The sequence below is a fragment of the Saccharibacillus sp. CPCC 101409 genome (genome assembly GCF_030518235.1).
Lineage (GTDB): Bacteria > Bacillota > Bacilli > Paenibacillales > Paenibacillaceae > Saccharibacillus.
This window is the reverse complement of sequence record NZ_JAULSA010000002.1, coordinates 1-57,671: the sequence shown is the minus strand read 5'-3', so window position 1 is coordinate 57,671 and position 57,671 is coordinate 1. Positions and strand designations below refer to the sequence as shown.

Here is a 57,671-nt window from a genome sequence, read left to right as displayed (position 1 = left end):
GCCGAGTTCCGCCGGCAGATATTCCTGCTTCACATAGTGATTCGGGAAGTTGTGCGGATATTTATAGCCTTCGTGTCCCAGCTTCTCGGCTCCGCTGTAGTGCGTATCGCGCAGATGGAGCGGAACCTCGGCGGTACCCATCGAGCCGAACGCGCTTTCCGCACGCGAGATCGCCGTGTATACGGCGTTCGATTTGGGGCTTTCCACGGCGAACAGAATCGCCTGCGCCACGTTCAGCTTGGCTTCGGGCCAGCCGTTGTTGCGGTAAGCTTCCAGCGCGGATGTCGCCTGCACCATCGCCTGCGGATTGGCGAGCCCGATATCCTCGCTGCTCGCCGCGATCAGGCGGCGGATAAACGTCATCGGGTCCATGCCGAGCTTCTCCACGGCGTACAGAAACCAGAACAGCGCGGCGTCGCTGGAGCCGCGAATCGATTTGTGGAATGCCGACAGAATATCGTACTGCGTCGATTCGTCGGCGCGCACGATCGGCCGCCGGATCGATTCTTCCGCGGCTTCCAGCGTAACGCGCACGCTGCCGTCGGGTTCCGGCGAAGTGGTCAGCGCCGCCAGTTCCAGCGCGTTCAGCGCGCGGCGGATGTCGCCGTTCGCCATCCCGGCGATATGCTCCAGCGCGTCTTCGTCGACCTGCAGGTCCATGTAGCCGAGGCCACGGTCCGTATCTTCCAGCGCGCGGCGCATCGCGATCATGGCGTGCTTCGACGTCAGCGGATGCAGCTGGAACAGCGTCGAGCGGCTCATCAGGGCGCCGTTGACGTAATGAAACGGATTCTCCGTCGTGGCGCCGATAAACACGATCGTTCCTTTCTCAACCGCCGGCAGCAGCGCGTCCTGACGCGAGCTGTTGAAGCGGTGCACTTCGTCCAGGAACAAGATCGTTTTGCTGCCGTACAGCGCTTTGTCGTCCGCCGCCTGCTGGATCACGGCCCGAACGTCTTTGACCGAAGCGTCGACCGCGTTCAACCGGACGAACTTGCCCTGCGTATGATTGGAAATAATATGAGCGAGCGTCGTTTTGCCGCAGCCCGGAGGCCCGTACAGCACGATCGAGCCGACTTTGTCCGCTTCGATCGCCCGGCGCAGCAGCCGCCCGGGACCGACGATATCTTCCTGGCCGATATATTCGTCCAGCGTCAGCGGACGCATGCGGTCCGCAAGCAGTCCGCCTCCGCCGCCGGAATCGGGGGTTCCCCCGTAAGAAAACAAATCCAAGCGTGTCACGTCCTTTCGTCCACTATTCAATATAGAGCCGTTTCGCCGGGAACGCAACTTGCCCGGCCGCCTCCTCCAGCCGCCAAACAGCCGGCGTTCCATCCCGAAACGGCAAAAAGCCGCGGCGGTCCGCGGCTTCATGGGCAAACCGGCTCAGCGCAGCAGATTCGTCCGGGCCAGCTCGATCAGTTCGCTGCCGTGGCCGTTCAGCACCGCTTTCAGCGCCCAGATCGAGAAACCTCCGGCCTGCTGCGCGCTGATCTTCGGCGGCATCGACAGCTCCTGCCGATTGACGGCGACGTCGATCAGCGCCGGGCCGTCGTGCGCCAGCGCTTCGCGCACCGCTCCGTCCAGCTCCGCCGGATCTTCGACCCGCACGCCGCGAATGCCCATCGCGTTTGCGACCGCGGCGAAGTCCGTTGCGCTCAGATCGGTGCCAGCCTCCAGATAGCCCGAAGCTTTCATTTCGAGCTCGACGAAGCCGAGCGCTTCGTTGTTGAACACCACGACTTTGACCGGCAGATGGTGCTGCTTGAGCGTCAGCAGATCGCCCAGCAGCATGGACAGTCCGCCATCGCCGGACAGCGCCACGACCTGCCGCTTCGGATGGGCCGCCTGGATGCCGATCGCCTGCGGCAGTGCGTTCGCCATCGTGCCGTGATTGAACGAGCCGATCAGCCGTCTTCTGCCGTTCATTTGCAGATAGCGCGCGGACCAAACGGTCGGCGTGCCCACGTCGCACGTAAACACGGCATCTTCGGCCGCCGCGTCGCTGACGATCTTCGTCAGCATCTGCGGATGGATCGGACGGCGGCCGGATTTGTCTTCGGCCAGATCGTCCAACTCGGCGCGCACTTTCCCGTAACGCTCGACCGATTTGCGCAGATGCCCGGAATCCCGGCCTTCGCTTAGCAGCGGCAGCAGCTTCTCCGCCGTGGCGCGGACGTCGCCGCATACGCCGAGCGCAAGATTCGCGCGCCGCCCCAGATGCGCGGCTTCGATATCGATCTGAAGAATCTTCGCATGCTCGGGATAGAACTGCCGGTACGGAAAGTCCGTGCCCAGCATCAGCAGCACGTCGCAGTCCATCATGGCATGGTAACCGGACGCGTAGCCGATCAGTCCCGTCAGCCCGACGAAATAAGGGTTGTCGTATTCGAGATGTTCTTTGCCGCGCAGCGCGACGACCATCGGTGCTTGCAGGCGTTCGCACAGCGCCAGCGTTTCGGCGTGCGCGCCCCGGCAGCCGGCTCCGGCAAGCACGGTTACCTTTTTGCCTTCGTTCAGGTAATCGGCGAGCCGCTCAAGCTCTTCGCCCGAAGGATGCACCACCGGGCGCGCGGCGTGGGTAACGAGTTCCGGAATTTTGCGTCCGCCCGCGTCCAGCGCCGCCACGTCGCCCGGCAGCACGATCACGGATACGCCGGAATGGGCCAGCGCGCTTTGAAGCGCCATCGTAATCGTGCGCGGCACCTGTCCGCTCGTCATCAGCGTTTCGCAGAATACGCTGCACTCCTGAAAGATCTGCTCCGGATGCGTGCCCTGAAAATAGCCGCTGCCGATCTCGTCGCTCGGAATATGCGCGGCGATCGCCAGCACCGGAACCCGGCTGCGATGGCATTCGTACAAACCGTTGATCAGATGCAGGTTGCCGGGTCCGCTGCTGCCCGCGCAGACAGCGATCGCGCCGTTCAGCTCCGCGTCGGCTCCGGCCGCGAACGCGGCCGCCTCTTCGTGGCGCACGTGAATCCAATCGATCCTGCCGGAACGCCTTACCGCGTCGATCACCGCATTCAGCGAATCTCCCGTAATGCCGTAAATCCGCTTGACTCCCGCGTTAACCAGGGCTTCTACCAGTGCGTCTGCAATCGTTCTGCTCACAACCTTCATCTCCTATTCGTCTTGTCGCTGCTTGTCGATATCGTTTTGCCTCTGCGTTCCACCTTTATTTTTACCCGAAAAAATCGGCGGCTTAACGATAGGAACGGAGTCTGTGGGCCGGGCGCAAAAAGCCTTTACTTTTTATACCGGATCTGCCGATATACAAACTACAATCCATTGGGCCGCAATCTACTGGTGCACACGGCTGCTTGTTTGCGGGCGCCGCCGCGTCCGGACCCGTCTACCGATTGCAGGAGAGGTGAAAATGATTTTTTTCAAACGTTTGCTGTACGGAAGCGAGCATAATCTGGGCACGCTCGTAATCCGGTTCAGTCTGCTGTTTTTTCTGCTGTTCGCCCTGCTGCTTGCCGGCGGTTACTTGTACCAGAACCATTCCATCAAAGAAAGCTACATGCAGGTGCGCTACCTCGCTCTGCTGACCGAGAATCTCGATAAGCTGGAGAAAGCGAGCATCGAACTGGAAAACGGACTGCGCGGCTTCAGCCTGACGGACGAGAACCTGTTTATCGAATCCTACGACAAAGGAAGCGACGATTACGATCTGATCTCCAAAAATATCGTCGAACGTCTCGGTCAAACGCCGCAGTTCGAAACTGAAGTCAAATCGCTGATCCGCATGGGCGAAAAGTGGAGCAGTCAGCACGGAACGCCGCTGCTGCGCAAATCGCTGCGCGGCGAACCGGTCACCGCCGAAGAAATGACCGCAAGCGAAGCCTCTTTCGATTCTTTGAGCGAAAAGTTCGCGGACGTGCTGGAGCGGATCACGCAGCAGCGCGACCTCAACCGGAGCACGCTGCTCGGGCGCATCAGCATGACGCTCGCTTCCACCGGCGCGGCTTCGCTGCTGATGATCGGCCTGTATACCTTTTTTGTCATCCGCAGAATCAAACGCCTGATCGTTCCGCTGGCCGAGCTGGACCGGGCGGTATCTTCGTACGAAAACGGACAGATCTCGGCCGAGCTGCCGGAATACAGTTCGGCCAACGAACTCGGCAGGCTCGTTCGCGCGTTCGGAGACATGCGCGCGGAGATGCAGAAAGAACACGACCAGCTCGAAGACACGTACCGGATGATCAACGCGCTGAACCAGGCCGGCTCCGTGCAGGACGTATACCGCGAAACGCTGCTCGGCATCCGGAGCCTCGTCCGCTGCGACCGGCTGACCGTCGTAACGCTGAATGCGGACCGAAGCTATTCGATCAAAGCCGCGCTGCAGCAGGAGACGCTGAGCTTCAAAGAAACCGCGCTGACCGGCGAACAAAAAGACCTGCGCGATCTGATCCGCGGCGGATTCTCGCTTGTGCACGAAAACTGGGACGAATACAGGCCCAGAGGCGTCGTCACCGATCAGCAGTACGAGGAAGGCACGCGCTCCTCGCTGCATATCCTGCTCAAAAAAGAAGCGAGAACCGTCGGCGTGCTCAACTTGATGTCGAACTCGCCCGGTTTCTTCAATACGGTCAAGAAAACGCGGCTCGAAAAACTGGCCCCGATGATCGTGACCGCGATCGAAAACGCTTTGGAAACCAGCAAAATTCAATCGCTCGCCATGCGGGACGGTCTGACCGGCCTGTGGAACCGCCGCCGGTTCGAGGAATCGATCGACGAGCTGATAGCCGATGCCTGCGAAAGCCGTCCGCTCAGCCTGATCCTGCTGGACCTGGACCGGTTCAAGCGGCTGAACGATACGCGCGGTCACCAGGAAGGCGATCTCGTACTTCAGCATATGGCCCGCGTGCTCCAGCAGTATTCCCGCGCCGGCGATCTGCCGGTCCGGTTCGGCGGCGAGGAATTCGCCGTACTGCTGCCGGGCACCGCGCTGGACGAAGCACGGCAGGTGGCCGAGCGTCTCAGAAAGCTGTTCGAGGTCGATTCGCCTTCGCCCGACTACACCGTTACCGCAAGTTTCGGAGTAGCGCAGTTCCGGCCGGGCCAGGACAAGCACCAGCTGATCCGCTCCGCCGACTCCGCCCTGTACCTGGCCAAAGCCGAAGGCCGCAACCGGGTGCGCCTGTTCGAAGTCGGTGCCAATCCGGCCGAACCCGCGTCTTAAACGCGCAGCGCAGATTGGCGGCGGCCGCGGCAACGCGCAAATCATAACAAAAAGAGGACGGCCGCCGCCGTCCTCTTTCCTTTTCCGTCCGTTTACCCCCGTCTTTATTCGGCCGGCCAGCCGCTTTCGCTCCACTCCCCGTCCGCTTCCGGCATAAACGCCGGCAGCGGTCCGTCGTGCAGCAGCCACAGCTCGTGCAGCGCCCGCGTGCAGCCGACGTACAGCAGCTTGGCATCCCACGGCGAATCGCCGTAATTGCCGCTGTCCGCGCCGGCCAGTACGACCGCGTCGAACTCCAGTCCTTTCGACAAATGCAGCGGCAGCACGGATAATCCGCCTTCGTACTGCGTTTTGCCGCCGTCGATCAGGTTCAGCTCCGCAAACTCGGGCTTCAGCGCTTCGTACAGCTCCTTCGCCTGATCCTGCGTCCGGGTCAGCAGCGATACGGTCTTGTGCTCGCGTCCCCACAAGGAGCGAAGCGCCCGGGCCGCGGCGCGGACGCCGGAACCGGCTTTCGCCGCAGCCCCGCTTTGATCCGCCCCGCCGGTCGCGATCACCCGCACCTTGCTGCCGCCGCGGAAGACCGGCACCGCTTCGATCGCGCTGGGCACGCCGCCCGCCAGAATCCCGTTGGCGAAGCCGATAATCTCCATCGTCGAGCGGTAGCTGCGCGTAAGCGCGTGATAAGACGTTTCGTCTTCGCCGAACAGTCCGCTCATTTCTTCCCAGGCGTGCACGCCTTTGTAGGCATGGATGCCCTGCGATAGATCGCCGAGAATGGTAAACGAATGCCCGCGCACGAACCGGTCGAGCACCCGGACCTGAAGCGGGGAGAAATCCTGAGCTTCGTCGATCACGACGTGGTCGAACCGCTCGATGCCGTCGACGCCGACGAGCAGCAGATGCAGGTGCAGCAGCGCCGGCAGGTCTTCTTCGCGGATGCGGCCCTCTTTGAGATTCCGGCGCGTTTCCTTCAGCACAGACGCGGGAATGCCGGACAGCGCTTCCTGCGGCAGGATGCCGCGAGCGTCTTTGGCCGCTCCGAAGATCTGCCGGTACAGCGTAAACGCATCGAAATCCGGCCATTTTTTGGCATAGGCTTTTTCGCGCTGCACGGCTTTCTTTTTATATTCTTTGCGTTTGACCTCCGAACCGACCTGCTTCAGCTCCATCTCGATCCAGCGGTGAATCCGCGCCAGCACCCGTTCTTTACGGCCCGAAGCCGAATAATGCTTGTACTCGTCCGCGTACCAGTGCAGGATCGTGGCGTAAGGCAGGATCCTGCCGTCCCAAGGCGAGAATTCCAGTTCCGGCGCGCCGGAAGCTTCGAGCGCGGCCGCGGCAGCTTCGAGCACCGTCCGGAACTCTTCCGAGCCTTTGAAGCGGCCCGGCGCTTCGTCGCCCGGCGCCGCTCCGCCCGCCCGGCCGAACCACAGGTCCAGCGTCTCGGCGGGATCGGCCAGCTTGTCTTCCACCCCGAGCAGCCCGGACGCCCAGTCGGTAAACGTACGCTGCTGGATATCCCCGACGCCAAGCTCCGGCAGCACGCCAGAAATATAGTCGAGGAACATGCCGTTCGGCGCGAAAATAATCATTCTCCCCGCGGACACCTGCTCTTTGTACTGGTAGAGCAGGAACGCGAGCCGGTGCAGCGCGACGGTCGTTTTCCCGCTGCCCGCCACGCCCTGGATAATCAGCGCTTTGTTTTTCTCGGCTCGGATAATCCGGTCCTGCTCCGCCTGGATCGTCGAAACGATATCGCGCAGCCGGTTGTCTTTATTCTCGCCGAGCCGGTACAGCAGGAACTCGTCCGATACCGCCGGCTCTTCGCCGCCCCGCGTATACGTATCGACGACCCGTTCCAATTCTTCTTTGCGCACCATGATGTTTCGTTTGAGGTGCACCGTTCCGCCGATCAGGCCTTCCGGCGCTTCGTACTCGACGCGCTCCTCGCCCCCGGTAAACGAATAGAACAGGCTCGCGACCGGCGCGCGCCAGTCGATCACGATCGGCAGACTGCCGGGGTCGCGGCCGTCGAGGCCCGTTTTGCCGATATAGAGCGGGGCCGGCGACGGCTTTCCGTCTTCCTCGAAATCCATCCGCCCGAAATAAGGTTCCGGCTGCGATTTGGACAGCCGCTGGCGGCGCTCTTCGCGTCCCGCTTCGAGCACCTGCTCGGTGAAGTCGTGTCCGGTATACACCGGCACCGCCCGAAGGCGCGCAAGCTGCGTCCCGATCTCTTCGAGCACCGAGCCCAGCTTGGTTTGCTCTTCTCGATAGGCACTTTGAACGTTCTCACTCACTTCAGTTACCTCCTAAGATGAGCATTTTGCACAGAGGTTCTCGCGAACCCGCGACGATCGGGCCGCCCTGCCGGATCGGCCCGTCCCGCACAAAATGCCGAAATTGCATCTGCGACCCGCCGAATTTCGAACGCTGTCGGCGAAGACGCAAAAGGGTTATTAGCATAGCATACTATCCGGGAAAATGCTGCAACTATTTTGGAGGCGGGCCGGCGGCGGCATAAAAAAAACGCGCTTCCCTTGGGACGTGTCTTCAAACCTGCTTCCTTCGAAGTTTGAAGACACGCCCTGACAGGAAACGCGCCGCGGATTCATGCTATTCTTCGCTTTGCAGCGGATGTCCGTGAATGGCCAGCAGATCTTTGACCGCTTCGCTGACCATAATCAAACCTACGGTCGGCGGAACGAACGAGTTGCTCGCCGGCGGCTGCTTCGCTTTGCGGATCTTGGCCCCGGCCGGCGCGATCTGCTCGGTCACGTCGACGCGCGGCTTCACCGGCGGTTCGGTCGAGAATACGACTTTGACGCCTTTTTTGATGCCGTCTTCTTTACGCAGCTTGTTGCGGATAATGCGCGCGATCGGGTCCATTTTCGTTTTGGAAATATCGGCGATCCGGAAGCGCGTCGGGTCCAGCTTGTTGGCCGCCCCCATGCTCGACAGAATCGGGATGCCCCGCTTGAGGCATTCTTTGATGATATGGATCTTGTACACGATCGTGTCCGACGCGTCGAGCACATAGTCGATCTTGTGCTCGAACAGCTTCTCGTACGTTTCTTCCGTATAGAACATATTCAGCACGATCGTTTGGATCTCCGGATTGATCAGCTTGACGCGCTCGGCCATCAATTCCGTTTTCTGCTGTCCCACAGTCGTGGTCAGCGCGTGGATCTGACGGTTGATATTGGTGATATCCACCACGTCTTTGTCGATCAGAATGATCGTGCCGACGCCGGAACGCGCCAGGCCTTCGACGGCCATCGCGCCCACGCCGCCGATACCCAGCACCGCGACGGTGCTGCTTTTGAGCGCGTCCAGGCCTTCGGGCCCGATCGCAAGCTCCGTTCTGGAAAATGCGTGCAGCATAGCAGTTTAAACCTCCTTAATTAAACGTGGCTGAGCGTACCCCGCGATCGAAGAAACGCGGGCAGGCGCCTCCGCGGTCTGCGGCGGGCCTGCCCGGCTTTTCTGTTCGTTTCGCGTTTACGCCTGTTCGTTCTCGCCTGCGGCCGGCTTCTTCGCCGGTTTCGGCGCCAGCTTGATATGCAGCTGGTCGAGCTGCGGCTTGTCCACCGGGGAGGGGGCGTTCATCAGCAGATCGGTCGCGCTGGCCGTTTTCGGGAACGCGATCGTTTCGCGCAGGTTGGTGCGCTGCGTCAGCAGCATCACCAGGCGGTCGAAGCCGAACGCGAAGCCGCCGTGCGGAGGCGTGCCGTACTGGAACGCGTCCAGCAGGAATCCGAACTGCTCCTGCGCCGTTTCTTCGGAGATGCCCAGCAGTCCGAACATCTTCTGCTGCAGCTCGTGCTCGAAGATCCGCAGCGAGCCGCCGCCCACTTCGTAGCCGTTCAGCACGAGGTCGTACGCCTGCGCGCGCACCGCGCCCGGATCGGTCTCGAACAGTTCGAGGTCTTCCGCCAGCGGGCGGGTGAACGGATGGTGTTCCGCCACATAGCGCTTCGATTCTTCGTCGTAGCTGAGCAGCGGGAAGTCCAGCACCCAGGCGAATTTGTAAATGCTGTCGTCGATCAGGCCGAGCTGGCGTCCGATCTTCAGGCGCAAAGCGCCGAGCACGTCGGCCACAACCTGTTTCTTGTCGGCGGAGAACAGCAGCAGGTCGCCCACTTCGGCGCCCGTGCGTTCGCGCAGCGCTTCGATCTCTTCTTCGCTCATGAACTTGACGACCGGGCCTTTGAAGCCGTCTTCCTTGACTTGAATCCAGGCCAGTCCTTTGGCGCCGTAACGGGCAGCGTAAGGTCCGAGATCGTCGATCTCTTTGCGCGGCCACGAGCCGCAGCCTTTGGCGTTCAGCACTTTGACCTGGCCGCCGCCGGCGATGACGGACGCGAATACTTTCGCGCCGCTGCCCTGCACGATATCGCCCACATCGACCAGCTCCAGGCCGAAGCGCAGGTCCGGCTTGTCGGAGCCGTATTTGCTCATCGCTTCCGCGTGCGTCAGGCGCTGGAACGGAAGCTGTACTTCGACGCCGATCGTTTCGCGGAACAGCTTCGCCATCAGCTCTTCGATCATGCCCAGGATGTCGTCGCGCGAGACGAACGACATCTCCAGGTCGACCTGCGTGAACTCCGGCTGCCGGTCGGAACGCAGATCCTCGTCGCGGAAACAGCGCGCGATCTGATAATAGCGCTCCAGGCCGCTGACCATCAGCAGCTGCTTGAAGATCTGCGGCGACTGCGGCAGGGCGAAGAATTCGCCCTCGTGCACGCGGCTCGGCACGAGATAATCGCGCGCGCCTTCCGGCGTGCTTTTGGTCAGGATCGGCGTTTCTACTTCCACAAAGTCTTGATCGTCGAGAAAGTTGCGGAAGATCTTCGCCGACTGCGAACGCAGTCTGAGCGTTTTCTGCATTTCCGGACGGCGCAGGTCGAGGTAGCGGTATTTCAGCCGCAGCGCTTCGTCGACTTCGATGCCGTCTTCGATAAAGAACGGAGGCGTCTTCGCCGCGTTCAGCACTTCGATCTCGGTGATGCGCACTTCGAGTTCGCCGGTCGGCAGATTTTTGTTAACCGTTTCCGGGTCGCGTTTAACGACCGTTCCTTTGACCGCCAGCACGTATTCGCTGCGCACGCGCTCGGCTGTTTGCAGCGCGTCGCCGGAGTAAGCCGGGTTGAAGACGATCTGCACGATGCCGCTGCGGTCGCGCAGGTCGATAAACAGTACGCCCCCCAGATCGCGGCGGGTTTGTACCCAGCCGTTCAGCGTTACCGTTTCCCCGATTTGTTCGGACGTAATCTGTCCGCAGTGATGAGTCCTCTGCATAATGATTCCCCTTTGTATTGAATTTAATTTTCGTTTGCCGAAAGCCGGTTGTTCGCGTCGATCTTATTTCAGCGCCGAAGCGAGATCTTCCAGCTTGACCGTGACTTGTTCGCGCGTTTCCATCGACTTGACGGCGATCTCGCCGCGTTCCAGTTCGTCGTCGCCCAGAATAACCGTATAGCGGGCTTCGAGCCGGTCGGCCGATTTCATCTGCGCCTTCATTTTGCGGTCCAGATAATCCCGTTCCGCCGAGAAACCGAGCTTGCGCAGGGCGTGCAGCTGCTTCGTGATCTCGGCGCTCGCTTTCTCGCCGAGCGCGATCAGGTACACGTCCAGCGGCCGCTTGTCGTCGATCTCGGTCTGCTGGTCGGCCAGCAGCAGTTGGAGCCGCTCCATGCCGATCGCCATGCCGATACCCGGCTGGTCCGGTCCTCCGACTTCGGCGACCAGTTTGTTATAGCGTCCGCCGCCGCCGATCGTATCGATCGCGCCGATGCCGCTCTGCGTTTTGAACTCGAACGCGGTCAGCGTGTAATAATCCAGTCCGCGTACCAGGCGCGGATTGATCGTATACGCTACGCCCATCGCCGTCAGATTGCGCTGCACGGCTTCGAAGTGGGTCAAGCTTTCTTCGTCCAGGCTGTCCAGGATGGACGGCGCGTCCGCGAATTTGTCGTGATCGACTTTGCAGTCGAGCACCCGCAGCGGATTGCGGTCGATCCGGTTCTGGCAGTCTTTGCACAGGCTGTCGCGCATCGGGTTCAAGAACGCCAGCAGGCGCTCGTTGTACGCCTCTCTGGAAGCGGTGTTGCCGACCGAGTTGATCTCGACGCTCGTGCCTTTGAGGCCGATGTCTTCGAAGAACTGCAGGCCGAAGGCAATGACTTCCGCGTCGATGGCCGGTTCGACCGAGCCGATCGCTTCGATGCCGAACTGGTGGAACTGGCGGTAGCGGCCCGCCTGCGGACGTTCCTGGCGGAACATCGGCCCGATGTAAAACAGCTTGGACACGTCCGGCTCTCCGAACAATTTGTTCTCGACGTAAGCGCGAACCACGCCGGCCGTTCCTTCCGGCCGCAGCGTCATGTTGCGGCCGCCCATATCCTGGAACGAGAACATTTCTTTTTGCACGATATCCGTCGTTTCGCCTACGCCCCGCTGGAACAGCTGGGTATATTCGAAGATCGGCGTGCGCACCTCGCGGTAGTTGAAGCGGCGGGCCAGGTCGTGCGCTTTGCGCTCGACGTACTGCCACTTTTCCACCGTTCCCGGCAGAAAATCAAGGGTACCTTTCGGTTTTTGAAAATCCATGGTTTCTTTTTCCTTCCTTTCCGGACTGCGCGGCCGGGTTCTTTTTGGGCGCATGATGCCGTAAAAAAATCATGTCAAAAAATCCCCCGTCCGCCGTCTATGCATACCCTTCGCATAGTACAGGGACGAGGGATCGCAATTAAGAATCTCCCGTGGTGCCACCCACATTTCGGACCGTTCGCCGCATTTAACAACGAAAGCCCGCTTCATTATGACGGTTAACGCCCGTCTGCTTCGCGCTTCGGCTAATCGGGCTCCAAGAAACCAACGCCGAATTCGCAAATTCGCTGTTTCTTCCGCCTTTCGCCGTGCGTTCTCGGGGAGGTCTTTCGTTCGGCCGCCGCGCGGAATTCTTCCAGCCCATGGAATCCCTCTCTTGTGCGCTTCGAAACCCGAATTACTTTTTCCCGTCATCGAATCCATAATATCCGCTTGTTCCCGATGCCTGAGACATACCGAAAACACTCACCGCGGTTGTTATATTTTATGATTGTAATCAAGTACATGACTAAAGTCAACCGTTATCTGCCGGGAAAAGAAAGCAAAAAAAGACCCGCGGGCTGCTGCCGCGGATCGTCCAAGATCTATCTAAGGGGGTCATGTGTACATATTAACCGCTGCTTGTTAAGAAGACATGAAGTCCGTATTACAATTGGATTACAGTTGGACTGCAAGCCCCGCGATTTACTCGTACACGTGTACGTAGCCGTTGTTATTGCGCAGTTTGCGCACGACGGCCGGATAATCTTCGTCGCTGACTTTGGCCGACAGCGTATATTTGAGATCGCGAAGTTCCGCGTCGGAAGCGTTCTCATTCACGTCTGCGACATCGTCTTTATCGACGGGCTGACTGCCCAGATCGCCGGTTGCGCCCGGAGCCGGTACCGGCACCGCCTGGTCGCCGATCATGCTGCCCGCGCCGCCGGAAGCTGCCGCGCCGCCCGTGAAGCCCGCATTGGTCGTGCCTGCGAGAGGTACCAGCGGTACGATAACGCGTCCCGTGGAAGCTCCGCGTCTTCCGAAAGCTTCCTGCAGTTCACCTACTTCAAGCTGTTCGGTAACGAACGTCATCAAACTCATTCTTGCGCCTTCCGCTTCGCTTTCCGTTCTGAAATACGCTTGGATGTGTTTAGACATTGTAATTCCCTCCTTTGTAATGGACGATCTTTACAGAACTTCTATATTGCCGTAGAGCTTCGCTTGCTCTTGTAGTCTGACCCGGAAGCAGATTCGGCAGTAAGCAAAACCGGGGAAACCCGGCTTTACAGCGCCTTCAGAATTTCGCGGACGAATGCCGGCTCGTCGTCCGGGGTACGGGACGTGATAAAGTTGCCGTCCACCACCGCTTCTTCGTCTTTGAACTGCGCGCCCGCGTTAACCATGTCGTCCTGCAGCGGCGGGTACGACGTAATCGTGCGCCCTTTGAGCAGATCGGCGCTGGCCAGGATTTGCGGACCGTGGCAGATTGCCGCGATCGGCTTCTTGGCGGCGTTGATGTCTTTGACAAACTGGAGTACCTGTTCGTCGAGGCGCAGGTTTTCCGGCGAAGAACCGCCCGGAATCACGACGGCGTCGTAGTCCGATGCTTGAACGTCGGAGATCGCTTTGTCCGTCGTATACTCTTCTTTACCCAGTTTTCCTTTTACCGTCTCGCCCGCTTTCAGGCCGATGATGTCGGCCGTATGGCCGGCTTTTTGCAGTTCATCGTAAGGAACCTGCATTTCGGAATCTTCGAACTCATTCGCAAGCAAAAAAGCGACTTTACTCATGATGTCATAACTCCTCTCGGGATGATCCGGTATCCGGATTCATAAAAATCAATCTCATCCGTTCTCGCTTTCTTATTACCCTGACCTCTCCGACTTCTAACACTATCCTTCAAAAGAAGACGCAAAAGAAAAAACCGCCCCGGCGCCGCCCGGAAGGCGGCGGCCGAAGCGGCCTCTACTGTTGTTTCTTTGCTTGTTCGCCGGACGGCAAACCGCGTTTTCGGCTTCCGGAGCGAAGCGCTACTCGCCGCTTTCGACGATCAGCGTCACCGGACCCCAGTTAACGAGCGAGACGTCCATCATGGCGCCGAACACGCCCGTCTCCACGGTCAATCCGCGTGCGCGCAGCGCTTTGTTAAACGCTTCGTACAGCGCCAGCGCCGGCTCCGGCCGCGCCGCGGCCGTAAAGCTGGGACGCCGGCCTTTGCGGGTGTCCCCGTACAGCGTGAACTGCGATACGGACAGCACCTTTCCGCCGATATCCTCGACGCTGCGGTTCATTTTGCCGGCCTCGTCTTCGAAGATGCGCAGTCCGGCCGCTTTGTCGGCCAGGTACAGCGCGTCTTTCTCCGTATCGCTCTGCGTAACGCCGACCAGAATGACCAATCCTTCGTCGATGCGGCCCACGACCGAACCGTCCACGCTGACCGACGCCTGCTTGCAGCGCTGAATCACAAGTTTCATGAAAAGCCGACTCCTTTACTGCATGATCCGGTGCACCGTGTAAACGTCGCGCACCCGCTTGATGCGTTCCACCACCGACTGCAAATGCTCGGTGTTGCGGATCAGGATCGTGATATGCACAAGCGCCATTTTATTTTTGTCCGCGCGTCCCGAGACGGCGGTCATATTCGTTTTGCTTTCCGATACGGCCTGCAGCACTTCGTTCAGGAAATCCCGGCGGTCGAGTCCGGTAATCTCGATATCGACGCTGTAGTTCGATTCCACCGCGTCTTCCCATTCGACCTCGATCACGCGAGCGGCTTCTTCGCCGTCGCCTTCTCCCGGGATGTTTGTACAGTCCGAGCGGTGCACGGATACGCCGCGCCCCCGTGTAATATAACCGACGATATCGTCGCCCGGAACCGGGTTGCAGCAGCGGGCGAAACGGACGAGCAGATTGCTCGCGCCTTTGACTTTGACCCCGTTGGTCGGACGTTTCTTTTCTTTGTCCGGCGGAGCCGCTTTGACTTCGCGCACTTCGTGCGTTAATTCGAGATGGTTGGTCTCTTCCTGCTCGCGGCGCCACTTCTCCGTTAACCGGGTAACAACCTGCGAAGCGGTAATGCCGTTGAACCCGATCGCCGACAGCATGTCTTCGAAATCGTTGAACGCGAATTTGTTGGCGACTTCGAGCAGCTTGTCGTCGGTCAGCCACTCGGATACTTCGAGACCGAGCTTTTTGATCTCCCGTTCCAGTCCTTCTCGACCTTTTTCGACATTCTCTTCGCGGCGTTCTTTTTTGAACCACTGCTTGATCTTGCTGCGGGCGTGCGACGATTGGGCGATCTTCACCCAGTCCTGGCTCGGTCCGTACGAATGTTTGGAGGTCAGAATCTCCACGATATCGCCGGTTTTCAGCTTGTGGTCGAGCGGAACGATCCGGCCGTTGACTTTGGACCCGATCGTCCGGTTGCCGATTTCCGTATGGATGCGGTAAGCGAAATCGAGCGGCACCGATCCGGCCGGAAGCTCGATGACCTGGCCTTTCGGCGTAAAGACGAACACAAGGTCGGAAAAGAAATCCATTTTGAGCGACTCGACAAATTCCGACGCGTCTTTGGCTTCGTTTTGCAGCTCGATGATTTCTTTGAAAAACGGCATCTTGTTCTCGATCCCGCCGCCCGGCGCCACGACCGTGCCTTCTTTGTACGCCCAGTGCGCCGCGATCCCGAATTCCGCCGTGCGGTGCATGTCCCAGGTGCGGATCTGCACTTCGGTCGGCTCGCCGTTCGGTCCGACCACCGTCGTATGCAGCGACTGGTACATATTCGCTTTCGGCATCGCGATATAGTCTTTGAACCGGCCCGGCATCGGCTTCCACAGCGTATGGATAATGCCCAGGGTGGCGTAACAATCTTTAACGTTTTCGACCAGGATACGGATTGCGAGCAGATCGTAGATTTCGTTGAACTGCTTGTTTTTGCTCGTCATTTTTTTATAAACGCTGTAAATATGCTTCGGCCGCCCCGAAAGGTCCGCGTCGATGCCCATTTCTTCCAGCTTCTCGCCGATCCGGACGATAACGTCGGAGATGAACTGTTCGCGTTCGGCTCTTTTTTTGTGCATCAGGTTGGCGATCCGGTAATACTGCTGGGGATTCAGGTAACGAAGAGCGATGTCTTCCATTTCCCACTTGATCGCGGAAATACCGAGGCGATCGGCGACCGGACAGAAAATTTCCAGCGTCTCGTAAGCGATCCGCCGCTGTCCTTCTTCCGACTGGTGCTTCAGCGTGCGCATATTGTGCAGGCGGTCGGCCAGCTTGATCACGATCACCCGGATATCCTGCGCCATCGCGATAAACATCTTGCGGTAGTTCTCGTTCTGCTGTTCTTCCTTGGACCGGAATTTGATCCGTTCGAGCTTGGTCAGCCCGTCGACGAGCATCGCGCAGGCTTCGCCGAAATGCTGCCGGATCTCTTCCAGCGAAACGGTGGTGTCTTCGACCACGTCGTGCAGCAGCGCGGCTTCGATCGACGTGGTGTCCATCTGCATGCCCACGACAATATCTGCAACCGCGAGCGGGTGCAGGATATACGGCTCGCCGGATTTTCGGACCTGGCCGGAATGGGCCTTATCGGCGAATTCGTAGGCTTCCCGAATGCGGGGGAGGTCCGATTCCCGGATATAAGCGGACGCCTTTTCAAGTAATCGTTCAATGCCCATTGAGTCCTTTCCGATTCCTTTCTATAAGAAAATGAAGCCTGTCCGCAAAAAGATCGCATTCAGGCCCGTCGTCATAGTTTTCCTTTCATTATGCCTTTTCGCCGAATGCGAGTCAATGCGAAGCGGCAAATTGTTCGCTTTCTTCATGAAAACATCACGCTCCATCCCGCAGTTCCGCCGGCTTTGTCCGACTCCATTTTGTTGAAATCCGAAAGATATTCTCTTTTTCCGCGAAAATGTTATTGAAAAAAAGCATAAACCTCTATAATCTAGTTAAGATGAACGAGCGCGTACGGATTTAGCGGTTACTGCCGCCCCCCCCCCGTCTTCTGCCGTCTTCCTCATCCGACTACAGCCGTCCTTCCCTGCGGGAAACGGCTCAAACCTATGTCCAAGGAGTTGAAACGACTTGCAGCGTGAAATTCAAGTCAACGAAAGGCCGGCGTTCGGACCGGGACTGCTGCTCAGTTTGCAGCACCTGTTCGCCATGTTCGGCAGCACCGTCCTTGTCCCGAATATTTTCGGCGTGGACCCCAGCGTCATCCTGCTGATGAACGGGATCGGCACCCTGCTGTACATCCTGATCTGCAAAGGCAAGATTCCGGCTTATCTCGGTTCCAGCTTCGCTTTCCTCGTTCCGGTCGGCGTCGTGCTGGGCTGGACCGGCGATCACATGGACAATTATTCCAAAGCGCTGGGCGCCTTTATCGTGATCGGCGTCGTGTTTATCGCCGTCGCCCTGCTGATCAAGATCGCCGGCACCGCCTGGATCGACTTCCTGTTCCCTCCGGTCGTCATGGGCTGCGTCGTGGCGCTGATCGGGCTTGAACTGCTGCCGACGGCGGCGGGCATGGCCGGGCTGCTCGGTACGGCCGACGCCGATACCGGCGCCGTCGTTTACAGTACGCATGCCATCTTGATCTCGATGGTCACACTGGCCGTTACGGTGCTGGGCGCCGTACTGTTCCGCGGCTTCCCGAAGATCATCCATATCCTGATCGGCATCGCCGCCGGCTATGTGCTGGCCTACTTCATGGGCGAAGTCAACACGTCCGCCGTCGCCGAAGCGAGCTTCCTGTCCGGACCGGACTTCCGGCTGCCGAGCTGGGATATCGCGGCGATTCTGACGATTCTGCCGGCCGCTCTGGTCGTCATCGTCGAGCATATCGGCCACCTGCTGGTCACGAGCAATATCGTCGGACGGGATCTGTCGAAAGATCCGGGCCTGCACCGCTCGCTGCTCGGCAACGGCGTCTCCACTATCCTGTCCGGCTTCGTCGGTTCGACGCCGAATACGACGTACGGGGAAAATATCGGCGTCATGGCGCTGACGCGCGTGTATTCGGTATTCGTAGTCGGCGGCGCCGCGGTGATCGCGATCATCCTGTCGTTCTCCGGCAAGTTCGCGTCGGCGGTCGCCAATATCCCGACGCCGGTTATGGGCGGGGTTTCGCTGCTGCTGTTCGGCGTCATCGCCGTATCCGGCCTGCGCATCTTCGTCGAGCAGAAAGTCGATTTCTCGAAATCCGTCAATATGCTGCTCGCCGCGCTGATTCTGGGCACCGGCCTCAGCGGAGCGACACTGACGCTCGGCAGCGTCCAGCTCAAAGGCATGGCGCTGGCGACGGTGGTCGGCATTCTGGTCAACCTGATCTTCCGCCTGATCGTGCTTTTCGGCTGGTCGAACGAGAAGGACGAGGCGCCGGAAGTGAAAACGCCCGACCTATAAGGGTGGGGAAAGAAAAAAGATAAACATACCAAAAGACCGCCGGCTTCTTCGGAAGAAGCACGGCGGTCTGTTTGTGCGGAACGCGCTGCGGAGCAGGGTACTGCCGCGGAGGGCGTTACATTCATGCTGCACGAGTTATTTTCCCATGATACGGAGAAGAGTCGGTCGCCATGTTATAGGAAAATAATTCATGTTGAATATCGTTATTGAAGCTTGTCGCCTCCGGTGCCGGCTTTGGGCTTGGGCTTCATCGGGATAATCTTGGTGACGAAGCGGTGCACCATCGCGGATTCCTTGGTCAGGAAAGGTCCGAGCACAGCGAGAATCAGGACGTAGATCGCGGCGAAAGGCTGGAGAATCGCCATCAGTCCGCCGGCTGCGCCCAGGTTCGCCATAATGATCGAAAACTCGCCGCGGGAAACGATGGTCAGGCCCACGTTGGACGACGCTTTCGGAGTCAGGTTAGCGGTGCGTCCGGCCAGCATGCCCGCCGTATAGTTGCCGATAATCGTCAGAATCACCGCGCCGATCGCGAGCCATACCGCATTGCCTTTGAGGCTGAGCGGATCGATGGTGAGACCGAAGCTGAAAAAGAACAGCGCGCCGAAGAAATCGCGGAACGGCAGAATCGCTTTTTCGATCCGGTGCATATGCTTGGTTTCCGCCAGGACGAGGCCCACCAGCAGCGCGCCGATCGCTTCCGCGACGTGAATCGTCTCGGAGAAGCCCGCAACCATAAACAGCATGGCGAAGACCGTGGTCAAAAAGATTTCGTTCGACGAAACGCCGAGAATCTTGTTCAGCACCGGAACCAGCAGTCGGCCGACGATCAGCACCAGCAGCATGTAGCCGAGAGCGATTCCCGCGGACAGCAGCACGCCTCCGAGCGTAGTCGCTCCGCTGAGCAGCAGACCGGACAGGATGGACAGGTACACGGCGAGGAACACGTCTTCGAACATAATGATGCCCAGAATCATTTCCGTTTCCGGATTGGCCGTCCGTTTCAGATCGACCAGCACTTTGGCGACGATCGCGCTGGACGAGATGGTTGTAATGCCGGCGATCACAAGCGTTTCCAGTACCGGGAATCCGCTGATAAAGCCGAACAGCAGGCCGAGCGTAAAGTTAATGCCGATATAGATGGAACCGCCGATCGCGATCGACTTGCCGGCTTTGGCCAGGCGTCCGACCGAGAATTCGAGTCCCAGATAGAACAGCAGGAAGATGACGCCGAGCCGTCCCATAAATTCGATCAGTTCCGCGCTGTGGATAAACCGCAGATCGACGAGCCCGAAATGCGGCGCGTGCGGCCCGACGGCCATGCCGGCGAGGATATAGAACGGAACGACGGAGAAGCGCAGCTTAGCGGACAGGAACCCGGCAAGCGCAATCAGCAGGACGGCGACTCCGACTTCGAAGACCATGTGCTCCATTACGCCTCACCTGCTTCCAGCATCCTTTTCAACGTCTGAATGTTCTGCCGTTCGCCGGCGACGACGAGCGTCATCCCTTCGGCCAGCACGTATTCCGGTCCCGGACTCACGGTCTGGTCGTGCGACGATTCGATCGACGCGATCACGACGGTTCCGGTGTTCTCGCGAATCTTGAGCTCGCCGATCGATTTCCCGACCGCTTTCATGCCTTTTTTGAGCTTGTACCACTCGATCGACAAATGATCCAGCGTATGCTCGACTTTCTCCAGCGCCGTCGGCTGGTAATTCATGCCGCCCACGATGCCGCCCAGTTGGCGCGCTTCCGTGTCGGTCAGCGTCATGACCCTCATCAAGTCCTCCGGCTCTTCCGGCGACGGGCAGAACAGCTCCCGTTTGCCGTCTTCGTGCAGGATGACGATGAAGCGGTCTCCTTCTTCCGTATCGATCAGGAACTTGCGCCCGATCCCCGGCAGGTCGGTTTCTCTAATTACGGACATCCTATCCCTCCTTAACCCTGTAAAATGCGGACCCCGTGCGGACAGCGCCAAGCCGAAAAGAGGCTCTGCCGCCGAGTCTCCCCATGCTATACGCGAGAAAAAGCGAAAGGTTTCAAAAAAGCGCGATTTTTTCGTTTTTTTATTAAAAAAGCGCTAAAAACGAGTAAAACCCGTTATTCTCTTCCGCTTGCTGCGCGGGATGGAGAATAACGGGTTTTCTCTTGGTCTTACAACGAACGGGTAAAGACTATTTTCAAAAAGAAATTAATCTTTGATCAGATTGAATACTTCGACGTTGTCGAGGCGGCTGCGTCCGTTCAGTTCTTCGAGCTCGATCAGGAACGCCGCGCCGACCACGTTGCCGCCGAGCTGGCGAACCAGATTCACGGCGGTCGCGATTGTGCCGCCGGTCGCGAGCAGATCGTCGGCGATCAGAACGTTCTGGCCTTCGGTTACGGCGTCGATATGCATCGCCAGGGTATCTTTGCCGTACTCCAGATCGTATTCCGCTTCGACGATCTTGTACGGCAGTTTGCCGCTTTTGCGGATCGGCACGAAGCCGACGCCCAGTGCGTAAGCAAGCGGAGCGCCGACGACGAAGCCGCGGGCTTCCGGTCCTGCGATCAGATCGATCTGCAGATGCTCCACCTTTTTCTTCAATGCGTCGATCGCTTCGCGGTATACCGGTCCGTTGCCCAGCAGCGTCGTGATGTCTTTAAAGCTGATGCCCGGTTTCGGAAAATCGGGAATCACCCGAATATGCTGATCAAAATCCAAATCAATCTCCTCCTAAATGTTGTTTCCCGGTTGATTCGGCAGAGAAGCGGCGGCGCGCCCTCTTTATACCGAAGATGTTAACACCGCATCGTCGCGGCCGCATTCGAGCCGGGCCGCGCGCTGCTTCAGCCACGCCCCGATCTCCGACGCTCCGCCGAGCAGCCTGCGCTCCAGCGCTTCCGCTTCCCGCAGACGCCGGTAGGATTCCGCTTCGTCCAGCGCTTTTTTGGGCGGGCTCGGATTGGCGGCGATTCCGGCTTCGCTTCGCTCGATAAAGTCCAGCTCGGCAAACACGTCCAGCATCCCGGCAATCATTCGCGGCGAGCAGCCGCTGGTCCGGCAAAGCCGCTGCACGAGCGTGCCTTCGTCCACCGGCCGCGCCGCCGAGCGGCGCAGCTCGACATAAATCGTTTTGACCAATTCGCGGTCCGGTTCGCGCAGGACGTCCGCCGGAGAATGCGGCGGATACAGCAGCACAATATTCTCCAGCGCCGAAAAAGAAGTCAGCAGACGGTCCAACTGCGCGGCGGTTTCCGGCATATCCCGAACGAACAGGGTGCGCACCGCGGACGGCTGAACGCTTTCCGTTCCTTGAATCCCGGAATCTTCATCATACAGCCAAATGGGCTGCCGCGCCAGAGTGTTTTGTGAAACTTTTAGCGTCGTTTGTCCGATCGCCACGGCAATTTCTTCCGCTGCGCAGGACAGAAAAGCTCCGGCCCGTTTGCGGAAGTCTTCGATCGTTTGGGCGGATGCTTCCGGCGTTCTGCGGTCGAACACCTGAAGCGCGGGCAGCGCCAGATCCCGCACCATCAGCTGGGGCTTGCGGCTGCCGCGCCATTCGTTAATGGACGGTTCGGCCAGCAGGTCGAGCATATCGCCTTCCGTCAGGTATTCGGCCAGGGCGCCTTTGCCGAACGCGACGGCTTCGACCGCTTGCCCGTCCTGCTCGACCACCAGTTTCAAATGAGTGCCCGTTTTGCCCATCGTTATCGCCCGCTGGAGCCGAACGTTCCGGAACACAAGCTGCGGCGACGGATTGTTCATGCCGAACGGAGCCATCCGTTCCAATTCTTCGATCACCGGAATCGGCACGTCGCTCAGCGAGCATTCCCGCTCGGCGGACGTAACGGCTACAAGATGATCGGGCGTCAGGACGCCGGCCGCGTAGTCGTTCAGCCCGGCTTCGAAGCCGGCCAGCCGTTCGCGCGAAAGGCTCATCCCGGCCGCCGACGGATGGCCGCCGAAGTGGTCCATCGTTTCGCTGACCGACAGCAGGGCTTCGTAGATATCGAAGTCCGGAATCGAGCGGGCCGAACCTTTGCACATGCCTTTCTCCGCGTCGATCCCCAGAATAACCGTCGGACGGTAGTACCGCTCCAGGATCTTGGAAGCCACGATGCCGACTACGCCGACGTTCCAGCCTTCGCCGGCCAGCACGATCACATGCGGCACTTCGCCGCTCTCCGCGATCTTGAGCTCCAGCATCGCCGTCGCTTCGTGCACGATATCCTCGACATTCTTCTGCCGCTCTTTGTTGAGCAGATCGAGCACCGAAGCCAGATGCTCCGCTTCGTCGCGATCGTCCGTAATCAGCAGCTTCACCGCGCGGTCGGCGTGATCGAGCCGCCCGCTGGCATTGATGCGCGGCGCCATCGCAAACGCGATCCCGATCGACGTCAGCTGATCGGGCCGGCTGCTGGCTGCTTCGAGCAGCTGCTGCACGCCCAGCGAAGGGTTCCGGCGCATCTCTTCGATGCCCCGGGCGACAATCAGCCGATTCTCGCCGGTCAGCGGCATCAGGTCGGCCACCGTGCCGATCGCCGCCAGCCCGAGCCATTCTTCGGGCGGCTCGCCGAGCAGGGCGTGCGCAAGCTTGAATGCGACACCCACGCCGGCGAGTCCTTTGAACGGATAGCCGCACATCGGCAGTTTGGGATTGACGAGCGCGACCGCCTCCGGCAGAATCGCCGGCGGCTCGTGGTGATCCGTTACGACCACGTCGATGCCAAGCGAAGCCGCATAAGCGATCTGCTGCACCGCGCTGATGCCGGTATCGACCGTCACGATCAGCTTGACGCCTTCCTCGGCCGCCCGGTCGATCGCATGGTTGTGCAGCCCGTAGCCTTCTTTGGAGCGATGCGGAATATACGTGCCGAAATCGGCATTCAGCCGGGTCATCAGCCGGATCATCAGCGCGGTGCTCGATACGCCGTCCGCGTCGTAATCGCCGTACACCCAGATCTTCTCGACGTTTGCCAGCGCCGTCCGGATTCGCTCCACCGCGCGGTCCATGCCGTGCAGCAGGAACGGATCGTGCAGACCGGACAGGTCCGTATCTCCGTCCAGGAACGAAGAAGCCGAATCCCGGTCTTCGAATCCACGGTTCAGGAGCATGGAAGCCAGCAGCGGCGAGATATCCAGCTGTTCGCTCAAACGTTCGACCTCGCCGGGGTCCGGATTCGATACTTTCCATTGATATTGGGAATGAAGCACACTCTCACCTGCCTTTTTTAATCGTAGAATATCGGAGTTTGGGCCAAAAATCGAACGAACGCGGATTGCTCCGCGTCCGGCTTACTGAACGATCGTCGGCTGCTCGCTGTCGGGCAGCTCTTCGTTCGATTTATAGGGATAGCCCGTGTGATAAGGCTCGATCCGGATCTTGACTTCGATAACCTGTACAAAACGGTTCATCAGCAGATCGCGCGAACGGTTCGCCACTTCTTCCGCTTCCTTGACGGTCATTCGCGGATTGACGCTGAGCACCAGATCGATCGAGACCGTTTCCGATTCCTTGGCCGCCTGCAGCTCTCGCACCTCGATTACGCCTCTTACGCGCTGCACCGTTTCCGTAAAAGGAGTCGGATCGACCGGCTGCGCTTTGCGCGCGTCGGGCGACTCTTCAAGCACGCCGAGCAGCAGCCGGATCGCTTTGATTACGGCAATGACGGCCACCAGAAACGAAGCGGCCGGCTCGGCGTACATCATTTCCGGAATATCGAAGCCGCTGCCCGCGATCGACGCCGCCATTCCCGCCGCGACAAGAAACGAAGCGTACAGCGACAGCCTGTGCTCGGCCGCATATTCCCCCGCGGCCGCGGAATCGGTCCGCTGCAAACTCCGGTAGCGCAGGATGAACAGCGCCAGGACCAGCAGGACCGCCAGGAAAAAAGCGGCAACGGCCGGGGTTCCCGGCGCCTCTTCGGGCGTGCGCAGCATTCGATGGACTCCCGCGATTGCCGCTTCCAGCGCGCCGACCAGAATCAGCACGGACAGCAGCGCTTTGGTAAGCGCGGCGCGTCCCGCCGTATGTTTCGGAGTCGACCCGCGGAAAGCGTCGGCCGCGGAATTGAGCGCGTCGGCAAGCAGCGACGGGCTGCCTCCTATGTAACCGCCGATTCCTTTGATCAAGGCGGCCGCTCCAAGGCCGAACGCTTCCGCCCGTCGCGCGGAGTTTCCGAATTGTTGTTGACGGGGCGTCATTGCGCTCCCCCTCTCTGACTCACTCTGCGCCTCCGTCCGCAGCCGGCCAAGCGGCCGCGGGCGGAAAGCGAAAAGCCGCGCCTTTTAAGAAGGACGCGGCTTCACGGCACAACCGCGAATGTGTTAATTCGTCGCTTTGGACGTTTTCGCCGCGGACGGCTTCTTCTTGCTTCTCAGCGCCAGCCACAGCGGGCTCGCGACAAAGATCGAAGAGTAGGTACCGAACAGCAGACCGATAACCATCGCCAGCGAGAACATGCGGATCGATTCGCTGCCCAGCACCAGCAGGGCGAACGCCGCGATAAATACGGTAAATACCGTGCCGAGCGAGCGGGTCATCGTCTGCGATACGCTCTTGTTGACGACATCTTCCAGATCGGCATGCGTCTGCTTCTTCGCAAACCGCAGGTTTTCCCGGATCCGGTCGAAGATCACGATCGTATCGTTGATCGAGAAACCGATAATGGTCAGGATCGCGACGATAAACGTCAAATCGACTTCAAGCCGGAAGATCGAGAATACGCTGATGACCAGAAACGCATCGTGCAGCAGCGCGACGATCGCGGACAGCGCGAAGCGCCATTCGAACCGGATCGTGACGTAGATCATGATCCCGATGCTTGCGACCGCGATTGCCAGCAGCGCGTTGCGTTCCAGCTCTTGGGCCATTTCGACGTCCACCGTGTTCACTTCGTACGAAGAAGTGGAATCGACGTCTTTGCTGAAAGCCGTTTTGAGCGTCTCGACCTGCTGATCGGTCAGCACTTCCGGGAAGCGGATATTGACCCGATTGTTGCCGGCGGTAACATTCGCGTCCGAGTCGAGTTTCGCTCCGGAGATGACTTGTTCGACCTGCGCTACGGTGACATTTTTCGAAACGGAAATATCCACTGTGGAACCGGAACGGAAGTCGACGCCGTAATTCAATCCGAAGATCGCCAGGCTGAGAATCCCGAGCAGAGTAACGATCAGGGAAAACGTATAAAAGTACTTGCTTGCTTTGACGAAATTAAAATCCCACTTGGAGCTTGCCGATTTCACTTTAGAGCTCACGGATTTCACTTCCCTTCACTCCAAAATAAGCCGGTTTCTTCAAAGAGTTCGCTTTAACGAGCAGGGAAAGCAGGTAACGCGACAGGAATACGTTCGTGATGATACTGGTCACGATATCGATCATCAGGACGAGCGCGAAGCCTCTGACCGATCCCGTGCCGAGCCAGAACATAACGGCGCCGGCGATCAGCGTTGTAATCTGGGCGTCCATAACCGTGCGGAAAGAGCTTTTGCTGCCGGCTCTGAACGAAGACATAATACTTTTCCCGCTGCGCATTTCTTCCTTGATCCGTTCATAGGTGATGATATTGGCATCCACCGCCATCCCGATCCCCAATATGAACGCCGCGATCCCCGGAAGGGTGAGCGTAATATCGGCCCATATAAAGATCAGGATAGTCCCCCATGTATGGACGATCAAACAGAAAGCGGCGACCAGTCCCGGTACCCGGTACATGAACATCATAAAGATCAGGATAATGATCGAGCCGATGATGCCCGCGCGCAGCGTCTGATCCAGCGACAGCTGGCCCAGCGTCGCGCCGACGCTCTGCGAATACTTCTCGGTCAGCTGCAAAGGCAGCGCTCCGAGGTTGATCGTATCGCGCAGGTTCTGCGCTTCGTCGCGCGTGAAATTACCGGTAATCTGCGCGGTTCCGCCGGTGATTTTCTGATTGACGTTCGGTGCAGACAGCAGTTCGTTATCCAGGAAAATGGCAAGCTGCCGTCCGACCAAACGGCCGGTAATTTCAGCAAACTTATCCGCGTTCTCGAGTTTGATCGAGATCATCGGATTGTTCAGCTGATCGTACTGTACCGAAGCGCCGTTCGGCGTAAAGTCTTCGCCGGTCAGTTCGATTTTGTCGTAACCCTTGTAAGAGTCCGCCGCAGCCGCACTGTCCGCCGCTTGATCCTTATCGGCAGCCGCGGCATCTTTGTCGGCGCCCGCAGCGTCGGTTCCGGTGCTTTCTTCCGTATCTTCGCTGTCGGCAGCGGCGCCGGTACTGTCTTGCGCGTCGGCCGCCCCCATGCTGCGGAACGTCAGCACGGCGGGTTCTTTGATTTTGTCTCGCACTTCCTTCTCGTCGGTAACGCCGGCGATTCTCAACCGGATGCGGTTGGTGCCTTCGGTCGTAATCTCCGGTTCGGCATTCCCCAGGGCGTTAACGCGTTTTTCGAGACTCTTGGCCGTCTCGTTCAGGGATTCTCGGGTGACTTCTTTTCCGCCCGTCATTGGCGACGCTTCGTAAAGGATCTCGAAGCCTCCTTTTAAATCCAGTCCCAATCGAACCGAATTCAACAGGTTAGGCGTGCTCCAGATCATAACTCCGATCGCGACGAGCACAATGACAACGAAACTGACAATTCTCTTCATGCCGTTTCTGGTTCCCCCTTTTTTCTCAATATTCCCATTATAGCGATGCCGGAAAATGGAGTCAATGAAGCAAAATTGCGCAAAAAGCAAGGCCCCCTCAAGAGTAGGGAGCCTCCTTCAGCGCCGCGAGCGTAAGGTAATTCATAAACCCGTTTACTCTCAGCGTCAAAATATCGTTTACGATCCGATGCAGCGGCGGTTCCTGGCGTCCGGCGTACTTTCCGTTCACACAGTGCCACACGTCTTCCCACGTCGCTTGTTCGTAGCCCAGATATTGAAATTCTTCGGCTTTGCCCCGGCAAAGTTCGATAACGGCTTCGGTCAGATCTTCGCCGGTCAGCTCTTCCCCGGTCGAATCCGGACCGTTCAACGTTTCTTCGGCCATGGCTCCCCCTTTCCGCGCGCTTCGCCCCGCGGCGGATTCGCGCTCGACTTCTCGCTATGGAAACTGCGTCCTTGCGGTCCGCCTTCTGTTCATTCGACGCGGCGGCGGCGATTCCTGCCGCCCCCCGCTACAAAATATGCGTATACAAATACCAGCCGCCCGCCGCCAGCGCAAGCAGGGTAAGCGGGAAAGCGACCGCCAGATAAGACAGATACGAGAAGCGGTACCCTTCCCGCTGCGCCAGCCCGGCCGCGAGCACGCCCGCCACCGATCCGGCAAGGGTTCCGCTCGAACCGATGCCGGCTCCGAGTGCCAGCGCCCACCACAGTTCGTTGAGATCGGCGGGATGAATCACTTCCATTTGCAGGCCGATCGTTTGAATCAGCGGGACCGCCGCCGCCGTCAGGGGAACCGGATCGAGCACCGCCGACAGCAGTCCCGACACGGCAAACAGCACAAGCGAGGTTCCGACTTTGTTCTCGTTCGTCAGTTCCAGCAGCCGGGCCGCGATTTCCCCGATAATTCCCGTCTCGACCAGTCCCGCGGCCAGCACGTAGAATCCGGCCAGCACGGCCAGCGTTTTGAAATCGATATGCTCGCGAATCCCGGCGGCGTCTTCGCTCGTTCGCGCATTGACGGCCAGCATCAGAACCGCCGCCGCCGCGGCGACCGCTCCGCTGGACATATGCAGCGCTTCATGCCCCAGCAGCCCCGCCGTCAGCAGGGCAAGCATGCCCAGCGAAAGCAGGGCGCGGCGACGATTGGGCAGAGCCGCTTCCAGCCGCAGCAGCTCCGCGCGCCGCTCCGCCGAAGATCGAAGTTCCTTGCGGAAGATCAGCAGAAGCAGCAGCAGGTGGACGACGAGCAGCAGCAGCGCAGGCGGCAGCAGACGGGCGATAAAGTCGCGCGTATCCATATCGGCCGCGGAACCGATCATGATGTTCGGCACACTGCCGGCAAGCGTCGTCATTCCGCCCAGATTGCAGGCGATGACGCTCATAATCAGAAACGGCACGGGGCCGGCCTTCAGCGTTCGGCCGATGTTCAGAATCAGCGGCGCGAGCAGCAGCAGCGCAGGACCGCTGCCGAGCAGCGCCGAAGCCAGCGCCGCCGTCAGCGTCAGCAGCGCCAGCATGGCACCGGCGCTCCCTCGCACCGCCCGAACGGTATGCAGCACGGCAAACTGTACGATGCCGCTGCGGTCGACGGCGGCCGCCGTGACCATCATTCCCGCCAGCAGCAGCAGAGCATTCAGGTAAATATGATGCGTCAGCGCCGCGTTCCAGTCGACGATGCCGAGCACAAGCAGCAGCAGCGCGCCGAGCCAAGCGGCCAAACCTCCGTTTATCTTTTCCGTTACGACCAGCACATAGGCGATCCCGAACACGGCTGCCGCCGTGTAAACCGGCCAAAATGCGGTATCGATTTCGGAAATCATGCATTCACTTCCTTTCGGCGTTCCCGGTTTCCTTTTACGTAACTCGTCTTCTATGTAGAGTCCCTTTTTGCCGGAACGTTGCGTCTATGCACGCAATCGGCCGAAAAAAGAAGCTGCCGGGAACGGATGAAATCCGTTCGGCGGCAGCTTGCGCGGAAGGCCGAAGCGGTCCAACTTCCGCCGGCGCTTCCTTCTTCGGTTAAAACGTTACTTCTTGCCGAGGCTCACGTCGGAACCCGAACCCGGAGTCGTCACATGACTGATCGCGCTGCGATCGAACGTCAGCTTCGTCACGTCGTTCACGCGTAGAACCGCGATATCGTTCGTGATCTCCAGGATCGTGCCGTGCAGACCGCCGATCGTGACGACTTTGTCGCCCTTCTTGAGCTGCCCCAGCATGGAATTGCGCTGCTTCTGCTTCTTCTGTTGAGGACGGATCAGCAGGAAGTAGAAGATGGCGATCATGAATACGAACGGAATGATCGTCATGATCAGGCCGCCGCCCTGTCCGGCTGTGCCGGCCGCTGTTTCGAACATCGTAAATCCCCCTTAATCGTGCGAATGCCGTACAGTTTAGGTTAAAACCGTACTAGACCCGTGGGGTTTTTAGAACCCTTTATCGTTGGCGTGCATGCCATACTGTTCGAAGAATTCGTCGCGGAAGTCCAGCAGCCGGTCTTCTTGGATCGCCTGGCGGACGCCGCGCATCAATTCGAGCAGGAAGTGGAGATTGTGATAAGTAGTCAGCCGGAGGCCGAACGTCTCGTCCGCCTTGATCAGGTGGCGAAGGTACGCACGGGAATAATTCCGGCAGGTATAGCAATCGCAGTTCGGATCGAGAGGACCGAAGTCTCTCGCGTACTGGGCATTGCGCACAACCACCCGGCCCTGGCTTGTCATCGTCGTTCCGTTACGCGCTATGCGCGTGGGCAGCACGCAGTCGAACATGTCGACTCCGCGAATGGCGCCTTCGAGCAGAGCATCCGGCGATCCCACGCCCATCAAATAACGGGGTTTGTTCGCCGGGAGCAGCGGTACCGTATACTCCAGCACTTCATACATAAGATGTTTCGGTTCTCCCACACTCAGTCCACCAATAGCATACCCCGGGAAATCCATCGAAGTCAAATCGGCCGCGCTCTGGCGGCGCAGATCTTCGTGCATGCCTCCCTGTACGATCGCGAACAGGCCCTGGTCTTCCGGACGGCCGTGGGCTTTCAGGCAGCGTTCGGCCCATCTCGACGTGCGTTCGAGCGAGCGTTTGATGTATTCGTACTCCGCCGGGTAAGGCGGGCATTCGTCGAACGCCATCATGATATCGGAGCCGAGCGCGTTCTGGATCTCCATCGCCACTTCCGGCGACAGGAACATCTTGTCCCCGTTCAGGTGCGAGCGGAAGCTCACGCCTTCTTCGGTAATCTTGCGCATCTCGGCCAGACTGAATACCTGGAAGCCGCCGCTGTCCGTCAGAATCGGACGATCCCAGTTCATGAACTTGTGCAGGCCTCCGGCTTCGCGGATAATATCGTGTCCCGGGCGCAGGAACAGGTGGTAGGTGTTGCTCAGGATGATATGCGCGTCCATTTGTTTCAGTTCTTCCGGGCTCATCGTTTTGACTGTGGCGAGCGTGCCCACCGGCATGAAAGTCGGGGTCTCGATAATGCCGTGCGGCGTATGAACGCGGCCCAGCCTCGCGCCCGACTGTTTGCAGGTCTTGATATGTTCGTATCTGATTGCGGGTGTCATCGGATCGTTCCTTTACGAGAAAATAAAAGCTTTCGGCCCGGGCGCGAACCCGGGCCGTTTAACAGATGTCAGTAAATAAACATGGCGTCGCCGAAGCTGAAAAAGCGGTACTCCCGCTCCACGGCTTCGCGATAAGCGTTCAGCACGTTTTCCCGTCCGGCGAGCGCGCTGACCAGCATGACCAGCGTCGACTTGGGCAGGTGGAAATTGGTAATCAGCGCGTCGACCACTTTGAACTCCCGGCCCGGATACAGGAAAATCTGCGTCCAGCCGCTGTCGGCGTGCAGTACGCCCTGTTCGTCCATTGTGCGCCGCGCGGCCGATTCGAGCGTCCGCGTCGAGGTGGTCCCGACCGAAACGACGCGGCCGCCCCGCTCTCGGGTGCGGTTGACCAGATCGGCCGTTTCCTGCGGAAGCACGTAATATTCTTCGTGCATCACATGCTCTTCCACATTGTCGACCGATACCGGCCGGAACGTGCCGAGCCCGACGTGAAGCGTCACAAAGCCGATATCCACGCCTTTGGCGCGCAGCTTGCCGAGCAGTTCTTCCGTAAAATGCAGCCCCGCCGTCGGCGCGGCCGCCGAACCTTCGTGCTTGGCGTATACGGTCTGGTAGCGCTCGCGGTCGTCCAGACGCTCCTTGATATAAGGAGGGAGCGGCATTTCGCCGAGCCGGTCGAGGATCTCCTGGAAGATGCCGTCGTAGCGGAATTCGATGATCCGCGCCCCCATCTCCCCTTCTTCCAGCACCGCCGCCTCAAGTTCTTCGCCGAAGCGCAGCACGGTGCCGATCTTCGCTTTCTTGCCGGGCTTGGCGAGCGCTTCCCAGCGATCGCCCTCGATATTCTTGAGCAGCAGCAGCTCGATGCGGGCTCCCGTGCCTTCTTTGATCCCGTACAGCCGGGCCGGCAGCACGCGGGTATCGTTAAGGATCAGCGTATCGCCGGGATGCAGTTTATCGAGAATATCGTAAAAATGCAAATGCCCGGTTTCGCCGGTCGTTTTGTCCAGCGTCAGGAGTCTGGAAGCCGAGCGCTCGGCGAGCGGCGTCTGGGCGATCAGCCGCTCGGGCAGTTCGAAATCGTAATCTTCTACATTCATGGAGTCGTCATTCCTTAACAAGTTCTACGTTATTGTAATAGTGCAGCAGGATGTCTTCATAACCAACACCTTCGTCCGCGAGGCCTTTCGCGCCCCACTGCGACAATCCGAGACCGTGCCCGTTGCCGCGGCCGACGAAGAAGAATCCGGTGCCCGAGGAAACCGAGGACGTGCCCGTTCCGATCGAAGACAGACTGCTCGTCAGCGCGTTCGTTTTGGTCGAAGCGCCGAATTTAAGCTGCGCGGCGCCGCTTTTGGCCGCCGTCGCCGAAGTGATTACCGTATAGGCGTCCGCCGACACGACGTCGAACAGCGTGCTCGGCAGCCCGCTCAGCGCGGAGCGGAACATATCCGGGTATTTGACGTCGATCTTCGAGCCGTTGATCTTGAGTTCGATCGCCCGGCCCGAAGGACCGCGCTGGCTGATCTGGATCGTTTGGATCGTCGACGGCAGCGCCGTCGTCGTTTTGCCTTTGAGCGAAGACAGCAGCTGCGAGGACGTATACGGTCCGCGAATCCACTCGTAAGTGCTCGACTCGCCGACCACTTCCAGCACCAGCGCCTCGTCGCCCGGATTCATCTGGGCGAGTTCCGATACGCCGCTTTGAATCTGCGGCAGCGGACGCACTTTGGTGCTTTTCGCCGTTACGGTCATCGTGCGCAGTCCGGACGTTCCGATGCCTTTGTCCTGCACGTTGTCTTCGCGCACATACCCGACCTTTCCGTTTGCCAGCGCGACATGGTACCACTTCTTCAGGTTGGCCGCGGCCGCGCTGTCGGATTCCGAAGGCACGCTGGAGAACAGATTGGCGCCGCCGCTGTTCCAGACTTCCGTCGGATCGGAGGTCACGCCGCCGGCGTTGGAAGAAAACAGGGCTTCGACGGGTTTGCCGCCCTGTTCGAGGATTTCGCCGGTCGTGGCGTCCACCGCCGCGTTGACCGTTTTGCTTTCGGAGCCGATGCCGTTGTAAGCCTGGCTCAGCGTCGAATCGACGACGTCGGCCACCTTGAATTTGGTCGCCGACTGCGTTTGAACGGTCGCGTAGCTGCGGGCCGCGACAGCCTGGGCTTTAAGCGATTCCGCCGGCCACGAAGCCGGAACTTCGGAGCCTACGACCGAATACAAATACTGTTCCATCGGCAGCTCGTTGACCAGATACAGCTGGCCGCCGTACACGCCGATCTCCAGATCGCCGCGGTACGAACGCTTCGAACGTTCTTCGACCCTGATTCCGGTCTCGGCCGTTCCGTCGACCCAGATGCGGTCGGTTTCGCCCAGCTTCAACTGAATCAGCTGCGAAGCCGTTCCGTTCGTCAGATCGCCCGAAACATCGCTGCGAAGCACGGCCGAAGCGGACGAATCCGCCGCCGCGGACAGCGCGATTCCGCTTAATTTGCCCGAAGCGGCGGCGTTCAACGCCGCCAGCGCGGAAGCGCTCGTCTCTTCGCCGACCCATACGGTGTAAGAGGCTTTGCCGGAAGCGGAGTTCGACATCGCGACGACTCCGTTCAGCCCGGCGTCCAGCACTTTTTGCAGCGCGGCCGAAGCGGCGCTCTGCGTGCCGTAAGAGCCGGCGGACAGATGAAAGCTTCCGGCGGCCGCGGGCGTCTGACTGCCGATCAGGGCTTTGACCGATGCGTTCGCCGCAACGCGGGCGGCGGCGTCGGACGCCGCTTTGTCGCTGGCGTAAGGCCCGGTGTATACCTGATATACATCTTGGCCTCCGCGGCTGATTTTATAAACCGACGGCTTGTCGGACGTCGCTTTGAGTTTGGCGGCCAGCGAAGATACCGTTTTGAGATCGGAGCTTTCCATTACTTTGACGCCGGGCCCGCTCAGGCTGAACGCGGCTTTGCCGCCGGCCGGGATCGAGAGCCATTTGACGTATCCGCTGTCGGTCTTCTGTCCGACGGCCGTCGTCGTGTCCGGCGTCAGCGTAATCGCGGAAGTCGTTTGTTTGTACGTGCTGCCCAGATTCAGAAACAGTCCTACCCGAACGGTATCCCCGGCGTCGGCGGCGTGCGCCGGCACCGCGGCCGGAAGTACCGACAGAGCGACGGCCGCCGCCATCAGCGGCTTGCTCCATTTGGCGGCCCTGCCGCTTAAGCGTTGCTTGGTCATGCTTGTTTTTCCCCCTTGCTCAGTTCCGCTCCCGCTTCGGCGGGAGCGTATTATTTTCCGGTTTCCGGAATAGGCAGCCCCAGATGGCTGTAAGCCTGGGGCGTTACGACGCGTCCTCTGGGAGTACGCTGGATAAATCCGCTTTGCAGCAGGTAAGGCTCGTACACGTCTTCGATCGTCTGGCTTTCCTCGCCGATCGTCGCGGCGATCGTGTCGAGCCCGACCGGTCCTCCGCGAAAGTTCTGGATCATCGCCCGCAGCATCTTGTGGTCGATGCTGTCGAGTCCGCGCGGATCGACCTGCAGCCTCGTCAGCGCTTCTTCCGCGATCTCCGGCGTAATGATGCCGTCGCCTCTCACCTGCGCGAAATCGCGCACGCGTTTGAGCAGCCGGTTGGCGATCCGCGGCGTTCCCCGGGCCCGCAGTGCGATTTCTTCGGCGGCGTCGCCGATAATCTCGACGTTCAGCGTATCGGCGTTGCGCGAGACGATAAACGCCAGCTCCTCCACGCCGTAGAACTCCAGCCGGCTGACGACGCCGAAGCGGTCGCGCAGCGGCGCGGACAGCAGCCCCGCCCGCGTCGTGGCGCCGATCAGCGTGAACGGCGGCAGATCCAGCCGCACGGATCGGGCGCTCGGCCCTTTGCCGATCATGATATCGAGCGCGGAATCTTCCATCGCCGGATACATGACTTCTTCCACCGTGCGGTGCAGGCGGTGAATCTCGTCGATAAACAAGACGTCCCCTTCCTGCAGATTGGTCAGCAGCGCCGCCAGGTCGCCCGGACGTTCGATCGCCGGTCCCGACGTGGTGCGCAGATTGACGCCCAGCTCGTTGGCGATGATGTTCGCCAGCGTCGTTTTGCCGAGTCCCGGCGGGCCGTACAGCAGCACGTGGTCGAGCGCTTCGCCCCGCATCTTGGCCGCTTCGATATACACTTTCAAATTTTCTTTGACCTGGTTCTGACCGATATATTCGGACAGATAGCGGGGACGCAGACTCAGTTCCACCGCCTGGTCTTCCATCATCAGATTGGCCGATATGATCCGGTCATCCATAAGTCCACCGTTCCTCCCCGTTTATTTCGCTTTCCTTTTTGCCGTCCGCAAAGCGGGCGTCAGCCCTGATACAGCAGCTTGAGCGCCCGCTTCATCAGCACGTCGACCGGTTCGCCCGGCTGGATGTCTTCTTTCAAACGCATCCAGGCTTTGTCCAGCTCCGCTTCGGTATAACCGAGCGCCTCCAGGCCTTCGCGCGCTTCTTTCCATCCGCCGCCGTCCAGTTCCGCTTCGGCCGCAACCGTATTGTCGAACAGTCCGCCCAGCGAAGGAACGGCGAATCCGTCCAGCCGGTCCTTGAGATCCAGAATCATCCGCTGGGCCGTTTTCTTCCCGATACCCGGCAGCTTGGTCAGGAACGTCACGTTCTCCTGCTGGATCGCCGACACGACTTTCTCCGGCGTGCCTCCGGCCAGAATGCCCAGCGCCACACGCGGCCCGATGCCCGATACGTCGATCAGCCGGCGGAACAGCTTCTGCTCTTCCCGCGTCGAAAACCCGTACAGCAAAATGGCGTCTTCCCGCACGCTGTGATGGGTATAAACGGTGACCGGCTCCTGTCCCTTCGCCGCGAAAGCGTAAGGATTCGGGCAGAATACCCGGTAGCCGATGCCCTGAACGTCCACGACAATGTATTCCGTTTCCAGATGGGCAACCTGCCCGCGCACAAAATCGATCATTTTCGCAGTACCTCGTTTAATTTGGAATTCAGGCTGACCGAATGGGCGTGGCACACCGCGACCGCCAGCGCATCCGCCACGTCGTCGGGCTTCGGCACGGCGGACAGCTTCAGCAGCAGCTTGACCATTTCCTGCACCTGTTTCTTCTCGGCTTTGCCGTAACCGACCACCGCCTGCTTGACCATCATCGGCGTGTATTCGGCAATCGGCAGACCTTTTTGCACGGCCGCCAGAATCAGCACGCCGCGCGCCTGGGCCACGGGAAGGGCGGTCGTGACGTTTCGGCTGAAAAACAGCTTCTCCACCGCCACGGCTTCCGGTTTGTACTTGTCGATCAGCTGCACCATGCTTTCGTAGACGTCGCGCAGCCGCTCTTCCTCCGGCGTGTGCGCCTTCGTCTGGATGCTCCCGTACTGCACGGGGGTCAGCTTGCTGCCTTCTTTATCGACGAACCCGAAACCGACGATCGCCAGTCCCGGGTCGATGCCCAAAATACGCAAATCCATCTCTCCTCTATTTTAACGGCACAAATCCCTGTGGAATGTAGCGCAAGCCTTCCGGAAACCCGTTCGTAAAGCGAACATATGTATTCCTTCCTCCCATTATAGCAAAAATAGCCCCCTCCGGGAAAAAACTTTGCCCGATATTTCGTGTATAATTTGGCATGTACGCGCAGCTATCGAATACTGCGCATCAACCGACAAAGGGGAATGAGCAGATGATTATCCAACCGAAAACAAGAGGTTTTATTTGTACCACAGCCCATCCGGAAGGCTGCGCCAGGCAGGTGGAGAAACAAATCGAGTATGTGAAAGCGCAGAAAAAAATCTCCGGTCCGGCCAATGTGCTCGTGATCGGCTCGTCCACCGGTTACGGCCTGGCTTCGCGCATCGTCGCGGCCGTCGGCGCCGGCGCGAATACGGTCGGCGTCTTTTTCGACAAGCCGGCCGAAGGCAGCCGCACCGCGTCGGCGGGCTGGTACAATACCGCCGGCTTCGAAGCCCAGATCTCCGAATCGGGCGTCAAATCGTTCAATATCGTGGGCGACGCGTTCTCAAACGAGATCAAGACGCAAACGATCGACCTGATCAAAAGCGAACTCGGTCAGGTGGACCTGGTCGTCTACAGCGTGGCTTCGCCCCGCCGCACGCATCCGGTTACCGGCGAAACGTTCACGTCCGTCATCAAGCCGATCGGCGCTTCGTACAGCAATAAAACGCTGAATTTCCACACCGGCGAAGTTTCCGACGTGACGATCGGGCCGGCGACCGAAGAAGAAGTCAAACAGACCATCGCCGTCATGGGCGGCGAAGACTGGAAGATGTGGATCGACGCGCTGCGGGAAGCCGGAGCGCTGGCGGACGGCGCGACCACCGTCGCTTATTCGTATATCGGGCCCGAAGTGACGCACGCCATCTACCGTGAAGGCACGATCGGCAAAGCCAAGAACGATCTGGAGCGCACGGCCCTTGAGCTGAACGAAAGCCTGAGCGCGGCCGGCGGCCGGGCGTTCGTGTCGGTCAACAAAGCGCTCGTCACCCAGTCCAGCTCGGCGATCCCCGTCGTGCCGCTGTATATCTCCGCGCTGTACCGGGTCATGAAAGACAAAGACCTGCACGAGAACTGCATCGAGCAGATGTACCGTTTGTTCGCGGATCGGCTGTACGCCGAAGAAACGGCTGTCGACGACAAAGGACTGATTCGCGTGGACGACTGGGAGATGCGCGAAGACGTGCAGGCCGAAGTCGATAAACGCTGGAAAGAAATCGACAGCGCCAATATCGAACAGTTGGCGGACCTCGAAGGCTACCGCAGCGAGTTCTTCCAATTGTTCGGTTTCCGCGCGGACGGCGTCGATTACGAAGCCGATACCGACGCGAACGTGCCGATGCCCAATCTGCGGCCGTAATTGCTCCACATCCAAAAAACGCCTTCTCTGCCGCTCGGGCAGGGAAGGCGTTTTGCGTTTGTGCGGCGCGGTTCCGACCGGACCTCTTTCATCGGCGGCCGGAGCGATTTGCGTTCCAGCGCGCGATTTGTTCCATCAGCGCTTCGTAATCCACTCCGGCGTAATCGGTCACGTCGAGCTCGATCAGTGTGCCCAGTTCGAACGTATCGTATCCTCGGGTCGTGCAGCGTTCGATAAATTGTTCGCGCGTCAGCAGCAGTTCCGCCCGGCTTCGATCCTCCATCGTTTGCCCCTTTTTATAGGAAGAAACCAGATGACTCAGATGTCTCGCCGGGTCGAGATCTCTCCGCCGCTGCCGCTCGAACAGCACGTCCGGATCGCCGGTCAGGCGAATCGTCAGCACGTCGTACCCGTATCGGCTCGCCAGCTGTTGAAGAAGGGGCTTCTGCTTGGCGCTGAACGGATAATCGGATAGGATTCCACCGCCCGCCGCCATGGCCAGCTCCATCCGCTCGCCGTACAGCTTCCAGGCTTCCCGCTCGATCGCCGTTTTCCCGTCCAGATCGGAATAGCCGCGCAGATCGAACAATTCTTCTTTGAGAACGTCCTGCGACACCCATTCGAACGCGCCGAACTTTTCCCGCAGCAGGTTCCCGAGAAACGTCTTGCCCGTACCCGGCAGGCCGGCCAGCAGAATCAGCGCTTTTTCCATTACTGTACCGTGTTCAGGCGGCCTTCTTTGTTCATAAAAATTTCGATCTTGTGCTTCACCACATCTTTGACCGCTTCGTTGCAAGGAATGATATTGTGGCGCAGCGATTTGTTGACTTTGGTGTCCGCGAAAGTGCCTTTGGCCGTCTGCGTCCAGGTCACGAGCAGTTCCGTGCCGACGTTGAATTTGCGGATTCCGTTGTCGATCAGCTCGTGGATGTCGTTTTCGTTGACGCCCGTTCCGCCGTGAATAACAAGCGGCACGTCCACGGCGGCGTCGATTTTTTTGAGCAGCGGGATATTGACTTCCGTTTTCGATTTGTACTGGCCGTGGTTGGTGCCGATCGCGATCGCCAAAGCGTCCACGCCGGTCGCTTTGACGAATTCGACGGCGTCCTTCGGATCGGTATACACCTTCTGATCTTCTTCCACATGGATGCCTTCTTCCGTGCCGCCGATCGTGCCGAGCTCGCCTTCGACCGATACGTTATGTCGGTGCGCATAATCGACGACCGCTCTCGTTTTCATGATGTTTTCTTTAAAAGGAAGATGCGAACCGTCGTACATGACCGACGTGTACCCTTTGTCGATGGCTTCTTTGATATCGTCGAAGTCCCGGGCGTGATCCAGATGCAGCACCACGTCCACCATTTCGTTTTCGGCCATCGAGCGGCACACCGCGACGAAATTTTCGTGGCCTACGTATTTGGCGGTGTCGATACTGGTCTGGATAATGATCGGCGCTCCCAGCTCTTTGGCCGCGCGGATCATATCCGGCAGCATCTCCAGATTGTGGGCGTTAAACGCTCCGACCGTATAGTTCAATTCTTCCGCTTTGCGAGTCGCTTCTTTCAGCGTGATATACATGAATGGTTCCCTCCCGGTTTTATCTGTACGGCTTGTCGATGGACGAGTGTGTAAAAATAAACGGCAGTCGCGAATGAAAAAGCCTACCGCACGCCCCGCGTCACGTCTTTGGAGATCTGCATCAGTCCGTCGATCTTCCGCATATACAGCTGCAAAGCATCGCCGTCGTTTTGCTGCGCCGCTCGGGCGCGCTTTTGGTTATAGAGCTTGAGCAGCGTTTTATAGCCCGGTCCCAGCGACTTTTTGGCCTGCAAACTCTGCTCGAACGCTTCGATGGCGCCGTCCGCGTCGCCCAGTTCGTGCAGCGCCAGGCCGGCTTCTTCATACAGTTTCGCCTGCGGCTCGCCGGACGCGCCGGCGGCTTCTTCCCGCTTCCCGGCCGCCGTTCGCAGCAGCTCCTCCCTACGTTCTTCCGTCAATACCGCTTCCGCCGCGGCTTCCGGCTTTGGCGCTTTGTCTTTCTTTTTGCCGAATCCGAACATGATGCAAACCTCCCGGGTATCAGAATGAAATCTTTGAATATCAAATTCATCGCATTAGAACGCTTTCATCAGCGGACCGATAATCCATGCGTATAGCAGCGCGGCCGTTACCGTGTCCACGTCCGTCGCCGTCGCGTTGACGAAGCCCATATTATTGAAGATCGTCACCAGCAGGGCCGGCAGCAGCGTGATAAAGAATCCGTGGAAAATACCGCCGATAATCGCGCCGCGGCGCCCGCCGACCACGTTGCCGAAGATCCCGGCCGTGCCGCCCGCGAAAAAGTTCGTCAGCACGCCCGGCAGGATCATTGCCCAGCCGAACACCGGCAGCGTGAACATCGCGATAATGGAACCGATTGTGGTGGTCACGAAGCCGACAATGACGGCGTTGGGGCTGTACGGGAACAGCACCGGGCAGTCCAGCGCCGGAATGGCGTTCGGAACCAGCCGCATGGCGATCCCTCTGAACGCCGGCACGATCTCGCCCAGCAGCAGCCGAACCCCCGCCAGCAGAACGTAGACGCCGACGACAAATTGGATCGATTGCAGAAACGCGAACATCAGGTAGTTGGTCCCGCCCGACAGAGTGGCGCCGAATTCCGGACCCGCGAACGCGGCGGTAATAATAAACAGCGGCACCATAACGACCATCAGCGACAAATACGTATCCTGCAGGAATTCGAACTGAGCCGGCAGCTTCAGGTCTTCGACCGATTTTTTCTTTTCGCCTTTTTCGCCGAAGATCTTCGCTACGCCGGCTTCGAATACGTAACCGACCGTACAAAAGTGTCCGAGCGCGATTTCGTTCATGCCCGTGATTTTACGGACGAACGGCTGGGCGATCGCCGGCATCGCGACCGCGAACACGCCGCCGATAAATCCGCCGACCAGGATCAGCGTAATGCCGCGCAGACCGGCGAAGTAACCGAATACCGTCGTCATCGTCGCCATCCACAGAATCGCCTGGCCGGTCAGGAAGATATATTTCCACTTGGTGAACCGGGCGATCAGGATATTGAATACGAAGATCGCCAGGAAAGTCAGCGCGATATCCCGACCGAGCCCCAGCTCGTTCATGGCCTGGCCGTTGATGGCTTCGATCGAAGGAATGATGCCCTGCATATTGAAGCCCGCGGTGAAGATCTGGCCGAAATACGTCAGGCTGCCGACGATGATGCTGGAACCGGCGGACAGGACCATAAAGCCGAGCAGCGTTTTCAGCGAGCCCGAGATCGTTTGCCCGACGGATTTCTTTTGCAGAATCAGACCCAGCATTGCGATCAGCGCAACGGTGACCGACGCCTGCGTCAAAATGTTATCAATAATAAAATTGATTACTCCCATGTTCCCCCACCTGTTCTTTCGTCGTTTATTGGGCGAGCGCGCCTTTTTCCTGCAGCACCGGCGTGATTTTTTCTTCGATTTCCTGCTTGGACACGATATTTTTCAGATAGATGATCGTCGTCTGCTTGGGATCGACAGAGAACTTCTCGAACTGGGACTGGAAATTCTGCGCGGTCATAATGATATCCGGCTTGACCGAAACGGCGGACGAAATATCGCTGTGGTCCAGGTTCGCCGACACGCCCAGCTTGGTCAGCACGTCTTCCGCAGCCATCTGGCAGGCAAAGCTGCTTCCGAGTCCCGCTCCGCATACGAACAAAATCTTCACTTTTTTCATTTTTCTCGCTCCTTCGGCAGATGTAATAGCGTGCGATGTATGGCGGCGTTACGAATTCCGTTTATCGTGAACTGGAATTTCTCCATGTAAAGCCTGGTTGAAAGCCGGAATATCTTTGGCGGCGAACAGCCGCTCCAGCTTGTCCGTATCGTCGATCAGCTCGACAAGACTTTTCATAATTTTGATATGGGAATGCGAATTGATAGCGGCCAGGCAGAACACCAGCTTAACGGGATCGTTATCGGGATGTCCGAAGTTTACCGGCTTTTTCAGCGTCATCACGCTAATGCCCAGTTTGTTGACGCCGTCTTCCGGCCTTGCGTGCGCCAGCGCGAGATGTTTGCCGACGACGATATACGCCCCGAACTCTTCGACCGATTTGATCATGGCTCCGATATACCTCTGTTCGATCGTCCCGTCTTCGAGCAAAGGCCCGGCGGCTTTCGTAATCACCTCCCTCCAATCCGCGCCTTCCTGGTTCAGCAAAATATTCGAATCCGTTAAAACGTCCTGTAGCATCGGCTGTAGCTCCCTCGTGTTAATTTTCAGTTGATGTCCTCTAAAGGTATCTTCCACCTTCTGATAGCTTTTCGGGGTTACTTTGCCGCCGCTATCCGTAATCAAGGCCAGCACATCCTGCATCAGCTTCGTCGCGTCCAATTTGTTGGAGATCGTTCGTCTGCGGTCTTTGTGTTCGCACAAGAAAGCGTTTACTTCTTTTCTGTCGCTTTCCATCAAAATCGGGTTGAGCAGCAGCACCGGTTTTGGGGGATAATCGATCGGAATCGAAGCAAAGATCAAATCCACGTCCAGCTTATCGATAAAAGCCAACTCGTACGAGCTGAGCACGGCCACGATTTCGATATTGAACTGTCTTTTCAAATTGGCCGCCAGCAGTTTCCCGGTCGAAATTCCGTGATTGCAAACGACGACGGCCTGGTATACGAACTGTTCTTCTTCGTTGATCCGGCTGGCCGAAGTGGAGAAGTACACGGTCAAAAAGCCGATCTCGTCTTCCGTTAAAGGCTTTTTCGTGTAGTCTTCGATCTGGGCGCTGAACCGGGCAACCGCGCTGTACATCGCTGCATAGGATTCCTTGATCGTATCCTTGAGCGGATTGAACGCCTGAAGATCGTTCCGGGACCGGCTCAGCAGTCCGGCGATATGCCGGGACAATCCTTCGTACAGGTCTTCTTCTTCCTGGGAAAAAGGAATGCCCGTCACTTTGCCCACATGCTCGATCAGCTGAATCGTCAGCAGCTGCGCGGCCACCCAGTCGAACGAGCTGTTCATGTCTTTGGGCTTGAACGATTCGATGCTGAACGTCATGTATTTGATCTCGTTCAGCGAAGGCAGCAGCGACAACTCGGCGCATACCGCGTCGGCGAAGCTTCGAACCGGGCCTTCTCTGATCTCGGCCCTGGCCCGGATAAATTCGCTGACCGTGCTGCCTTCGCGCACCCGTCTGGCCCATACCGCGGCAAACAGGATAATCTGGTTGCGGTATACGTGATTGGTTTCGGCATTCGGCTTTTTCAACAGCTCGTCGTAACATCTTCCCAGGATTTTCAGCACCTTGCGGTCCAGATAATCCAGCGCGAATCTGCTAAGCGCATCGGTTTCTTTGATCTGCGTCAGCTGTTCGATATTCGTCAGGCTGTTGATCGCTTCGAACAGCATGGAGCGGATCGAGCGTTCGTCGCCCTGGAGCACGATGCCCTGCTTTGTCAGGCTGACGACCGAAATGCCGTACGGCTGCAAATACTGGCGGAGCTTGCGCATATCTTCGTCCAGCGTGCTTTTGGAGACCTGGAGCTTTTCCTCCATTTCGTACAGCAGCGTGATCTTCCCGGACTGCGCAATATCCAGCAGCAGGGCGAGAAAGCGTTCGTCCGGCCGGTAATAATCTTTCGGATTGCTGCCGCCGATCTGCTCCAGCAGCCGCTTCGTTTCCCGATCGGGCAGAACCAGCGTCATTCCCGCGCCTCTTGCGGTCGTGACGGCAGGGTACTGATGCTTGACCAGATATTCGTTGATCAGCACCAGTTCGTTTCGCAAAGTACGTTCACTGATCCGGAATTCTTCGCTCAAATCCTCAAAAGTCAAAGGCGTGTTCACTCTCAAAAATCTCGCAAATATTCGCTGTGTACGTTCCTTCATGAAGTTCTAGCTCCTTTCATGTCTCGATTATAGGGGCTCGGTCCGGGAAAGTTTAGTGTATCTTGTTGCAACTTCAATCGGCAAAAATGTAAGCGCTACAAAAAATTCGAACTCAAAAATCACGCAATCCGCCGTATCAAAAAGGCACTTTCCAAAGCGCCCCGCCGCTCTGCGGCAGGCTTTGCGCCTGTGAAAGTGCCTGATATTCAACCTTAAACCCACAGCAAAAAACGCCGATCCAATGCGGTCAATCCGCATCCAAATCGGCGTTGTGGTTAGAAAAATAATGGCGCGCCCTGAGAGATTCGAACTCCCGGCCTTTTGATTCGTAGTCAAACGCTCTATCCAGCTGAGCTAAGGGCGCAAATAATGGAGCGGACGACGGGAATCGAACCCGCGACCCTCGCCTTGGCAAGGCGATGCTCTACCGCTGAGCCACGTCCGCAAAACACTATTGAATTAAAATGGCGGAACCGACGGGATTTGAACCCGCGATCTCCTGCGTGACAGGCAGGCATGTTAACCCCTACACCACGGTTCCAGGCCATAAAGTAAAGCAATTGCGGGGGCAGGATTTGAACCTGCGACCTTCGGGTTATGAGCCCGACGAGCTACCGAGCTGCTCCACCCCGCGTCAGAGTGTCAAACTTGAGTATTCGACTTTGTCGCCAAAGTCTTCATGGTGGAGGCTGAGGGGTTCGAACCCCCGACCCTCTGCTTGTAAGGCAGATGCTCTCCCAGCTGAGCTAAGCCTCCATATGTATGACCCGTAGGGGATTCGAACCCCTGTTACCTCCGTGAAAGGGAGGTGTCTTAACCCCTTGACCAACGGGCCTTATCTGCATCCTGCGCTCTGTACCGTCTCGCTTTCTTCAAGCGTGTCGGCCGCGGCGACAAGAAATAATATACCATGCCAGCAAGCAGGGGTCAACCCTTTTTCTCAAAAAACTTTAATGGAATTGAAAAGACCGATGGAACGCGGTCCAAACGACTGTCCGGAAGACCGCCGCAATGTCTATTATTAACCCGCTTCCCCCGCTGTCCAAACGCTCGGCAGAGAAAAAGCCCCGTCCTGAAATTCGGCCTCCGTTTGCCGTCCGCGCCAAAAAGCGGCCGCCCGCCAAACGCGGGGACCGCTTTCGTCAATCCATTTGACTCAAACCAGTCCGTCCTCCCACAGCTTGTACAGCGCCTGCGTGCCTTTCTCGGCATATCCGGCGTCTTCCAGCTTGCGGTACAGCGATTGCGCCAGCTTGAGGCCCGGCAGTTCAAGCTCCATCTCTTCGGCCGCTTCCAGAGCGATGCCCATGTCTTTGACAAAATGCTTGATATAAAAGCCCGGCTCGAAATCCCCGTCCAGCACTCTCGGCGCGAGATTGCTCAGCGAGAAACTGCCCGCGGCTCCGGTTTCGATACTTTTCAGCACCGTTTTGGGATCCAGTCCCGCTTTCTCGGCGTAAACGATCGCTTCGGTCACGCCCATCATGTTCGACGCGATCGCGATCTGGTTGCACATCTTCGTATTCTGCCCCGCGCCGACGCCGCCCTGAAGCACGATATTGCTGCCCATAATCTCCAGCAGCGGACGCACGGCTTCGAAGTCCTGCCGCTCGCCGCCGACCATGATCGACAGCTTGGCGTTCTTCGCGCCCACATCCCCGCCGGATACCGGCGCATCCAGCACATGCAGGCCGCGCTTCTGACCGGCTTCGGCCAGACGGCGGGACAGCAGCGGGCTCGACGTCGTCATATCGATCAGGTACGCGCCGGATTTGGCATGGGGAATCAGGCCGTCTTCTCCGGTATACACCTCTTCGACATCTTTCGGATAGCCGAGCATCGTAATCACGACGTCGCATTCGGCCGCCAGTTTTCCCGGCGAATCGTGCCAGACGGCGCCGCGGTCCACCAGCTCCTGCGCTTTGGACGGCGTCCGATTGTAAACGTGCACCTTGTAGCCGGCGTCCAGAATATGACCGGCCATGCTTTTGCCCATAACTCCGATGCCGGCAAAGCCGACGACCGTTTCTGCGGAATTCAAATGGTATCCATCCCTTCTGTAATGACGAAGCGGCCGCGCCGCCGCGCGGCGGACAGGCGGACTCCGGCGAACCGGGCCTGTCGCGTCCCGTCTGCCGGTCAGCGCTGCATCGTCCGGTATTGCCCGGGAGACATCTGCGTGCAGCGCCGGAACGCCCGGTTCAGGTTGCGCTCCGAATATCCGACCATGCCGGCGATCTCCGTCACGCTGCAGTCCGTTTCCTTCAGCAGCCGCTTCGCCTTGTTCACTTTAAACTCTATCATATATTCGACGAAAGAGATTCCCATTTCTTTCTTGAACAGCCGGCTGAGGACGGACGGGCTGACGCTTTCTCGGGCCGCGCATTCCGACAGCGTCAGGCTGCCTTCTTCGTCGCTTTCGATCTGCGCGCAGACTCTTCGCAGCAGCTGCCGCGAAGGGCTGCCCGCGTTTTCGGCCCGAATCCGCATCCAGGCCGGAAACAGCATCCCCGCAAACCAGTCGTGCATCTCGCGCGAGGTCTGGTTCTCCTTGAGCTGCTCGAACAGATTCTCCCCGAACAGCTTGCCCGGCACCGCCCCGTGCACTTCCAGCGCCTGGATCAGCGCGGACAGCAGCACATGGTAGCACTGCGAGATTACATTGTACGAGCCGGCGCTGCGCACGCGGTCCGTGAATTCTTCCAGCGCCGCTTCGGCGCCGGAAGCGTCTTCCCCGCCGAGCGCGGCGATCAGCCGCTCCTCGATTTCTTTGGGGTACAGAAACAGCGGACGTCCCGCGTCCAGGCGAATCGGCTCCTCGTACCAGAGCACGCGCTCGTCGTCGCGGAACAGCCTGTATTTCAGCGCGGTCCGCGCTTCGCGGGCGGCGTCCGGCAGATGCCGCAGACCGGCGGGCCGGCCGATACCGGCCGCCGCGGAGAACGACAGGTAGCGTCCGAGCGATTCGACCACCTTGTCCGCGTAGCGGGCCGTGCTTTCCTTGACGACGCGCGGCGGCGTCCCCGGCGCAAAGCCGAGCAGCGCCGCGCTTTCCCGCTCGCCGTCTTCGACGGCCAAGCCTTTCAATCCTTCGGTCTGGATCAGTTCGTTCATGACATTGCGCACGGCGAAGCGAATCACCGCGCCTTCCTGCGGCAGGAATCGTTTTTCCTTGAGCAGATTCTCGACTTTGACGACCAGCACAGCCGCTTCTCCGTCCGGATCGATGCCGTACAATCCGCACTGACGGACCAGTTCCCCGGAATCGCCGGCGTAATCGCCGCGCAGCAGCTTCTGGAAGAAACGGTCCCTCAGATCCGGCTGCATGCTGCGCACATAACGATCCAGCGAACCGGCCTGCTCGTTCAGATAATCCAGACAGGAGCGGATATACTCGATCTCGTTGCCGCCCTGGCCCGAATTTCCCTGCTGTCCGCTGCGCAGTCCGGCGCCGTGCCGGAGCAGTCTTTGCACCGGATTGTAAGCCAGCCGGGACGTGACGACGCTGAACAGCAGACCGAACAGCAGACAGGCCAGCGCGGTGACCACAATCAGCCCGCGAATCCAGCCGAGCTGTTCGATCATCGACGATTCCGGCAGCCAGGATACATAGGTGCGTCCGAACGAAGTACGCTGAAAAGCGAGCAGCGCCCGCTGGTCTTCGCCGCTGACAAGCTCGCTGCCCGACGTTTCCGCGCTTTGCGCGATCCGGCGGATTTCGCTTTCCCCGGACAGGCCGCCCGACGCGCGGACGCTCTCCGCCCGCAGCAGCATTTCGCCGCCGGGACCGAGCACCAGCAGCGACTGGTCTTCCAGCGACGTGCGGTAGCTGCGCAGCAGGCGGTCGAGTCCTTTCTCGTCGACCTGCATGACGATCAGGCCTTCCGGCCGGCCGCTGCGCATGACCGGCAGCGGGCGGACGTAAGAGATATAGCCTTCTTTCGCCGATTCGCCAAGCCGCATCCAGCCGCTTTCGCCGCGCTCAAGCGCTTCGTTCAGATCGCCGCGGAACCGGAAATCGCGCTCGTTCACGTAGCCGTACGTATTGGACAGCGTCGTGCCCGATTCCGAACGGTAGAAGACGATATCGCCGATCAGGTTCTCGGTACCCCGGCGCACCTGGAACAGATTGAGCAGCTCGACCTGCGCCAGATAGTCCGCGTTATATTCCGGTTCGTCCAGCGCGAGGCGGATCAGCGGATCGACCGCCAGCTGCAGCGAAACGTTCTCGATACTGCCGAGCGTCTGCTCCATCCGGTCTTTGAGCAGCAGCAGCGATTCCTGGTTGTCCTCGCGAAACTGCGCGGTCAAGCGGCTCATCGAAACGTGGTAGTAAGCGCTTCCGATCAACAAAATGGGGACCAGCACCGACAGGCAGCCGAGCCAGATCAGACGATTCAAATAAGTGTTTGCCGGCAGAATCCGGCGCATACGGATCTTTACGGATTGCGAAAACTCGCTCATCTCTGCTTCCTCCCGTCCGGCTTCTTGTCCCCCATTATAACGGAATTTACAGGTTCGGGCCGCTTTCGGCCGGCGAAACGCGCACGCATTCCCACGATCGCAGCACCGGCAGCCGGACGATCAGCGCATCCCCGCGCACTTCCGTTTCCGGCGTTTCGCCGGAAATCAGACACTCCGCCTTGTATCCGGCCGGATCTTTTTCCGTGCGGACGGCAAGCTCGACGTCCCGCATCTCCGTTACAGCCGTCAGCGGCCGTCGGCCTGCGCCGTTCACCAGATGCGCCAGCCGTTCGCCGCCGCGGCGAAACACCGTAAGCTGTAGGCCCGGCCGCGGCGAAGCTTCCACGCGCGGCGGGGCGCCGAGCAGCCACCGGACCGCGTTGGCGGCCAGCCGGTAATGATCGTCCAGCTTGTATTCGGCGATCAGCGCGCTGAGCGAAAAGGCGAAGTACAGCGTTCGGCCCCGGCCGCAAGCCGTAGTCACCGCCATCGGAAGATCGGTCCGCGGAGCGGGCAGCGAAGCCCGCTCCGGCGGAGCGCCGACCGCTTCGGGCGGCGAGAACGGCGGCACGAGCGTCGCCAGTATCTGTGTATCTTCGCCGGGCTCCGCCGCGAAGCAGTACGATACCCGTCCCCGCAGCGGCAGCAGCTCCGTCCGCTCAAGCCCGGCGCGCAGCGGATGGCCATCCGCTTCCGGCTCGAAGCGGATATACGCCGCCTGCAATTCTTCGCTGCGCACGCCCGCATCCTTCAGGCCGAGCAGCGCCGCAGGGCCGCCGCCCGAAGCCGGCTCGCCGGGCAGCGCGCCTTCCGCCAGCAGGCCGCCGCCCTGCCGGACGAACTTCCCGGCCGCCGCGCGCAGCGCGGCCGTCCAGACCAGCCCTTCGGGCGCGATTACCGCCCGATAGCGTTCCATCCCGCCGGCCTCCGCCGCTTCGGCCGGCAGCACCGCGAACGGCAGCTGCGCGCCGATCAGCGCCTCGGCCCAGCCTTCGGCCGAGCGCTCCGAGTTCCAGAGCAGGGCGATCTCCTGCTCGGGCTCCGCGCCGTGCATATACGGCGCCACGCGGGCCGCGTCGCGGTTCAAACCCGCGACCTGCTCCAGAATGCGCTTATCCCCGATCGTATCGGGAACGCCGGTGAGCGAATGCCAGATCTGCCCGCCGTTGGCGGGCACCTGCGCCATCCAGAAGCGGTACTCCGCGGCCGGCAGTCCCGTATGCCGCCAGTCCATTCCCGGGCAGGAATGGACGATGCCGAGCGGCGCCGGCAGCCCTTCCGCGGAGCGGCCGAAGCGCATGGACAGCGCCGGCTTCCAGAACTCGGGGATATGCCGCCAGCCGAGCGACAGAATATCCTGCGGCTCCGCGCAGATCAGATCGGCGATCTGCGACCGCTCTTCCAGGCGATCGCGGTACAGATCGTAATACAGAATCGTCGGCAGATGCGGCTTGACCGATTTGATCCGGGCGTTCAGCCGCCGCAGATTGTCGGTCATGCAGCGCAGCGGGAAGTCCCGCTCCAGCCGAGCGCGCGATTCCGGCAGCTCCGCCCCGCCGTACAGCCGCGCATATTTGCCGCGGCAAATTTCGCAGCGGCAGAACGCGTATCCCGGCGCGTTGAAGAACACGCCGTCGATATCGTAGCGCTCCAGCGATTCCGCGAGCACTTTCTCGGCCGCTTCGCCGTTGCGGTAGCCGCCGTTGATGCACGTCGTCAGCAGCAGCGGCCACGGTCCCGGCCGCCCCGCCCCGACCGTTTCGGGCCGCCCTTCCCCGTCTCTTGCAAACCACTGCGGCCGCCGCAGCCAGACCGAATCGTCCGCTTTGCTAAAGTCGTAGCGGGCGATAAAACGGATATCCCGCTTGTGCAGCTCCGCGATCACTTCCGCCAGCAGATCCCGCCCGGCCGGCAGAAAAGGATTGCGCGTATGATGCGGCACCTCCGTTTCGTACCAGGCGTAAATCCCGCCTACGTTAAACACCACCGCGTTCGCGCCCAGTTTCTCCAGCTGCCCCGCCAGCCGGGCCGGATCGATCTTGTCCGTATCGGCCACCTGAAGATTGGGCTGGATAATGCGCAGCGGACGCCTCCACCAGACTTCTTCCTTGTCCTGCACGCGTTCTCCCCCTTTTCACTTCCCATATCGTTCCCGGCGTTTCAAACGCGCTTACGATTCCTGGAACTGTTTGTACGCTTCGGCCATATCGAGAAAAGCCTGCTTCAACGCCGGCTGCTCGCGCAGGCCCGCCGCATACTCCTCGAACTGCTCCAGCGTAATCTGGCCGACGATCGCTTTGGTCATCATCGACTTGTATTCGCTCTCGAACGGCGGCCAGCCGTTGATCCACGATTCCACCGTGACTACGCGGTACGGATCGATTTTGCCGACTTCGTCGAACTTTTCGACTTCCGCGATCTTGGCGTCGTTGAACGCTTTGCTGGCCGAAGCGCTGATCACTTTGCCCCATTTGGAATACGCCAGCACGCCCGCGCCTTTGCTTGTGGTATTGACTTCTTTGACGCCCTGCTCGGTCAATACTTTTTGTCCGTCTTCGACCGTATGATGAACGCCTTCTTTGCCGTAGTACGCGTAATCCGTCATTTCCTGCGAAGCCGTTTGTTCAAAATACGCCAGCAGCCGCTTCACTTTTTCTTCCGGCACTTTTTTCGAAATGTAGAAACCGCCCGACACGCCCGTTTCCAGCGCGACCGCGTCGTCCCCGTGCGGCCCTTTCAGATGCACGTTGAGAATCTTTGCGTCTTCCTCGCCGGATTTGCGCATCGCTTTTTCCCACTCGTCGTCCCACCAGATCGGCCGTCCGTACGACGCCGCGCGGTTGGTCTTGAACAATTCTTCCGCCTGCGTTTCTTTCATGACCGCGTATTCTTTGGACATCAGCCCTTCGGCGTACAGCTCCCGGAAAAAGCCGACCATCTCCACATACTGCGGCGTCAAACGCGGGTTGATCAGGCCGCCGGCGTCGTCGTAAGTCGGATTGTACACGCCGAAGCCCGCCTGCATCGCGGCTGTCGGATTGTCGACGAACAGATGGCCGATCGTGCCCGGTTTGGCTTTGACGATCTGCGCCAGCGCGTCTTTGTACTCGTCCATCGTCGTCGGCACATCGATATTCAGCTCTTTGAGCCAGTCCTCGCGAATTTTCAAGCCGCCGTCCACCCGCGATCTCGACCGGGGCAGCGCATAAATCTTGCCGTCGACCGACAGGTATTTCAGCGCGTCTTCGGCCAGGTTTTTTTTCAGATTCGGATACTCGCTCAGATCGCCCAGAAACGGGGTCAGATCCCAGAACGCGCCGTTCTTGATCGCGCTGATCAGCGTCGGGCGCGTAAAGTCCGTCGTCGAGACGACTTCCGGCAGCTGGCCCGAAGCCAGCAGCAGATCGAGCTTCGTGTTCAGATCGCCCGAAGGCACCCACTCGATATCCAGCTTGGCATTCGTCATGTCCTGCCAGCCCGTCCAGTACTCGTCGTTCATATCCGGCAGTTCGCTGAACAGGCCGGCAAACATCTGGATGCTCAGCGGCCCGCCGCCTTCGCCTTCTCCCTGCGCGGCCGTTTGCGATCCTTTCGATCCGCAGGCGGTTAACACCGACAGCAGCATGGCGGCCGTACACAGCAGCGCCGTCCATTTGGAGCGTCTTTTTTTCGTTTCGGTCGTCTCGATCATTTTTTCTTCCCCCTCGATTCAAGTTGACGGTTCGGCTTGGTTTGTTTCGGGCGCGCCTGCTTTCGCCTATCCTTTTACCGAACCCAGCATAACGCCTTTGGCAAAGTGTTTTTGCAGAAACGGATAAATGACCAGGATCGGCAGCATGGACAGCACAATGGACGCCATCCGGATCGTTTCCTGCGGCATCACCGCTTCGTCGCTCGCCCCCGCAGCCGCGGCGGCCGAGGAATTCGAGTCGATGACCAGCGTTTTGACCAGCACCTGCAGCGTCCACTTGTGCGAATCCGTCAGGTAGATCAGCGCGTTAAAGTACGTATTCCAGTGCGCCACCGCGAAAAAAAGGGTAAACGTCGCGATCGCGGGCATGGACAGCGGGATCACGATGCGCCAGAATACCCCGAGTTCCGAACAGCCGTCGATGTGCGCCGCGTCCTCCAGCTCTGCCGGAAGCGATTCCAGAAAACTTTTGATGACGATCAGGCTCCACGCATTGGTCAGGCTCGACAGAATCAGCGACCAGTACGAGTTGATCAGGCCCAGTTCGCGGATCAGCAGATAGTTCGGCACGATTCCCGCGCTGAACACCAGGGTGAACACGACGAAGCCCATCATCGCCCGGTGCCCCGGCAGCGAGCGTTTGGTCAAACCGTAGGCGAACGTGAACGAAACGGCCAGATTGAGTATCGTGCCGACGACCGTAATAAACACCGTGCTTTTGAATGCGTTCAGAAAGCTGTTGGTCGATAAAATGTACCGGTAGGCGTCGAGCGACCACTTGTCCGGAAACAAATAGAATTTGAGCGGCACATACACGTCCGGATCGGTAAACGACACGCTGAACACGTACAGAAAAGGGAAAAGGCAGACCAGGGAAATCAGCAGCACCAGACTGTAGTTGAACCAATCGAACGCCGTAGGCTTTTTACTTTTGACAAAACTCATCCGCCCGCCTCCTTTCTCGGTAAATATTTCGCTTTTTGCTCGCTTTGCTCAATAAATGCCTTCCTGCCCCAGCCGCTTGACGACTTTGTTGGCGGTGACGATTAGCAGCAGGCCGACGATTCCTTTGAACATGCCCACTGCGACGCCCACACTGACATTTCCCTGCAAAATGCCGCGCGTATACGAATACGTATCGAACACCTCGGCGACCGACATCACAAGCGGATTCATCATCAGCAGCACCTGCTCGAAACCGACGTCGAACATATTGCCCAGCCGCAGCACCAGCAGGATCACGATGGTCGGGCGGATCGCCGGCAGGGTGATATGCCAGATCTGCCGCCAGCGGTTCGCTCCGTCCACCACCGCCGCTTCGTAGCGCTGGGGATCGACGCCGGCCATGGCCGCCAGGAAAATAATCGTGCCCCAGCCGGCTTCTTTCCATACGCTCTGCGCGGTAATCATCGCCCAGAACGCATTGACCCGCGAAAGAAACGATACAGGCTCTCCTCCCCAGGAAGCGATCACTTTGTTGACGATCCCCACATCGGCCGAGAGGATAAAGTACGTCATGCTCGCCACGACGACCCAGGACAGAAAGTGCGGCATATACACGATCGACTGGTTGATGCGCTTGAACGTTTCATGCCGGATTTCGTTCAGCATCAGCGCCAGCACGATCGGTACCGGAAAATTGAAGACCAGACCGAGCAGATTGATCGCCAGCGTGTTGCGGAACATGGTATAAAAGTTGGGGTCCGAGAACAAAGCGGCGAAGTGGCCGAAGCCGGTCCACTCGCTGCCCGCAAACCCGAGATACGGATTATAGTCTTTAAACGCCAGCAGAAGTCCCCACAGCGGCCCGAATTTGAATACGATAAAATACAGGATGCCGGGCAGCATCAGCAGATAGATCGTACGATGTCTGAGTATGCGCGTCCACAGCGAAGCCGAATGCGCTTTGCGCTCGGGCGCCGCCGATACGGGCTGTTCCATACGCCGTCTCTCCTTTCCGGTTAACTTCGTTTAACGTTCTCGTTTGAAAACTCTTGCCGAAAATCTCGAATCCGGCTTATTCAAAAATCGCTCCCGGTTTGTCGATTTCGTTGCAACTGCGCGAAGATTGCATGCGGATCGGATTCGAATCCCGTCCTAAACGTTTCCGCTTCCGATCAGGATCGCCTCGTAGCGTTCGAGCCGGTCGACTTCGATCCGGATTCCCTGCGGACCAAGCGAGACCGGCACTTCGGAACCGGTAACGAGCGAAACGCCCTGCGGCCTATCCTTCAACGCGTCCGCCTCCGGCAGCCGGATCGAGAACGACAGATCCTCGATCGGCAGCGGAGCATGGTAAGTCATGCCGTTGAAGCCCGACAGATTGATCAATTGAAGCAGCACCGCTCCATCCCGGGTCCGGTGCACGAACGCTTCCACGGAAGGCGGAGCATCGGTTTCCAGGCTCCATCCGCCTTCCAGCTCCCGTTCCAGCATGGCGGCGAACGCTTCTTTGTGATCCCGCCAACCGTAGCGGCTGTACAATTCGCCCGGCTGCCAGCCGTAATACACGCCGGCGCCCGCTCCGTTCCCGCGGATCGACACGGCCCGGAATTCCCCGCTGCGCCGGTGTCCGTACGCCCGCTCGGGCGGTCCGAACGCTGCGGCTTCGATGCCGCGCAGCCGGCCCCGCACGCTCGGCTCGACTTCCGCCGCCCAGCATGCGCCGGGCGCCACGATCCACCGGCGGCTGCCCGGGATGCCGCCGATTCCTTCCCCGTCCGCCTCGAAATAGGCGGACTCCGCATCCGGCATCCTCCGCAGCCCCCGGATGCCGAACAGCCCGCGCAGCGCCTGCGGATCGTCCGCGAGCGCGCCGCCTGCGGCGGCGACAACCAGGCCGCTTCGCTGCTTCCGCTCCAGCAGGTCAAGCTCCGCGGCTGTCAGGCTGCCGACTCCCGGCAGCAGCAGCACTCGCGCTCCCCGCTCGTCTTCCAGCCGCCGGCTCAACCGCTCCCTCGCCACCACCTCGAACTGGATGTGCTTTTCTTTCAATATTTTGAACAGGCCCAGATACTCGCCGCGCGCCGGCCCGTTCTCGGGCTTGACCAGCAGAACATCCGATAGCGGCGTCAGATCTTTGAATACGCTCTCATTTTTCTGCTGAAAACGATAGACCTCGCGCACGGCCGGCAGATTGGAATGATCCGGGTAATCCGGAAACGTGCCGATAATGCAGAAATCGAGCGTCGATCCTGCGGCCAGCGCTTCATACAACCGGATCTCCGTTTCGTGTACCGACACCCCGGTAAACCGGTACTGCAAATCGACCGCGTTGATGCTGCAGCAGCTCGCCTTTTTGTCGGGCCAGCCTCCTTCGACCGAAGCGATATTTTCCGACGCCGCATACAGCCATTTGGGCAGCGGCCGGGCGTGCGACGTGTTCGACTCGCTGCGCACCAGATCGACGCCTTCCGTATGATAAGTCGAAATAGCGACGTTCGGATAATCTTTTTTAACGTGACCGCGAATCTTGCTTAGCATGTCCCGCGTGGTGCGCTCGCAGAACTCGCTGTATTCCCTGTGCAGCGGCCCGCCCGCCCCGTCGTATTCCATCAGGTCGAGCCCGTACATTTCCCCGAAACGCTTCCGGCAGCTGCCGCAGTAGCAGGGACCGTAATGATTGCCGCTGTAATCCCAGTGCTGATAACCGAACATATTGAAAAAAATACCGTCCACCGGATAGCGTTCCAGCACCTCCGCAATCATGTTTAAAGAAACTCGCTGCTGGTAATGTCCGTTTACGCATGTATGGACGATGCCGTGATAATTGACTTCCCGTCCTTCCCGATTGCGATAAAACCATTCGGGGTTCCGCCGGAACAACGATTCGTGCGCTTTGCTGAAATCGAATCTTGCGATAATCCTTTTGCCGCGCCGATGCAATTTCTCCGTCAGTTCTCCGAGCAGATCGTTTTGCAGAAAAGGCGTGACGTACTGCTCTTCCAGCTGCGACGGATAAAAAGCGAATATGCCTCCGGCGTTGACCATCAGCACATTTGCGGCCAGAGTGTCCAGATCGTCCATCAGCCGCTCCGTATCCATCGCCGCATCCGTCTCGCGCAGATTCGTCTGGATCATTCGAATCGGTTCTTCCATCCACCAGACCATCCGCTTCCCCACCTCCGCCTGCGGCCGCGTTTTTGCCGGCCGGTTGATTTGTCCCGCTCCGTACCGCCTTTTGCGGGCCGATCGGGCTGATTCCAGTTTGCAAAAATGCGGCGCGGCAGGCTACAGACAAGTTTTGCAGCGGTGGGTTCCGGCAAAATATGTCCTGTTTCGCTCGTTTTATCCGCGGTTTAAAGCGGTTTTCCGGTTTATTTTGTCTGCCCGGCATTTTGGATCCGCAAAAAAAGTCCGCTGTATAAACCGCAATTTCGCTCTTGTCAAAAAAGATTTGCAAAGAATTACGGCCGGCTTCGATGCATATCTTCCTCGTCCATATACCTTCTCAGGACTTTTCAACAGCCCCTTTTCCGATAAAATCCTTGCAAAACAAAGCCGCGCCTTTTATATTAGTACCAGGTACTAAAACAAAGTGCTAAAGGAGTTGACTTCTTATGAATTCTTTTCGTTCAACCGCACGCATCGCCGCTCTCGGCACTTATGTTCCCGAACGCAGGCTTACCAACGACGATCTTCAAGCAATGGTGGAGACCAACGACGAATGGATCGTACAGCGCACAGGTATCCGGGAAAGACGGATCGCCGGCGAAAACGAATTCACTTCGCAGCTCTGTATCAAAGCGGTCGAGGATCTGGCACGCCGTTATCCGGAAGCGTTGGATGGAGTCGACCTCGTCCTTGCCGCTACCACTACGCCGGATTTCCCTTTTCCCACTGTTTCTTGTCTGGTACAGAATGCTTTCGCTCTGCAAGGAGCCGGCACGCTCGATCTAAGCGCGGCCTGCGCAGGCTTTACTTACGCGCTGCATCTGGCAAACGGAATGATTAGTTCGGGGCTGCATCGCAAAGTACTGATCGTCGCCGGCGAGTGCATGAGCAAAACGATCGACTATACGGATCGCAATACCTGCATTCTGTTCGGCGACGGAGCCGGAGCAGCCATTGTCGAATACGATGAGGACGGAGCTTTTCTCGGCAGCCACATGGGCAGCGACGGAGGAGGCGGACAGCATGTATACCGCACCGGACTTGCCGGGAGCCTGAACGGTGAGCCGCTGGAAGGCAGCGGAAAGGTAGTCCAAAATGGACGCGAGGTTTATAAATGGGCGGTTCGTACCGTTCCCGAAGGAGTCAAGCAGTTGGGCGATGCTCTTCCTGGCGGCCTGACCGGTATCGACTGGTTTATTCCGCACAGCGCCAATCTGAAAATGATCGAATCGATCGCCGAAAAAACTGGCTTCGCGCAGGAGCAAACGCTCACCAGCGCCGAGTACTACGGCAATACTTCATCGGCTTCGATTCCGCTGGCTTTGCAGCAGGCAGTCGACGAAGGAAAAGTCAAAAAAGGAGATCGACTGCTGATGTACGGATTCGGTGCGGGATTAACGCACTGCGGGGTTGTGGTGCGCTGGTGAGGGGCCGCTGGCCCGTTCCGATTTCCGACTCCGCTTGTTTTCCTCCCCTTTCATTGAACTAAAACCGTTTAGACGAAGGGGGAGGAAAGCCAAAGTCGCTCCAATCGGAACGGGCCAGCTCCCGGGGCGGGGCGGAAAGGCCGCTCAAGCCTCCCGGCGCTTGAGCGGTCGGAGCCGGACGGCCCGGGGCCTTGAGCGGCGCGCTTCGCCTCGCGCCTGGACAAGAGGATAGCGGCGCTGCCGGCTATGGAAGCTTAAGGGCGGAAGAGCATAGAACTTAAAACCTAAAATTAAAACCAACATAAACAAAGACACGACTTTCCAGCGATTCTTAACGTCGTGGCTTTACGCTCGATGTCGTTTTTCCCGCTGCTTTTCTTTTTACTTGCTCAGTCCGATCCAGCACTGTACAACCTCCCCTTACGCTGATTGTTTTTAAACGCACAAAAAAGCCTTCACCGTTATGCGCGGTAAAGGCTTTTTCTGCTTGCTTGGCGTCGTCCTACTCTCCCGGGACCCTGCGGTCCAAGTACCATCGGCGCTGGAGGGCTTAACGGTCGTGTTCGAGATGGGAACGTGTGGAACCCCTCCGCCGTCAACACCAAACCTAAGCTTACAAAGTAAGCTGGAACAGGAATTTGAATCGCGGACCCCTTCGGGCAAAGCGAATCAAATTTCTACATACAAGGTTTGCACCTTGAAAACCGGATCCGAAACGATTTCTTCGCGTCATCGAAGTGACTTTTCTGTTGAAAAGTCGGGAGGATAAGCCCTCGACCGATTAGTACTGGTCAGCTCCACGCATTGCTGCGCGTCCACCTCC

At 59.0% G+C, this 57,671-nt stretch carries 43 protein-coding genes, 6 tRNA genes and 1 rRNA gene (1 of these 50 running past the window's edge); 4 read left to right on the top strand and 46 right to left on the bottom strand.

Going from position 1 to position 57,671, the window contains the following annotated elements:
* On the bottom strand, positions 1-1,233 hold the 5' portion of the coding sequence (locus QWJ34_RS04535; protein ID WP_302725889.1) for a replication-associated recombination protein A. Its footprint begins 81 nt before the window's first position; the window shows 1,233 of its 1,314 coding nt (coding positions 1-1,233); the start codon lies at positions 1,231-1,233; its stop codon lies off the left edge, out of view.
* Positions 1,234-1,386: 153 nt separating this feature from the next.
* Positions 1,387-3,123: a ubiquinone-dependent pyruvate dehydrogenase gene (gene poxB, locus QWJ34_RS04530; RefSeq protein WP_302725888.1), complete on the bottom strand. Its 1,737-nt coding sequence runs from the start codon at positions 3,121-3,123 to the stop codon at positions 1,387-1,389.
* Positions 3,124-3,379: 256 nt separating this feature from the next.
* Between poxB and QWJ34_RS04525 the strand changes: the two genes are divergently transcribed.
* Entirely contained in the window at positions 3,380-5,188 is a 1,809-nt protein-coding gene (locus tag QWJ34_RS04525; protein WP_302725887.1) for a sensor domain-containing diguanylate cyclase, read from the top strand.
* Positions 5,189-5,292: 104 nt separating this feature from the next.
* Here QWJ34_RS04525 and QWJ34_RS04520 read toward each other — a convergent pair whose 3' ends face one another.
* From QWJ34_RS04520 to QWJ34_RS04485, 8 genes are all read right to left on the bottom strand, one after another.
* Positions 5,293-7,491 carry a HelD family protein gene (locus tag QWJ34_RS04520; RefSeq protein ID WP_302725886.1) on the bottom strand — a complete coding sequence of 733 codons (2,199 nt, stop codon included), beginning with the start codon at positions 7,489-7,491 and terminating at the stop codon, positions 5,293-5,295.
* Positions 7,492-7,807: 316 nt separating this feature from the next.
* The gene (locus tag QWJ34_RS04515; protein WP_302725885.1) at positions 7,808-8,575 is read right to left on the bottom strand and encodes a tRNA threonylcarbamoyladenosine dehydratase; all 768 of its coding nucleotides are present in this window, start codon (positions 8,573-8,575) and stop codon (positions 7,808-7,810) included.
* 117 nt (positions 8,576-8,692) lie between these two features.
* Positions 8,693-10,492 carry an aspartate--tRNA ligase gene (aspS, locus tag QWJ34_RS04510; protein ID WP_302725884.1) on the bottom strand — a complete coding sequence of 600 codons (1,800 nt, stop codon included), beginning with the start codon at positions 10,490-10,492 and terminating at the stop codon, positions 8,693-8,695.
* A gap of 63 nt (positions 10,493-10,555) precedes the next feature.
* On the bottom strand, positions 10,556-11,803 hold the full coding sequence (gene hisS, locus QWJ34_RS04505) for a histidine--tRNA ligase (RefSeq protein ID WP_302725883.1): 1,248 nt from the start codon (positions 11,801-11,803) through the stop codon (positions 10,556-10,558).
* Between the two features lie 684 nt (positions 11,804-12,487).
* Entirely contained in the window at positions 12,488-12,940 is a 453-nt protein-coding gene (locus QWJ34_RS04500; protein ID WP_302725882.1) for a hypothetical protein, read from the bottom strand.
* A 125-nt stretch (positions 12,941-13,065) separates the two neighbouring features.
* A complete protein-coding gene (locus QWJ34_RS04495; protein WP_302725881.1) occupies positions 13,066-13,572 on the bottom strand; it encodes a type 1 glutamine amidotransferase domain-containing protein in 507 nt (168 codons plus the stop codon).
* Positions 13,573-13,812: 240 nt separating this feature from the next.
* Complete coding sequence (gene dtd, locus QWJ34_RS04490) at positions 13,813-14,256, bottom strand: D-aminoacyl-tRNA deacylase (RefSeq protein WP_302725880.1); 444 nt, start codon at positions 14,254-14,256, stop codon at positions 13,813-13,815.
* 15 nt (positions 14,257-14,271) lie between these two features.
* The gene (locus QWJ34_RS04485; RefSeq protein ID WP_302725879.1) at positions 14,272-16,461 is read right to left on the bottom strand and encodes a RelA/SpoT family protein; all 2,190 of its coding nucleotides are present in this window, start codon (positions 16,459-16,461) and stop codon (positions 14,272-14,274) included.
* Positions 16,462-16,870: 409 nt separating this feature from the next.
* Between QWJ34_RS04485 and uraA the strand changes: the two genes are divergently transcribed.
* Positions 16,871-18,190, top strand: a complete 1,320-nt coding sequence (gene uraA, locus QWJ34_RS04480; RefSeq protein WP_302725878.1) for a uracil permease — start codon at positions 16,871-16,873, stop codon at positions 18,188-18,190.
* A gap of 203 nt (positions 18,191-18,393) precedes the next feature.
* Here uraA and QWJ34_RS04475 read toward each other — a convergent pair whose 3' ends face one another.
* The 16 genes from QWJ34_RS04475 to ruvC all read right to left on the bottom strand — a co-directional run bounded on the left by QWJ34_RS04475 (position 18,394) and on the right by ruvC (position 35,843).
* Positions 18,394-19,623, bottom strand: a complete 1,230-nt coding sequence (locus QWJ34_RS04475) for a cation:proton antiporter (protein WP_302725877.1) — start codon at positions 19,621-19,623, stop codon at positions 18,394-18,396.
* Entirely contained in the window at positions 19,623-20,120 is a 498-nt protein-coding gene (locus QWJ34_RS04470) for a cation:proton antiporter regulatory subunit (RefSeq protein WP_302725876.1), read from the bottom strand. Before QWJ34_RS04470 ends, QWJ34_RS04475 begins: the two co-directional genes overlap by 1 nt.
* Before the next feature lie 264 nt (positions 20,121-20,384).
* Positions 20,385-20,897 (bottom strand): adenine phosphoribosyltransferase, encoded by a 513-nt coding sequence (locus QWJ34_RS04465; protein ID WP_302725875.1) that lies wholly within the window; start codon positions 20,895-20,897, stop codon positions 20,385-20,387.
* Between the two features lie 63 nt (positions 20,898-20,960).
* Positions 20,961-23,393, bottom strand: coding sequence for a single-stranded-DNA-specific exonuclease RecJ (gene recJ, locus QWJ34_RS04460; RefSeq protein ID WP_302725874.1), 2,433 nt, complete (start codon positions 23,391-23,393; stop codon positions 20,961-20,963).
* A gap of 81 nt (positions 23,394-23,474) precedes the next feature.
* Entirely contained in the window at positions 23,475-24,383 is a 909-nt protein-coding gene (locus QWJ34_RS04455) for a cation diffusion facilitator family transporter (RefSeq protein ID WP_302725873.1), read from the bottom strand.
* A 123-nt stretch (positions 24,384-24,506) separates the two neighbouring features.
* Positions 24,507-25,436, bottom strand: coding sequence for a protein translocase subunit SecF (gene secF / locus QWJ34_RS04450; protein WP_302725872.1), 930 nt, complete (start codon positions 25,434-25,436; stop codon positions 24,507-24,509).
* Positions 25,426-26,811: a protein translocase subunit SecD gene (gene secD / locus QWJ34_RS04445; RefSeq protein ID WP_302725871.1), complete on the bottom strand. Its 1,386-nt coding sequence runs from the start codon at positions 26,809-26,811 to the stop codon at positions 25,426-25,428. The genes secF and secD overlap by 11 nt, the downstream gene beginning before the upstream one ends.
* A gap of 97 nt (positions 26,812-26,908) precedes the next feature.
* The gene (locus QWJ34_RS04440; protein ID WP_302725870.1) at positions 26,909-27,196 is read right to left on the bottom strand and encodes a post-transcriptional regulator; all 288 of its coding nucleotides are present in this window, start codon (positions 27,194-27,196) and stop codon (positions 26,909-26,911) included.
* Positions 27,197-27,323: 127 nt separating this feature from the next.
* Positions 27,324-28,634: an ArsB/NhaD family transporter gene (locus QWJ34_RS04435; protein ID WP_302725869.1), complete on the bottom strand. Its 1,311-nt coding sequence runs from the start codon at positions 28,632-28,634 to the stop codon at positions 27,324-27,326.
* 207 nt (positions 28,635-28,841) lie between these two features.
* Positions 28,842-29,171 carry a preprotein translocase subunit YajC gene (gene yajC / locus QWJ34_RS04430; RefSeq protein WP_302725868.1) on the bottom strand — a complete coding sequence of 110 codons (330 nt, stop codon included), beginning with the start codon at positions 29,169-29,171 and terminating at the stop codon, positions 28,842-28,844.
* Between the two features lie 69 nt (positions 29,172-29,240).
* Entirely contained in the window at positions 29,241-30,380 is a 1,140-nt protein-coding gene (gene tgt / locus QWJ34_RS04425) for a tRNA guanosine(34) transglycosylase Tgt (RefSeq protein WP_302725867.1), read from the bottom strand.
* Positions 30,381-30,448: 68 nt separating this feature from the next.
* Positions 30,449-31,483, bottom strand: coding sequence for a tRNA preQ1(34) S-adenosylmethionine ribosyltransferase-isomerase QueA (queA, locus tag QWJ34_RS04420; RefSeq protein ID WP_302725866.1), 1,035 nt, complete (start codon positions 31,481-31,483; stop codon positions 30,449-30,451).
* A 7-nt stretch (positions 31,484-31,490) separates the two neighbouring features.
* Positions 31,491-33,605 (bottom strand): SpoIID/LytB domain-containing protein, encoded by a 2,115-nt coding sequence (locus tag QWJ34_RS04415; protein WP_302725865.1) that lies wholly within the window; start codon positions 33,603-33,605, stop codon positions 31,491-31,493.
* A gap of 50 nt (positions 33,606-33,655) precedes the next feature.
* The gene (gene ruvB / locus QWJ34_RS04410; RefSeq protein ID WP_302725864.1) at positions 33,656-34,663 is read right to left on the bottom strand and encodes a Holliday junction branch migration DNA helicase RuvB; all 1,008 of its coding nucleotides are present in this window, start codon (positions 34,661-34,663) and stop codon (positions 33,656-33,658) included.
* Positions 34,664-34,722: 59 nt separating this feature from the next.
* Positions 34,723-35,343, bottom strand: a complete 621-nt coding sequence (ruvA, locus tag QWJ34_RS04405; RefSeq protein WP_302725863.1) for a Holliday junction branch migration protein RuvA — start codon at positions 35,341-35,343, stop codon at positions 34,723-34,725.
* Positions 35,340-35,843, bottom strand: a complete 504-nt coding sequence (ruvC, locus tag QWJ34_RS04400; protein ID WP_302725862.1) for a crossover junction endodeoxyribonuclease RuvC — start codon at positions 35,841-35,843, stop codon at positions 35,340-35,342. Before ruvC ends, ruvA begins: the two co-directional genes overlap by 4 nt.
* Positions 35,844-36,061: 218 nt before the next feature.
* Between ruvC and fabV the strand changes: the two genes are divergently transcribed.
* Positions 36,062-37,252, top strand: coding sequence for an enoyl-ACP reductase FabV (fabV, locus tag QWJ34_RS04395; protein ID WP_302725861.1), 1,191 nt, complete (start codon positions 36,062-36,064; stop codon positions 37,250-37,252).
* A gap of 88 nt (positions 37,253-37,340) precedes the next feature.
* Here fabV and QWJ34_RS04390 read toward each other — a convergent pair whose 3' ends face one another.
* From QWJ34_RS04390 to QWJ34_RS04300, 19 genes are all read right to left on the bottom strand, one after another.
* On the bottom strand, positions 37,341-37,964 hold the full coding sequence (locus QWJ34_RS04390; RefSeq protein WP_302725860.1) for a P-loop nucleotide/nucleoside kinase family protein: 624 nt from the start codon (positions 37,962-37,964) through the stop codon (positions 37,341-37,343).
* Positions 37,964-38,830, bottom strand: a complete 867-nt coding sequence (locus QWJ34_RS04385; RefSeq protein ID WP_302725859.1) for a class II fructose-bisphosphate aldolase — start codon at positions 38,828-38,830, stop codon at positions 37,964-37,966. The genes QWJ34_RS04390 and QWJ34_RS04385 overlap by 1 nt, the downstream gene beginning before the upstream one ends.
* 83 nt (positions 38,831-38,913) lie before the next feature.
* Positions 38,914-39,312, bottom strand: a complete 399-nt coding sequence (locus QWJ34_RS04380; RefSeq protein ID WP_302725858.1) for a tetratricopeptide repeat protein — start codon at positions 39,310-39,312, stop codon at positions 38,914-38,916.
* Positions 39,313-39,366: 54 nt separating this feature from the next.
* Positions 39,367-40,656 (bottom strand): PTS sugar transporter subunit IIC, encoded by a 1,290-nt coding sequence (locus QWJ34_RS04375; RefSeq protein WP_302725857.1) that lies wholly within the window; start codon positions 40,654-40,656, stop codon positions 39,367-39,369.
* 25 nt (positions 40,657-40,681) lie between these two features.
* Entirely contained in the window at positions 40,682-40,993 is a 312-nt protein-coding gene (locus QWJ34_RS04370; protein WP_302725856.1) for a PTS sugar transporter subunit IIB, read from the bottom strand.
* A 48-nt stretch (positions 40,994-41,041) separates the two neighbouring features.
* Positions 41,042-43,153: a BglG family transcription antiterminator gene (locus QWJ34_RS04365; protein ID WP_302725855.1), complete on the bottom strand. Its 2,112-nt coding sequence runs from the start codon at positions 43,151-43,153 to the stop codon at positions 41,042-41,044.
* 287 nt (positions 43,154-43,440) lie between these two features.
* A tRNA-Arg gene (locus QWJ34_RS04360) sits at positions 43,441-43,517 on the bottom strand.
* A 6-nt stretch (positions 43,518-43,523) separates the two neighbouring features.
* Positions 43,524-43,598, bottom strand: a tRNA-Gly gene (locus QWJ34_RS04355).
* Between the two features lie 20 nt (positions 43,599-43,618).
* Positions 43,619-43,694, bottom strand: a tRNA-Asp gene (locus QWJ34_RS04350).
* Positions 43,695-43,713: 19 nt separating this feature from the next.
* A tRNA-Met gene (locus QWJ34_RS04345) sits at positions 43,714-43,787 on the bottom strand.
* A gap of 46 nt (positions 43,788-43,833) precedes the next feature.
* Positions 43,834-43,909, bottom strand: a tRNA-Val gene (locus QWJ34_RS04340).
* Positions 43,910-43,916: 7 nt separating this feature from the next.
* A tRNA-Glu gene (locus QWJ34_RS04335) sits at positions 43,917-43,988 on the bottom strand.
* A gap of 321 nt (positions 43,989-44,309) precedes the next feature.
* Positions 44,310-45,194: an NAD(P)-dependent oxidoreductase gene (locus QWJ34_RS04330; RefSeq protein WP_302725854.1), complete on the bottom strand. Its 885-nt coding sequence runs from the start codon at positions 45,192-45,194 to the stop codon at positions 44,310-44,312.
* 98 nt (positions 45,195-45,292) lie between these two features.
* Positions 45,293-47,617, bottom strand: coding sequence for a helix-turn-helix domain-containing protein (locus QWJ34_RS04325; protein ID WP_302725853.1), 2,325 nt, complete (start codon positions 47,615-47,617; stop codon positions 45,293-45,295).
* 46 nt (positions 47,618-47,663) lie between these two features.
* A complete protein-coding gene (locus tag QWJ34_RS04320; RefSeq protein ID WP_302725852.1) occupies positions 47,664-49,736 on the bottom strand; it encodes an alpha-amylase family protein in 2,073 nt (690 codons plus the stop codon).
* Between the two features lie 51 nt (positions 49,737-49,787).
* Entirely contained in the window at positions 49,788-51,308 is a 1,521-nt protein-coding gene (locus QWJ34_RS04315; RefSeq protein ID WP_302725851.1) for an extracellular solute-binding protein, read from the bottom strand.
* A 66-nt stretch (positions 51,309-51,374) separates the two neighbouring features.
* Positions 51,375-52,253, bottom strand: coding sequence for a carbohydrate ABC transporter permease (locus tag QWJ34_RS04310; RefSeq protein ID WP_302725850.1), 879 nt, complete (start codon positions 52,251-52,253; stop codon positions 51,375-51,377).
* Between the two features lie 48 nt (positions 52,254-52,301).
* The gene (locus tag QWJ34_RS04305; protein WP_302725849.1) at positions 52,302-53,249 is read right to left on the bottom strand and encodes an ABC transporter permease; all 948 of its coding nucleotides are present in this window, start codon (positions 53,247-53,249) and stop codon (positions 52,302-52,304) included.
* A gap of 156 nt (positions 53,250-53,405) precedes the next feature.
* A complete protein-coding gene (locus QWJ34_RS04300) occupies positions 53,406-55,418 on the bottom strand; it encodes an alpha-amylase family protein (protein ID WP_302725848.1) in 2,013 nt (670 codons plus the stop codon).
* A gap of 449 nt (positions 55,419-55,867) precedes the next feature.
* On the opposite strand from QWJ34_RS04300, the gene QWJ34_RS04295 reads away from it, so the two are divergent.
* Positions 55,868-56,848, top strand: coding sequence for a ketoacyl-ACP synthase III (locus QWJ34_RS04295; RefSeq protein WP_302725847.1), 981 nt, complete (start codon positions 55,868-55,870; stop codon positions 56,846-56,848).
* A 489-nt stretch (positions 56,849-57,337) separates the two neighbouring features.
* On the opposite strand, the gene rrf is transcribed toward QWJ34_RS04295, so the two are convergent.
* Positions 57,338-57,454: ribosomal RNA gene (gene rrf, locus QWJ34_RS04290) — 5S ribosomal RNA — on the bottom strand.
* Between the last annotated feature and the right edge of the window lie 217 nt (positions 57,455-57,671).

What these genes read in the sequence shown, in the direction of transcription:
- QWJ34_RS04435 (WP_302725869.1), bottom strand. Translation starts at nt 28,634, where the DNA reads ATGATTTCCGAAATCGATACCGCATTTTGGCCGGTTTACACGGCGGCA.
- ruvB (WP_302725864.1), bottom strand. Translation starts at nt 34,663, where the DNA reads ATGGATGACCGGATCATATCGGCCAATCTGATGATGGAAGACCAGGCG.
- dtd (WP_302725880.1), bottom strand. Translation starts at nt 14,256, where the DNA reads ATGAAACTTGTGATTCAGCGCTGCAAGCAGGCGTCGGTCAGCGTGGAC.
- QWJ34_RS04475 (WP_302725877.1), bottom strand. Translation starts at nt 19,623, where the DNA reads ATGGAGCACATGGTCTTCGAAGTCGGAGTCGCCGTCCTGCTGATTGCG.
- QWJ34_RS04495 (WP_302725881.1), bottom strand. Translation starts at nt 13,572, where the DNA reads ATGAGTAAAGTCGCTTTTTTGCTTGCGAATGAGTTCGAAGATTCCGAA.
- QWJ34_RS04325 (WP_302725853.1), bottom strand. Translation starts at nt 47,617, where the DNA reads ATGAGCGAGTTTTCGCAATCCGTAAAGATCCGTATGCGCCGGATTCTG.
- QWJ34_RS04470 (WP_302725876.1), bottom strand. Translation starts at nt 20,120, where the DNA reads ATGTCCGTAATTAGAGAAACCGACCTGCCGGGGATCGGGCGCAAGTTC.
- aspS (WP_302725884.1), bottom strand. Translation starts at nt 10,492, where the DNA reads ATGCAGAGGACTCATCACTGCGGACAGATTACGTCCGAACAAATCGGG.
- QWJ34_RS04305 (WP_302725849.1), bottom strand. Translation starts at nt 53,249, where the DNA reads ATGGAACAGCCCGTATCGGCGGCGCCCGAGCGCAAAGCGCATTCGGCT.
- QWJ34_RS04525 (WP_302725887.1), top strand. Translation starts at nt 3,380, where the DNA reads ATGATTTTTTTCAAACGTTTGCTGTACGGAAGCGAGCATAATCTGGGC.
- QWJ34_RS04300 (WP_302725848.1), bottom strand. Translation starts at nt 55,418, where the DNA reads ATGGTCTGGTGGATGGAAGAACCGATTCGAATGATCCAGACGAATCTG.
- QWJ34_RS04315 (WP_302725851.1), bottom strand. Translation starts at nt 51,308, where the DNA reads ATGATCGAGACGACCGAAACGAAAAAAAGACGCTCCAAATGGACGGCG.
- QWJ34_RS04370 (WP_302725856.1), bottom strand. Translation starts at nt 40,993, where the DNA reads ATGAAAAAAGTGAAGATTTTGTTCGTATGCGGAGCGGGACTCGGAAGC.
- QWJ34_RS04310 (WP_302725850.1), bottom strand. Translation starts at nt 52,253, where the DNA reads ATGAGTTTTGTCAAAAGTAAAAAGCCTACGGCGTTCGATTGGTTCAAC.
- tgt (WP_302725867.1), bottom strand. Translation starts at nt 30,380, where the DNA reads ATGACACCCGCAATCAGATACGAACATATCAAGACCTGCAAACAGTCG.
- QWJ34_RS04385 (WP_302725859.1), bottom strand. Translation starts at nt 38,830, where the DNA reads ATGTATATCACGCTGAAAGAAGCGACTCGCAAAGCGGAAGAATTGAAC.
- QWJ34_RS04380 (WP_302725858.1), bottom strand. Translation starts at nt 39,312, where the DNA reads ATGTTCGGATTCGGCAAAAAGAAAGACAAAGCGCCAAAGCCGGAAGCC.
- QWJ34_RS04365 (WP_302725855.1), bottom strand. Translation starts at nt 43,153, where the DNA reads ATGAAGGAACGTACACAGCGAATATTTGCGAGATTTTTGAGAGTGAAC.
- QWJ34_RS04455 (WP_302725873.1), bottom strand. Translation starts at nt 24,383, where the DNA reads ATGACGCCCCGTCAACAACAATTCGGAAACTCCGCGCGACGGGCGGAA.
- QWJ34_RS04440 (WP_302725870.1), bottom strand. Translation starts at nt 27,196, where the DNA reads ATGGCCGAAGAAACGTTGAACGGTCCGGATTCGACCGGGGAAGAGCTG.
- hisS (WP_302725883.1), bottom strand. Translation starts at nt 11,803, where the DNA reads ATGGATTTTCAAAAACCGAAAGGTACCCTTGATTTTCTGCCGGGAACG.
- poxB (WP_302725888.1), bottom strand. Translation starts at nt 3,123, where the DNA reads ATGAAGGTTGTGAGCAGAACGATTGCAGACGCACTGGTAGAAGCCCTG.
- QWJ34_RS04295 (WP_302725847.1), top strand. Translation starts at nt 55,868, where the DNA reads ATGAATTCTTTTCGTTCAACCGCACGCATCGCCGCTCTCGGCACTTAT.
- QWJ34_RS04485 (WP_302725879.1), bottom strand. Translation starts at nt 16,461, where the DNA reads ATGGGCATTGAACGATTACTTGAAAAGGCGTCCGCTTATATCCGGGAA.
- secD (WP_302725871.1), bottom strand. Translation starts at nt 26,811, where the DNA reads ATGAAGAGAATTGTCAGTTTCGTTGTCATTGTGCTCGTCGCGATCGGA.
- QWJ34_RS04390 (WP_302725860.1), bottom strand. Translation starts at nt 37,964, where the DNA reads ATGGAAAAAGCGCTGATTCTGCTGGCCGGCCTGCCGGGTACGGGCAAG.
- queA (WP_302725866.1), bottom strand. Translation starts at nt 31,483, where the DNA reads ATGAATGTAGAAGATTACGATTTCGAACTGCCCGAGCGGCTGATCGCC.
- QWJ34_RS04515 (WP_302725885.1), bottom strand. Translation starts at nt 8,575, where the DNA reads ATGCTGCACGCATTTTCCAGAACGGAGCTTGCGATCGGGCCCGAAGGC.
- fabV (WP_302725861.1), top strand. Translation starts at nt 36,062, where the DNA reads ATGATTATCCAACCGAAAACAAGAGGTTTTATTTGTACCACAGCCCAT.
- yajC (WP_302725868.1), bottom strand. Translation starts at nt 29,171, where the DNA reads ATGTTCGAAACAGCGGCCGGCACAGCCGGACAGGGCGGCGGCCTGATC.
- QWJ34_RS04375 (WP_302725857.1), bottom strand. Translation starts at nt 40,656, where the DNA reads ATGGGAGTAATCAATTTTATTATTGATAACATTTTGACGCAGGCGTCG.
- ruvA (WP_302725863.1), bottom strand. Translation starts at nt 35,343, where the DNA reads ATGATCGATTTTGTGCGCGGGCAGGTTGCCCATCTGGAAACGGAATAC.
- QWJ34_RS04500 (WP_302725882.1), bottom strand. Translation starts at nt 12,940, where the DNA reads ATGTCTAAACACATCCAAGCGTATTTCAGAACGGAAAGCGAAGCGGAA.
- QWJ34_RS04415 (WP_302725865.1), bottom strand. Translation starts at nt 33,605, where the DNA reads ATGACCAAGCAACGCTTAAGCGGCAGGGCCGCCAAATGGAGCAAGCCG.